This window comes from Natronomonas pharaonis DSM 2160, from assembly GCF_000026045.1.
Taxonomy (GTDB): domain Archaea; phylum Halobacteriota; class Halobacteria; order Halobacteriales; family Haloarculaceae; genus Natronomonas; species Natronomonas pharaonis.
Genome location: NC_007426.1, coordinates 390,638 through 444,949 on the forward strand (window position 1 = coordinate 390,638; position 54,312 = coordinate 444,949).

Below are 54,312 nucleotides of genomic sequence, written 5' to 3' on the forward strand. Positions count from 1 at the left end.
ACATGTGTCGACATCCGTGGCGGTGACACGGCAGCCCCGTTCATCGAGCGCGGCGGCGACGGTCGGGCGGTTGCCGACTCCGACCTCCACGAGGGCGTCATAACTGGACAGTCGGTCGACGAGCGCCCCCTCCGAATCGGTGTGCACGTCGGGATGTTTATGAGCAACGGTATCTAATGTTTTCCCATGCACGTCGACATCGTGCCGGTCGGCGACCTCCCGGCGGTCGTAAAGCGGGAGGCCTCCAGCGGGCTACGGTCGGTATACGACTGTGAAGTGACGATTCACGACAGCCAGCCCGTCCCCGACGGTGCGTACGACTCCGGCCGCGACCAGTACCGGGCCGAGGAGTTCATCGAACTCGCAAGCCGGGTCGGCAACGGTGAAAAGAACATCGCCATCACCGACACTGACCTCTATTACCGCCGACGGAACTACGTCTTCGGACTCGCCTACCTGTCCGGCAAGGGGTCGGTCATCTCGACCCATCGGCTCCAGACCTCATCCGACGGTGGGTTCTCGGAAAAGTCAGCGGGTGACATCTTCGCCGACCGCGTCCGCAAGGAGGTCGTCCACGAGGTCGGCCACACGCTCGGCCTCGAACACTGCGACAACTCCCGGTGTGTGATGAACTTCTCGCCGACTGTTCGCGAGGTCGATGTCAAAGAAGAAAACCTCTGTGGGAGCTGCCAGCGGCAGATACTCTAGCCGCACTCAGCCAGTCTCGTCCGCGACCAGCCGCTCTTTTTTGGCCCGCGACAGCGACTTGATTTCGTGTTCGCGCTGCATCGCGGCCGATTTCGAGTCGAACCGCTCGGTGTGGACGAGTTCGACCGGCGTCCGACCGCGGGTGTACTTTGCGCCCTCGCCAGCGTCGTGTTCGGCGACACGCCGCTCGACGTTGGTTGTGTAGCCGGTGTACAGCGTCTCGTCGGCACAGGAGAGCACGTACACGTAGTGGTCGGCGGCCATCAGCCGGGTCCGAGGGGCCGCCGGGTCGAGTAAGTTGGGGTTCGGGGGACAGGGGGTCCTGCTGTTCTGGTGGCGATTCGGCGACCGGTTCGTTCGCCGACGGTTACTTTGCAATGCGGTCCAGCGACACTTCCGCGATACCGGCGTTGGCAGAGCAGTTCGGGCACGCCCGAACGCGGCCGTGGTCGTCGGCGAAGACGCGGGCGAACCGGTCGGAGACGTGGGAGTCGCAGTGGTCGCATCTGGGCATCGTACTACCGACGAACGCTCGGGTTCGCCGGGTGTATTCTGTTGGTGCTGTAAACACAAATACCCTCGGCAACCGGTACCATACGCCTGTGACGGGCTGTCGACGACAGGGACGGTTTCGGACCGAGCGGCGGCGGGGGCATCCGCCGCCGCCCCGGCGGCAAAACCGCGTGCAGGCGCGGGCGAGCGTGGTATAGCTCTCGAACCGCGACCGCTGGCCACAAGATATAATTACGCGAACCGCAGCTCCGACTCGGTTTCACTCAAAACGATGGTTAAACAGCCGGTAGAAGCGGCGACACCGCGCTCTTTTGGGAAAGTATATAAGGCCCCCGGCAAAACCGCCGTCTGTATGGCAGACCTGATCGTCAAAGCCGCCGTGAAGGAAGCGCTCGATGACATGAACGTCGCCTCGGACTTCTACGACGCTCTCGACGACGAGGTCGAGGAGCTGCTGGAAGACGCCGCGCGACGTGCCGAAGAGAACGACCGGAAGACGGTCCAGCCGCGCGACCTGTAAGGTCGAGAGCTTCGTTCTCGCTTTTTATTTTATCGGCTAGCGACAGCGCTGTCCTGTCCAGACCACCGGTTGCTCTCTTGGGATTCCCCGATAAACTAATACGCACGGGTAGGCGTATCTTCGACCGTGACGCGTACCCGGCGGCGCGACGGGCGACGGGCGTGCAGTCGAATCCTGGTGCGGACAGCCGTCGGTGTCGCCGCCGTTGTCCTCGTTGCTGCTGTCGCGCTGGGTGCCGCTCCGGCCGCGGTCAGCGCCGACGATATCGAGGTTGTCGTCTCCGACGACACGTTCGCCCCCGACGAGGAGGCGACGCTCTTCGTGGAGGTCGTCGACCGCGCGGACGGTCCCGGCGGCACGCAGGGGGCCATCGTCTCCGTTGCCGACGACGGCGCGCCGATAACCGTCCTGACCGACGAGGACGCCATCGCGACAGTTCCGACCGGCGGGTCGCGGCTGGCAACCTTCGACATCGCCGTCGACGAGGATGCCGACCCCGACGACTACGACATCGAGGTCGAGGTCGACTACCGGGACGGCCGCACGGGCGACCTCACCACCGAGACGTTCGACGTCGAGATAACCATCGACGACCGCGCCCATTTCCGTGTCGTCGATGCCGACACCGACGCCCACGTCGGGGAGGAAGGGACGGTCTCGATGACACTGGAAAACGTCGGCGACCAGACCGCGAAAGACGCCACCGTCGAGGTCCGGGCGCTCGACCGCGGGCTCCGACTTGGGGCGCAGAGCACCTTCACGCGCACCTTCGCCGGCGACTGGGAGGACGGTGCGAGGCGGACGCTCAACCTCTCTGCCGACGTCCGCGAGGGGACCGAACCCCGAAGCCACGTCCTCGAAGCCGAAGTCGAGTTCCACGATGAAGACGACGTCGAACGGACGACCCGACCGCTCACCGCCGGCGTCGATGTCGGCTCCGAGCAGGCCTTCAGCGTGGCGAACGTAACGAGCGACCTGCGTGTCGGGGAAGACGGTGAGCTGAACGTAACCATCGAAAACGACGGCCCGCGCGCAGTCGGCGGTGTCGTCGCGGTTTCCGAGACGCCGAACCCGAACGTCGCGGTCCGGAACCCGGAGTGGTACGTCGGGCCGATGGAGCCGGGTGAGGCGTCGACTGCTGCCTTCCGGGTCGGGCTCCGTGAGGACGCCGAACCCGGCGACCGCGTGCTCCCGCTCGTCGTCCGGTACCGGACGCCCGCCGGCGACATCGAATACAGCGACCGACTTGATGTCGTCGCCGCCGTGGCACCGGAACTGGAGCCGTTCGGCATCAGGGCCGTCAACCAGACGATAGCACAGGGCGAGACGCGGCGGTACCGTGTCGAGGTCGAAAACACCGGCGACGAGCGATACAGCGACATTCAGGCCAAGTTGTTCGCCGAGTCGCCGCTGGAGACTGACGACGACGAAGCATACATCGATGCCCTCGACGTCGGCGAAACCCGCACGATAAGCTTCGGACTCGAGGCCGACGACGATGCTGCAATCAAACAGCACCCCGTCTCGATGGATTTCCGGTATGAGGACGCCGACGGCGACCGCCACCTCACAGACCGCGAGCGGATGGCCGTCGACGTTGTCGAACGCGAGACGCCGTATGCGCTGTACGCCGCCGTTGTAGTGTTTCTTGCCGCCATCGTCGGCATCGCCTACTGGAAACGTGAGCGCCTCGCAGCGCTCCGAGACGACATCGGCGGGTGAGCGGTGTGAGCGGGGGTGTCACCGACCGAATCGCCGACGAAATCTCCGACCACCCTGGGCGGGTCACGGCGCTGTTCCTCATTGTGACCGTGCTTTTGCTCCCCGGCGTCTTCCTTATGGAGACCGACCCGGGGACCGAACGGTTCATCGAGGGGGTCGACGAGGCCGACACGCTCGAAGATGTGACCCTCCGCTTCGAGTCGACGTTCGGCCCCAACGAGCCGTCGACACAGCTCATCCAGACCGAAGACAACGTGCTCACCCGGTCGGCGCTGGCGACACAACTGGAGGTTCTCGAGGAGTTACACGACCGCGAGCGGCTCCGGGTGACGGACACGATGGCGGCGGCCCCGCTCGTTGCCGAGGAGATAGACCCGCAGGCGAACACCCCGAGAGAGCAACGTGAAGTGGTCGAGGCGGCGACACAGCAGGAGATACACGATGCGGTCCGCGCCTTGTCCGACGACCCAGTGTTTACGTCACTCACAAGCGAGGACCTCAATCCGGCCGCTGGCGAGGCGTCGGCGACCATCGTCGTCGTCACGCATGCCCTCCCGACTGACGACGACGACCAGCTTATGAACCTTCAGCACGATGTCGCCGAGACGGTCGGCCAGGTCGACGAGACGATACTCGTCTTCGGGCAGGGGGTCCTCGAAAGCGAGTTTCAGGCCATCGTCTACGACTCCCTTGCCATCGTCGTCCCCGCGACGATACTGCTGATTCTCGGATTGCTGTTGGCCGCCTATCGGGACCCCTTCGACCTCGTGTTGGGGACGGCGGCGCTCGTCATGACCATCGTCTGGACGTTCGGCTTCGCCGGTTACATCGGGCTCCCGTTCAACCAGCTCCTCATCGCGGTTCCGATTCTCCTCCTCGCTATCGGCATCGACTTCGGCATCCACATGATAGACCGCTACCGCGAACACCGGCTGGCGGGCGGTGCCATCCGGGAGTCGATGGAGTACGCCGCCGGCCACCTGCTTGTCGCCTACGGCATCATCGCCGGCACGACCGTCGTCGGCTTCGCGGCGAACGTCACGAGCGAACTCGAACCGGTACAGGAGTTCGGCATCGTCGCCGGTCTCGGGATGACGTTCACGCTTTTCATTTTCGGTGTGTTCTTGCCCGCTGCGAAGGTCTGGCTCGACGAGCGCCGAGACGCGTTCGACCTGCCGTCGTTCGGCTCCGACCCGATAGCGACTGAGGAGTCGGCGCTCGGCCGCATACTCAAGCTCGGGGCCGTGCCGGCGCGACGCGTGCCGGTGGTGTTTGTCGTCGCTACACTCCTCGTTACCGCCGCCCTCGGCGGGTACGGGGCTGGTGTCGACACGAGCTTCGAGGAAGACGACTTCCTGCCGCCGGAGGAGATGCCGGGCTACGTCGAGTGGCTCCCCGAGGTGTTACAGCCATCGGAGTACACCGTCGCCGAGTCGGTAACCGTCATCGAAGAGGAGTTCGCGGCCGGCGACGACGACACGATTACGATACGCTTACGCGGCGAGTTGACAGCCGATGACGCCCTCCAGCGGCTCGTTCGCGTCGAGGAGGACCCGCCGGAGACGTTCGTCGAGACCGATGGCAGCGCCGAGAGCCGGTCGATACTCGTGCCGATGGCGCTGGCCGCCCGCGAGGACCCGACGCTGGCGGCGATGATTTCCCGCAACGACCGGACCGGCGACGACATTCCCAACCGGAACATCGACGCCATCTACGACGAAGTCTTCGACTCGCCCTACGGCGGCATGGCCGAAGAGTACCTCACCACGGACCGCGATGAAGCCCGCATCGTCATCGAAGTCCGAAGTGAGGCGGCAATCGAAGATGTCTCGGATGACGCCCGCTCGTTCGCCGAACGCTACCGGGGTGACGCGACGGCGACCGGGCAGATTCTGGTCTATCAGGCCGTCGCTGACGCCGTCTTCGAGTCGGCGGTCCAGAGCTTCCTGACGGCCATCGCCGTCGCCGGCGGGATGATTATCCTCCTGTATCATCTCCTGTTCCGAAGGCCCCTGCTGGGTGCCTCGACGCTGGTGCCGATTACGGTCACCGTCTGTCTTCTGACGGCGACGATGCGGTGGCTCGGCATCCCGTTTAACGCCCTGACAGCGACGATTCTCTCGATTTCTATCGGTCTTGGCGTCGACTACACCGTCCACTTCACACACCGGTACCACGAGGAACGCGAGACGAGCGACCCGGTCGCGGCCGTCACAACGACGCTCCGTGGAACCGGCGGTGCGCTCACCGGGACGATGCTGACGACGACTATCGGACTCGGGGCGCTCGTGTTGGCCGTGACGCCGATTCTCGGTCAGTTCGGCCTGCTGACCGCCCTGAGTATCGTCTACTCGTATCTGACGACACACATCCTGCTGCCGCCGTTCCTCATCGTCTTGGAGCGCTTCGAGCGCGGCTGAACGCTATCGTACGTCGACGCCGTCGTCGGTGCCGACGAGTATCTCGTCGGCGAGGCCAACGAAGAGCCCGTGCTCGACAGCCCCCGGCAGCGCCGATAGCTCTTCGGCCAGCGCCGCCGGCTCCGCTATCTCGCCGAACGCGCAGTCGATGACGAGGTTCCCGTTGTCGGTCACAACCGGGCCGTCTTTTCGCTCTGCGGCCCGGAGCGTCGGCTCGCCGCCGAGGGCCGCCACCTGTCGCTGGACGACCGGCGCGGCATCCGGCAGCACTTCGACCGGGACGGGGATATCGAGCGTCGGCGACAGCTTCGTCTCGTCGGCGACGACAAGAAACCGGTCTGCGGCCGCATCGACGAGTTTCTCTCTGGCGTGTGCCGCGCCGCCGCCCTTTATCAGGTCTCCGGCGGCGACTTGGTCGGCACCATCGATGGCAACGTCAGGGGTCGCCTCCTCCAGCGTCGTGAGCGGAATGTCGGCCTCCCGTGCGAGCTGTCGGGACTGGTAGGAGGTCGGGATGCCGCGGATGTCGAGTCCTTCCTCGACCCGCTGGCCGAGTTCGCGTATCGATGCCGCGGCCGTCGAGCCGGTCCCGAGTCCGACGACCATCCCGTCCTCGACCGCGTCCGCCGCCTGTTTCCCGGCACGACGCTTCTGTGCCTCCGTACCCCCGGACTGCTTCATACCCGGGTGTGTGTCCGACGCCCGAAAAGCGCTTGCGGTCGGGGGCGAAAAGCGTTTAGCTTGGTCTTCTTTTGAAGACGCTACGACCGACCGAGAGAAAACGCCGCTACAGAGTCAGGTTCGACGGGTAGAACGGGCTTCGCGAACGTCCGAGCCGTCGCGAATCTTGTCTTCACACTGTGGACAGACGCGCGGGTTCTCGACTCCGTTTGGCGTGAAAACCCGAGCGTACGCTGCCGTCACGAACGCGCCGCAGTTCTGACATTCCGGCATGCGCGTACCATTGGCGTGAACGCACATAATAATAGTGTGGTACGGGTTGCCGAATGTTTCGCCCGGTGGGACTCGCGTGGGCTGGTTGTGCTCCTGCCCAACGAGCGCAGAACCGCTCTGTGCGGCCCGGACGCGGCCATTCGGCACGACTGGTCGCCGTCAGAGCAGCGCCGCCAGCGCGTCGATATCGTCGTCGGTGTTGAACGCGTGGATTGACGCCCGGGCCGCCCCGTTGGGAAGGTCGCGGACAACGATACCGGCGTCGGCGGCGCGCTCGACGAACGACGCCGGCTCCGCGACCTCGAAGGCGACCAGCCCGGACTCGTAGTCGGTCGGCGAGACAAGCCGGTCGCCGAGTCGGTCTTTCAGCCGGTCGGTTAGCCGTTCGATTTCGGCCTCGATGGCGTCGAAGCCGATTTCTTCGAACGTTTCGATAGCCTCGACGAGCCCCGCATACGGGGCGACAGCGCCCGTCGAGACGCCGAACCGGGTTGCGTCTGGAGCGTACTCCAGCCCGTCACCTGTCGGGTCGGTGACGCTCCGGTAGCCGATGTGCCGCGGCCGGAACGTCTCAAGCGCGTCCGGGTCGACGTAGAGAAAGCCGGCTCCCCACGGCCCGAGCAGCCACTTGTGGCCCGAAGCACAGACCACGTCGGCACCCCACTCGCGGACATCAACCGGATGCTGGCCGACCGTTTGGACGGCATCGACGACGACGAGCGCACCGGCCGCGTGGGCGATGTCGACCGCCTCCTCGACGGCGAGCCGCGTGCCGTGGAGCCAACTTTCGGAACTGAGACAGACGACAGCCGCGTCCTCGACAGCCTCGCGGTATGCATCCATCGGCAGTCGGCCGTCCGGACAGGAGAGTACGTCTACGTCGACGCCTTGTTCCTCACGTCGCCGCCACGGGAGCACCCCAGACGGGTGTTCGAGGTCGGTGCGGACGACGCGGTCACCCGCCGACCACTCGATAGCGTTTGCGACCCGGCTGATGCCGTCGCCGGTCGACTCGACGAGTGCGATGCTGTCTGCCGAGCACCCGAGATAGCCGGCGACCGTTTCACGGGCGGTTTCCCGTATCTCCGCGGCGGTCTCGTAGTGGTTTGTCGCCCCGGCGTCGAACTCCTGGCGTCGCTGTGCGTCGTTGACGGCCTCTACGACGCGACGCGGGCTCGGCCCGCTCGCGCCGGTGTTGAGATAGACGTGAGACGCTGCGGCCGGGATGTCCGCCCGAAGCTCGTCGAACTCCATGCCGACCGTTCGGTCGGCCCGCAGAAAAGGTGTGCCGTCGACAGTCCCTCCCCGTGAGCGTACCCGCGATGGAAGCACAACGGGCATGTCCCCAGCGCTGCTTGAAACGACCATGCCGACGGTTACGACAGACGACACGACGCTCTACTACGAACGGTCTGACCACGACGGTCCGACCGTCGCATTCATCCCCGATGTCGGGTTCGGGCCGTGGGTGTGGGGCTGGCAGGCCCCGTCGCTTTCGGGACGATATGAGACACTCATCTACGCACAGCGCGGCACGGACGGCTCTGATGTCGCCGGCCCGTACACAATCGACCGGCTGGCGGCCGACCTTGAGGCGGTGCTCGCCGATGCTGGCGTCCGGCGTGTCCACCTCGTCGGTGCCGGCCTCGGTGCGATGGTTGCGCTCCGATACGGGCACGCATACAGCCGGGCGCGGTCGCTTTCGCTCTTTGGAGCGGCGGCCGACGGCGACCGAATCGATGCCGAGGCGCTGGAGGCGCTCCATCCGGCTGACCAGACCCGGTATCGGGAGTCGCTGTCGCTGGCCTTCACCGACCGGTTTCTCGTCGAAACCGGCGCGACAGACGACATTGTCGAGTGGCGGCGGGCGGAGGACGCGACCGGCGAGGCGCTGGCCGGCCACCGTGAGGCGGCGCTGTCCTTCGAGGCGCGGCCACTCTACGAGTTCTCGCTGCCGACGCTCGTCTGCCACGGTGTCGACGACCCTGTTGTCCCACAGGCGGCCGGCGAGGCGCTCGCCAAGGACCTCCCCCACGGCCGCTTCGAGCCGGTCGAGGGCAAGCGGTGCTGCTACATCGAGCAGTCTGTCGCGGTGACAGACGCGCTCGACGGATTCATCGACGCTGTGGACGCTGACGCCCAATAACCGGCCGTTCGGCCTCCAGAAGCGTGTCGTAGGTCGCTGCGAACCTTCCGGGTGCCGCGAGGCTTTTTTCCGTCCCCGCTGTAGCCGGCGGTGATGCGCCCCCGAATCGCGCTACTGGACGCTTCCCACAACGACCCGACGACCCCGCGGAACTTCCGCCGGGAGCTCGACGCTACTGTCGAGCGGTTCTCGGTGGTTGACGGCGAGTTCCCGTCGACGCGCCGGTTCGACGGACTGGTCGTGAGTGGGTCGCGGGCGTCCGTCTACTGGGACGAACCGTGGATTACAGCGACCCGCGAGTGGGTACGAAACGCCGTCGCCGACGGGCTGTCGGCGCTTGGCATCTGTTGGGGGCACCAGCTGCTCGCGGACGCTCTGGGCGGCACCGTCGAGCCGATGGGTGAATACGAACTCGGCTATCGGACTGTCAGCCACGGCGGTGCCGGTCTCTTCGACGGCGTCCCCGAGGAGTTTACGGTCTTTACGACCCACTCCGACGCGGTCACCGAACTCCCGCCGGGGGCCGAACTCATCGCGACAAACGACTACGGGGTCCATGGCTTCCGGCACGGGAACGTCTACGGCCTCCAATCCCATCCGGAGTACGACCCTGAGACCGCCGAATCGGTCGTCCGCGGAAAGGACCACCTCCCGGAGACGCGAATCGAGCGGGTCTGTGAGGAGATTACGCCGGCAGCCTACGAACGGGCACAGCCGGCAAAACGGGCCTTCGACAACTTCCTGCAGGTGGTCGAGCGAAACCGAACCCGACCGACGCCGCAGGTGGCCGACGACTAGTAACAGCCGTTGTGAGTGCCGTTTCTTCATTCACTGGTGGAGTGAAAAACCGTTCAGAACACTTGGTCATTCACAGCCTAACCGAGGCGGATGCCATTGGGCTCGCCCCCGAGGCCGTTGACCAGTGACTCTTCTGTTAGGTCCAATTGACGTTCGTAGCGTCGTGCTGAATAGAGGGCGCGAAATAGCATCAACCATCCCATCCTGACTGAGTTTCAATTTCTCGGCAAGATTTACATGATATCCGGTAAATCGTGGCATATGGACCTAGACTGGCAAGATTCTGTGGGTGTCGTTGCGCTTGGTTTGTTGGGAATCGCGTTGGTGTTGACGCTGGCCGGGATCGAGACCGTGGCAGGATACGAGGTACTTTCCGCTGGACAATCGGCATTCGGCTTCCTCGCAGCGGGGAACTTCACTTTTGGTGTGCTCTCCGCCGGCATCTTTTCAGTCGGGATATTCTCCGCGGGGGTTTTCTCGGTTGGAATTTTTTCAATTGGAATTTTTGCTGTTGGGCCGTTTGCTTTTGGGATTTACGCCATCGGATTCTACGCAACACAACAATATATCACATCTTCAGAAACAACTACTGGCTAATCGTTGGTGGCGAGTGCTGACTACTACCTCTATATTCAGCAGTCTTCCTTTGACATATTTCAGGTATATCGGTCACTCGTGCGCTGTATTGTCCAGACACTGGCTACGACTTCGTGAATAGAATCCCCGTGCTCACGACGACTAGTAACACCGCGTCTCGACGAGTTCGTCGTAGGCTCGGCTCAGCCGGCGTGTCGTCTCGCCGCCCCCGACGGTCGTTCCGTCGACGGTGGCTATCGGCCGAACCTCCCACGTCGTGTTCGTCAGGAACGCTTCGTCGGCCGCCTCGATGTCTGCCGGCCGGTAACGGCCTTCTTCGACCGGTATTCCTTCCGATTCGGCCAGCGACAGCACCGTTGCTCGCGTAATACCGGGCAGCAGCGCCCCCTTGGCGGGCGTCTTCAGCGTTCCCTCCTCGACGAAAAAGACGTTGCTCGTCGCTCCCTCGGCGACCGCTCCCTCGGTATCACACATCAGTGCCTCGTCGGCGGCGGTTCCCCGGAGTTCTATGCGGGCGAGGATACCGTTGAGGTAGTTGTGCGTCTTCGCCGCCGACGGCAACACTGACTCGGGCGGCCGGCGTGTCTCGACGGTGTGGACGGTCGCATCCGTCTCCCAGCAGTTCTCGCCGTCTCCCCCGCCGCGCGGCAGCGGCTTCGCATAGACAACGACAGTCGGGTCGGTCGCCGGCCCCGGTGTCAGTTTTCCTGACTGGACGCCGCGGCTGACCGAGACGCGGATATAGGCGTCCGCGTAGCCGTTTGCCTGTAGCGTCTCGTCGATGCGGCCTTGGAGGTCCTCGGGGACTGCTTCCGCCATCCCGAGCAGCCGGCACGTCTCCGCGAGCCGTTCCCGGTGGCGGTCCCACAGGAACACCTCGCCCCCATAGGCGCGGCAGGTCTCGAAGGCGGCGTCGCCGTACCGGAACCCGCGGTCGTCGACGTGGACCGTGGCGTCCTCGCGGTCGACGAGGTCGCCGTCGACGTGGTAGTACATATCAGTCCGTTTTACACTGCGAACAGAAGGCCGCTATCATCTGCTCGCCGGCGTCGGTCAGGATGCTCTCCGGGTGAAACTGGACGCCAATGTGGGGCCTTTCGCGGTGACGGACGCCCATGACGACGCCGCGCTCGTCGTCGGTACGCGCTGTCTCCACGAGCGACGCCGGCAACTCGCCCGGCTCGACCGAAAGTGAGTGGTAGCGCCCGACCTCGAAGCGGTCCGGAAGCGACGCGAAGATGCCGCGGCCGTCGTGGTTGATGACCGATGGCTTTCCGTGGACGACCTCCGGGGCATGGCCGACAGCGGCGCCGTTGGCGGCACACAGCGCTTGGTGGCCGAGACAGACTCCCAGTGTCGGATACGACAGCGACTCGAATATCGGCATCGACACGCCAGCATCGGTTGGTGTCCCCGGTCCCGGCGAGACCACGATGCCGTCGGGGTCGAGCCGTCCGATTCCCGCAGCGGATATCTCATCGTTGCGCCGAACCACAACGTTGGCGTGCGTGCCGACGTACTGAACGAGGTTGTAGACGAAGGAGTCGTAGTTGTCGATAACGAGCACGGTCGGCTGGCTCTCGGCGTCTTCCCCGGTCATCGCTTTGCCGCCTCCATCGTGAACGTCGCCCGCTCGGCGAGTGCTTCGTCTATCGCCGTTACGAGTGCCCGGCCCTTATCGAGCGTCTCGTCGTATTCGGCGTCAGGGTCGGAGTCGTCGACGATGCCGGCCCCGACGCGGAGATAGTAGCTGTCACCCTGCCGGACGAGTGTCCGGATGACGATGTTGAGTGTCGCTCGCTCGTCGAAGCCGAACAGGCCGATTGCCCCGGTGTACGGGCCGCGGCGGGTCGTCTCAACCTCGTCGATTATCTCCATCGTTCTTGGTTTCGGTGCGCCCGTAATCGTCCCGCCGGGGAAGACAGCCCCCACGGCGTCGGCGAGCGAACAGTCCGCCCGCCGGGTCCCCTCCGCGAGACTGACCAAATGCATCACTTCGGAGTAGCGGTCGACCCGTCGGTACTCCCGGACATCGACGCTGCCGTACTCGCTTACTTTCCCGAGGTCGTTCCGTTCGAGGTCGACGAGCATCGCGTGCTCGGCCCGTTCCTTCTCGTCTCCGAGCAGGTCAGCCTCCAGCCGTTCGTCTTCTGTCTGTGTCTCTCCCCGCGGTCTGGTGCCAGCGATGGGTTCGGTCAACAGCCTGTCGCCGTCGACATCGAGCAACAGCTCCGGGCTCGCGCTCACAAGGTCGACGCCGGGGAACTCCACGAGCGCCGAGTACGGGGCCGGGTTCACCCGTCGGAGGGCCGCGTACGCCGAGACAGGGTGGACTGTCGCCGGAGCCGAAAGCCGCTGTGAGATGTTCGCCTGGAACGTCTCGCCGTCGCGGATGTACGATTTGACCCGGCGGACGCGGTCGGCAAACGCCGCCCGCGTGCAGTCGCTTTCGAACGTCGCTTCTGTCCCCGAGACTGGCGGTTGGCCCACCGATGGGTCACCGTTTGTCGCCTTCGCGATGAGGTCGCGGGCTCGCTCAACCCCGTGCTCGTAGGCCGCCGACATGGAGTCGTACGCACCGACCTTCGGGCAGGCAGTTACCCGGAGCGTCGTCTCCTCGCTTCGCGGCTCCTCCCACGCCGCCACCCGGTCGTACGTGGCGACCTGTAGCCGCGGTAGCCCACGGTCGTCTCGGGTGTCGTCCGGCAACGACTCAAGCTCTCGAGCGATGTCGTACGAAAGCCACCCGAAGACGCCGCAGGGATACGGAACGTCACAGCCCCCTCGCTCAAGCGTCGTGCCTTCTAACAACGAGTCAACCGCTTCGAGCGATGGCGATTCGCCGTCGGATGCAACTGCGCTGGCGCGAACGGTCGTCCGTTCGCGGGGGTCCGTCGCAAAGTAGCCCCAGCCTGATTGGCCGCCGGTTGTCTCCAGATAGATATCGCCGCCATCGCCGTCTCGAGCGCGGCGGTACGCCTCGAAGGGGTCGGCGACGGTGACCCGCAGCTCGACGGGGACCCGCGCCGAATCCGGGGCGTCGGCCGCCGCACTGCGGAACGACGCCCTGTCGGTGACGACTCGCATTAGTACCTGAAAAGGGGGCAAGCGACAACGGCTTTGCGGTCCCTACCGTTCCTCGGCGTTTTCCTGCCAGCCGCTGATACGCTTTGCCGAGAGGTCGGTCTCGTCGGCGACCGCTTCGGGGTCGGCATCGAGTAGCTGCGTGACCGTTTCGATGCCGGCGTCGGAAAGTCGCTTCGCGTAGGCCGGGCCAATGCCGTTGACGTTTTCGACCGGCTCGTCCCCGCCTTCCGGTTCGTCCGGCACCGGCCCTGCTGCTTCGGCGCTTTCGGCGGCGACAGTGTCGGTACCGCTGTGGTCGGACACACCGGCACCGGCTTCAGCCGGCTCCGCGGCCGTCTCGGGGTCGCTCGTCGGCTCTTCTGCCATTGACCCTGTTGAAGCTGCCGCGTCGGTTTCTGCGGCGACGGCGTCGTCTGCGTCCGACGCTCCGTCTGTGTCTTCGTCCGCCTCCGATAGTTCGTCTGTGTCATCTCCCCCTTCCGGTTCGTGTTCGACCGAGACTTCGGTTCCGCTGGTACCTTCCGAGCGGCCAAGGCCGAACACTGTCCGTAGTAGTTTGAACACGCCCATATGCGACGTTTACGCGAGGAGATACTTAAAGCCGGGCGGCTCCGTCAACAACTGACAAATGGTTTATAACGACGACCGGAGCGCCTCGTTCATCGGTTCGACGGGTGCCGCTTTTCCGGTCCATATTTCGAACGCTTCGACGCCTTGGAACAGGAGCATCCACGCGCCGTCGATGGTTGTCGCGCCGGCCGCGTCGGCCTCCCGGAGCAACCGCGTTTCCAGCGGCGCATAGACGGCATCGAGGACGGCCAGCCCCTCGTGGAGGTGCCTTTTCGGCACTGGCGTCTCGTCGGCCTCCATACCGACGCTCGTCGCGTTGACCAGCACGTCGGCATCCGGGACCAACTCCGCCAGTTCGTCGAGTCCGTGGCCCGTCGCGTCGGGGACCTCCGTAGCGAGCGCTGTTGCCCGCGAAACCGTCCGGTTGGCGATGTGGACCTCCATCCCCTCATCGGCGAGGGCGAACGCTGCAGCCCGCCCGGCTCCGCCGGCCCCAACGACGACGGCGGTCCCGGAACGCTCGACATCGTGGTGCTGGAACGCCCGGATGACGCCGGCTGCGTCGGTGTTGTGACCGGTCGGCTCACCCTCGAAGTCGATAGTGTTCACCGCGCCGATTCGCTCGGCCAGCGGGTCCGGCTCGACTACGTCGAGTACGTCCTCCTTGAACGGTATCGTGACGTTCAGCCCGCGGACGCCGAGCGCCGACGCTCCCTCAAGCGCGGTATCCAACTGTTCGCTGGCGGGCTCGAACGTGACGTAGCGGGCGTCCAGCCCCAACGCTTCGTATGCTGCTTCGTGCATCGGCGGCGAAACTGAGTGCTCGACAGGGTTGCCGATGAGTCCGTAAACGTCCATACTCGTCGGCGTCGGCCCGCGGATACAAACCTTCTCCGGACGGTGGTGATGATGAGCCGATAAACTACATGGCACGATATTGAATGAGTGGCTCGGCGGAAAATCCACGCTCTGCCCCGACCGGACCTCCGTCGAACCGCGCTTTCTTTGCCGGCCGTCCGCTCCCACCGTGTATGCTCGCTATCGTCGTCTCTCGCGCTGACGAGGCTTCCGAACATATCGGCCGGAAGCTTCGCTCGCTTGCCGACTGGACTGAACACGAAGACGAACGCCGCGCTGACGGCGCCGGTGGCGGTACCTACTACCGGACCGACAGGGCGGAACTGCGCATCTTCGATGACCTCCACATCCACCTCGACGGAGCGGCGTCGGCGTTCGAGGAGCCGGACCTCCTCGTCTTTGCTTCGCGACACTCCGGCGACACCGGACCGCTGCTGACCGCCCACGCGACGGGCAACTTCGGCCCCGCCGAGTACGGCGGCGGTGACGGCTCGCTCGCCCGCGCGGCCCCGAACGCCCTCTCGGCGGTTCGCGATGCCTTCGAGACGCACGCCCCGGACGACTACGATGTCGGCATCGAGTGTACCCACCACGGCCCGAGCACGGTCGGCTGCTCGTCGCTGTTTGTCGAACTCGGTAGCGGCCCCGACCAGTGGCAAGACTCCGAGGGTGCGGCGGCGGTCGCGCGTTCGATTCTGTCGCTGCGGGGCGTCGAACCGCACACCGAGCGCACCGTCGTTGGCTTCGGCGGCGGCCACTACGCCCCCCGGTTTGACCGCGTGCTGACCGACACTGACTGGGGCGTCGGCCACGTGGCTGCCGACTGGTCGCTGACGGAACTCGGCGACCCCCGTGACTCGCGAGCGGTCATCGCCAAGGCCTTTCAGGCCAGCGGCACCGAGTTCGCGCTCGTCGACGGCGACCGGCCGGAGCTGGAAGCCGTCATCGAGGACCTCGGCTTCGAGGTCCTCTCGGAGACGTTCCTCCAAGAGACGACGGGCGTTCCGCTGTCGCTCGTCGGCCGCCTCGAGGACGACTGTGGCCCCATCGATGACGGACTTCGGCTCGGCGAGCCAGCAACTGGGTATGACGGCGAGTTTGTCACTGAGGAGCTTCCTGACGAACTGCTCGACGAGGCCAACGGCGTCGACCGAACGGCGGTCCGCGAGGCCGCTGACGCGGTAGCGCTGGCCTATGGAACGGCCGACGGCGGCTCGCTGGCCGTCGGCCCGGTCGCGCTTGCGGCTGCTGATGATTACCGTTCGCTCGTCGAGTCGCTCGCGGCGGTTCTCGACACGAAGTACGACAGCGTTGAAATCGAAGCGTCGACGGTCATCGCCCATCGGGAGGCGTTTGACCCGGAGCTGGCCCGTGACGCCGGCGTTGATGAGGGGCCGGCCTTTGGCAAGCTCTCATCCGGGGCCTCGGTCGACGTGGACGGCGAGACCGTCACGCCGGACGATGTCCATCGGGTCCGAGAGCGTCGGTTCGAGTTCTGAACACGGGGTTGACGACGCAGTACGACTCTCTTGTCAGGCTTCTATCGTGCAATCGTCGAGTAGCATCATCGCCGAGTGAATGCTTTTCGTTTGTTCGGATATTCAGCCGGAGCCAGCCGCCCTCCTCCATTTGATATCGCACTATATGATTTATACTGCTGTCTCTCTCCGAAATGGCCCCTCCCCCGATTGGCGTTTGTTTTTCCGGTCAGACGCCTGTCCGACGACGGGGAAAGATACTTTATGGGCGTGCGACACAACAGGCCACTAATGGACTCGATTATCGAAGACGCTATCGACGAAGCCGAAGAGGACGGGGAGGCGTCGTCCGGGGACGCGACGCCGACCGACTCCGCCGACGCTGGCACTACTGACGCCGATGTGAAGTCGTCGGGGACGATGACCGACGAAGAGCTGGCAAGCGTCGTCAAGGACCTCCAGACGAAAATTACCGTCGTCGGCTGCGGCGGGGCCGGCGGCAACACCGTCACCCGGATGGCCGAAGCCGGCATCCACGGCGCAAAGCTCGTCGCCGCCAACACCGACGCCCAGCACCTCGCCACCGAGGTCGAAGCCGACGAGAAAATCCTCATCGGCCGCCAGCGGACCGGCGGCCGCGGGGCTGGTTCCGTACCGAAAATCGGCGAGGAAGCCGCCCAAGAAAACCTCGAAGATATCACGAACTCTATCGACGGCTCCGATATGGTCTTCATCACCGCCGGACTTGGTGGTGGGACGGGGACCGGCTCTGCGCCGGTCGTCGCACAGGCTGCCCAAGACCAAGGCGCGCTGACCATCGCCATCGTGACGATTCCCTTTACCGCCGAAGGCGAGCGCCGCCGTGCCAACGCCGACGCCGGCCTCGAACGCCTCCGAGCGGTCGCTGACACGGTCATCGTCATCCCCAACGACCGACTGCTCGATTACGCGCCGAACATGCCGCTGCAGGACGCGTTCAAAATCTGCGACCGCGTCCTCATGCGGTCTGTCAAGGGGATGACCGAACTGATCACCAAGCCGGGGCTGGTCAACGTCGACTTCGCTGACGTGAAGACAATCATGGAGAACGGCGGTGTCGCCATGATCGGCCTCGGCGAGTCCGATTCCGAAAACAAGGCCCAAGACTCCATCCGCTCTGCCCTCCGGTCGCCGCTGCTCGATGTCGAATTCGACGGCGCACAGAGCGCTCTCGTCAACGTCGTTGGTGGCCCCGACATGTCTATCGAGGAAGCCGAGGGCGTCGTCGAGGAGATCTACGACCGCATCGACCCCGACGCGCGCATCATCTGGGGTGCTTCGGTCGACCCCGAGTTCGACGGCAAGATGGAGACGATGATAGTCGTCACTGGCGTCGAGAGCCCACAGATTTACGGCAAAAGCGAAGTCGAGCGTGAGCGCGCTGCCGCCGGCGACGACGACATCGACTACGTCGAGTAGCCCGACCGCCTAACCAACAGGTAAAAAACCCCCGAGACGAAACTGAGGCATATGAAAACGCCGACCGACCTCACGTCCTACATCCGCGTGTTGAAGCTCGCAAGCACGCCGACGTGGGATGAGTTCTCGAAGGTGGCGACCATCGCCGGCCTCGGCATCCTGCTCGTTGGCTTCATCGGCTTCGTCATCTTCTCGATTATGACGTTCGTGCCGGGTGGTCCGTGATGGCGATCTACTCGGTCAAGACGACTGCCAGTCAGGAACGAACCGTCGCCGATATGCTCATCAGCCGCGAGGAGGAAGGCATCCACGCCACGCTTGCTCCCGACGCACTGACGAGCTACGTGATGGTCGAAGCCGACGACACCGCGGCCATCAGCCGGGCGCTTGAGGATATTCCACACGCACGGACGCTCGTCTCCGAGCAGCCGTCGCCGTTCAGCGAGGTCGAACACTTCCTCAGCCCAAAGCCCGATGTCGAGGGCATCGCGGAAGGCGACATCGTCGAACTCATCGCCGGTCCGTTCAAAGGCGAGAAAGCGCAGGTCCAGCGCATCGACGAGGGCAAAGACCAGGTGACAGTCGAACTCTACGAGGCGACGGTCCCGATTCCGGTTACGGTCCGCGGCGACCAGATTCGCGTACTCGACTCCGAAGAACGGTAATCAGGCCTGCGGCTCCGCCGGTTCCGATTTGATACGGTCGACGACGCGCTCGATATCGGCCTGTTTCTGAATCTCCTTTGCGACCTTCTCGCGGTGTCGGATATCGTCGGTGTCTGCCTCGTAGTTTCTGAGGTACTCCGCCCGCGAGTGTTCGGTGAAGGCGTGTCGAATCGCAAAGAAGCCGTCGGGAACCGTCGTTCCGCACACTTTGCAGGTGTGCTGTCCGTGGGCCTCGGCCTGATGGACGAGGAGGTCCTCGACATCGTCGGTGGCGTACTCACAGCCGTCGATTGCGCACTCCCACATACCCGCAGCCTCGGTGTGCTGATATAAAATCTTTCCCGCTCAATCGGAACGGATAACGCGTGTCGGCCAGTAGCCGCCGGCATGGACCGGTTCCGGCTCGACGCACACGTGAAGGTACTCGACGAGACAGTCGCTGAACGGGCGAAGGCACGCGGTCTCGATGGCCTCGTTTACGCGCCACACTTTACTCGGCTACCCGATATCCGCGAACGGGCCGCCGAGTTCACCGACGACGACCTGCTCGTCGTTCCCGGCCGCGAGGTGTTCACCGGCGACTGGCGCAACCGGAAGCACGTCCTCGCGGTCGGACTCGAAGCCCCCGTCCCCGATTTCATCACGCTCGAAGCCGCGATGGCCGAGTTCGATAGACAGGACGCTGCCGTGCTCGCGCCGCATCCGGAGTTCGCGACGGTGAGTCTCGAAGCCCACGACATCCGCGCCCACCGCGACCGGATCCACGCCGTCGAGGTCTACAACCCGAAACACTTCGCGACACACAACGAGCGGGCCCGTGAACTGGCTGCAGAATTCGAACTGCCGGCGTTCGGCTCCTCGTATGCCCATCTCCCGGGAACGGTCGGCGAGGTCTGGACCGGTTTCGACCGGCGGTTCGAAACTGCCGACGAACTCGTCGCGGCGCTTCGGGAGGGCGTCCCACGCGGTGTCTATCACCGGGACGGGCCGCGGCATCGGCTCCGTTGCATGGCCGAATTCGGCCACCTGTTTTACGAGAACAGTTGGGGGAAAATCGACCGCCTGTTCCTCTCCGGAACCGAGCCGACCCATCCGGACCACATCGCCTACGACGGCCGGTTCGACGACGTGAGCGTCTACTAGACCGGCAGCTGTGCGGTTAGTTCGGCGATATCGACGTACGCCGGGAGGACGTGGACGATAGCCACCGCGACCGCCAACTCAACGCCGGTGACGATGAGCGTCACCGCGTTGGCAAACCGGCTGGACGTTGTCACGCCGAACGGCGAGCCGTACTCGGTACTGGAAAGCGGATAAAACAGCGCGATGCCCCGGCGGCTCCCCAGATAATCGAGTACGTAGTGGGTGAGAACGCCTATCCAGACGTAGCTGAGGTTCCCGAAGACGAACGGGAACGCGACAAAAAGCCCGAGGATGGGGAGGTTGTGCAGCGTTTTACGGTGCTTGCCGAATGCGGTGTCGACATCCGGAAACAGCGCCCCGAGGACGACCGGTACGGTCACGGCGACGACTGTCCGGAGCGTCTCCATCGACCCCGCGGGTTCGAGGACGAACCCGAGACCGACCCCGAGCACCACCGCGTTGAGGACGTGTCCCTCCTTGTTCATACACCCGGCAACAGCGCCCCAAATAAAGGTCGTTCGTGTTCGGGCCTCCGACAGCACCCCTCCGGTAGCCGGAACGCCCGACGGCTGCCCGTGTCAGCGTGGTTCCGACGCCGCTGCCGTCTTGAGGTCTTCGAGTGCTTGCACGGCGATCTGCCGCTTGATTTCCGTCCGCGAGCCGTCGAAGACGTATCGTTCGACCGACCACCACGAGTCGCCGGTCCCCCAGTCGGCGGCGCGGGCAACGCCGATGTAAACCGTTCCGACTGGCTTTCCCTCGGACCCGCCTTCCGGTCCCGCGATACCGGTCGTTGCGACGCCCCACGTAACGCCGGCGTGGTCGCGGACACCACGAGCCATCTGTTCGGCGACCGGCTCGCTGACCGCGCCCTCCGCGTCGAGTATCTCGCGGGGCACGCCGAGGTCTTCGAGCTTTGCATCGTAGCTGTAGGTAACGATAGACCGGTCGAAGTAGTCGCTTGCCCCCGGTATGTCGGTCAGTAGCGACCCGATGAGGCCGCCGGTACACGACTCGGCCGTCGCCACGTACTCGCCGCGGTCGGCCAGCATCTCGCCGACGGCGCGTTCGATATTCATACCGGGACGACGGCCCGTATCGACTTGAAACCGGGCGTCGAGTGGAGACTCCTGTCGACCGACCGAAAGCGACAGACCGACGTGGTCGGCCGCTGGTGCACCCTGTATGGGCGACTACGACCGACCGGTCTTTTTCCACCTGATGGAGTATGCGGCCAACGCCGACCGGGACGTCGTCGACATGGTCTCGGGCAACCCCGACTGGGAGCCCCCCGAGGCGCTCCGTGAGGGGCTTGCGGCGTATGTGTCCGCCGATGTCGACACGTTCCAGTACCCGCCGAGCGAGGGGCTCGCCGAGCTTCGTGCCGAAATCGCTGCCCGACGTGGTGTCGACCGCGAGCGGGTCGTCGTCACGAACGGTGCCGGCGAAGCCAACTATCTGGCGATGGCCGAGGCGCTCGAATCGCAGCCGGGCGATGAAATCCTGCTTGTCGACCCGGTCTATCCCTACTACCACAAGCGGACCGAACTGCTCGGTGGGACGCCGACGTTCGTCGCTGCCGACGCTGATGGACGCGTCGACCCGGCGGCGGTTCGTGCGGCCGCAAGCGACGAGACGGCCGCTATCGTCGTCAACTCCCCGAACAACCCGACGGGCGCGGTCTACGGCCGCGAAACGAAACAGGAACTCGTCGATATCGCCGAACGCCACGATGCGCTCTTGGTCTCCGATGAGGTCTACGACCACTTCGTCTACGAACCGGACGCCTTCGAGTCGGCGCTTGCCTTCGACTCCGCCAACGTCGCTGTCACCAACGCCTTCTCGAAATCGATGGCCATCACCGGCTTCCGTGTCGGCTACGGGGTCTACCCGGAACGACTCGTCGACGACATCCGAACCCGCCACATGCTCGTCAATGTCGCCGGCTCGCGGCCGGCCCAGCACGCCGTGTTACACGCGTTGCGTGAGACACCGGCCGAATACTACGAGCGCAACCGGTCGATGCTCGAAGAGCGCATCGATGCGTTCTGTGCGGCACTGGATGCGGCCGGCGCTGAGTACACCCGGCCACAGGGGGCATTTTATGTGATGGCACGGTTCGATGGGTATCCGGGAACGCTTGCACACACCGAGCGGCTCATCGACGAGGCGGGCGTCGCAGGGATGCCCGGAGATGCCTTCGGCGAGTCGCGCGCCGAGTGGCTTCGGTTTGCGGTCGTCACGCCGCGCGCAGAAGAGGCCGCAGAGCGGTTGGCGAACTACTTCGGGTAGGCTGCCGTTCGACGACCGTTTTTATGCGACCAGTCGTTCGACAGCCGTACTGACCGCCGCCTGAATCTCGGCGGAGGCGAAGCCGAGCAGCAGCCCGATTCCCGCTCCGATGATGATGGCGATTAGCATTCCCGTGGTAACCTTCGCCGCGTCGACGTCCTCGCCTTCGAAGGGATGGAAGTAAATCCGGTTGATGAACGGCAGGATGTAGCCCGCCGAAAGCAGCGTGCTACCGAGCACGAGCAGCGAAACCTGCCACAGCCCCGCCTCGAAGGCCCCCAGCGCGATGTACCACTTGCCGGCGAACCCGACCGTCGGCGGCAGACCGATCATCGCAATGCCGAGCACGGCGAAGGCCCCGGCCATTATCGGCGCTCGTTCAGCGACCCCGCTGTACTCCTTGAGCGTCCGGATGCCGCCGAACCGCAGAGCGAACATCCCGGCCAGCACGAACAGCGAGGCCTTGACAACGCCGTGGCCGAATATCTGGAGTATCGCGCCGAAGACCGCGGTCTCGTTTGCGATTGCGATGCCGACGAATATTAGCCCGAACTGCGAGACCGTCGAATACGCGAGCACGAGCTTGATGTGGTCCTGCAGGAGTGCGAAGAAGCTCCCGGCAAAGAGGCTAAAGAGGGCGGCGACGAGCAGCAGGTTCCCGATAACGGGGTTTGCCGCGATGAAATCGAGCGTGTAGACGGTAAAGAGCACGCGGGCAAAGGCGTAGACCGCGACGGCGGGCACCAGCGCGGAGATGACGGCGCTGATGCCGTCCGGCGCGGATGCGTGGGCGTCAGCCAGCCACGTGTGCACCGGGAAGAGCGCGATTTTGATGGCGAGCCCGACCGCCATCAGGATGAACGCGGCGACCACCACGGGGTCGGTGTAGCCGACAGCGGCCAGCAGCTCGGGCAGCAGCCGCATCGTCAGCGTCCCGGTTGAAGCAAGCACCAGTGCAACCCCAAGCAGGTAGAAGCCGGCTCCGACCGTGCCGACGAGCAGATACTTGAATGCGGCGTAGGTCGACCACCGGTATTTCGAGGCTGAGACCAAGGCATACGAGGAGATCGCCATGATCTCGAGGAAGACATACATATTGAACAGGTCGCCAGTGAGCAGGATGCCCATCATCCCGCCGACAAGGAGCAAGAATCCGCTGTAGAAGGCGTTCCCCCGTGGCCCGCCGATGCGAGTAAACACGAGCACGCCGAGACAAACCGCTAACACGAGCAGAAGAACAATAACTGAGAACTCGTCGGCGAACAGCTCGATACCGATAGGTACCTCGACACCGCCGAGCTGGTGGGCGAGGAGCCTGTCTTCTGCCCGCGGGACCATCCACGCGAGGGCAACCGACATCGCGAACGTCGCGGAGACGACGACGGCGGCGATGGCCCAGCCAACGTTCTTCCAGCGGACAGACGCCGCAATCGGCACCGACGCGGAAATCAGCGGCAGGAGGATGATGACCGCCAGCAGCCAGCTGTATGCGTCCATCCTACCGTCCCCCCTCGGCTTCGGCTTCGTGTTCGCTGTCCCGTCCAGCCGTCATCAGTCGTCGTGGCATGTATCCGGTCATTGTTAGATGAAGAGTGCGATAGCGAGCGCGACGGTGAGTACGCCGGCTGCGACGTAGATTGTCAGACCGATACCGAGTTTGCCGCCGGTCTTGCCCGGTGTGCTCTCATACCGGCGGTCGTAGGCGTCCTGCCAGCTCTCCGGGATGGCTCCCCGGATGGCTGTACTCGGCTCGTGGACCGTTCCGACGAGCCGCCAGCCGGTGCCGACGACCAGCCCGTCGACCCGGTTGTAGAGGCCACCGAGACCGCCCGAGAGGCTCCGGACGCCATAGAACGCCGCCGGGTCGTACACCTGGTCGACGTCGAACCCACCGTGGAGCCGGTCGATAATCGGCTTGCCGAGGACGAAGATAGCAATCCCGCCGCCGGCGAGGTAGCCCGCCTTTAGCAGGTGTGACAGCGAGTAGGGGCTAAGCTCAAGCCCGCCGGCCATCGGCAGGTACGGCACCAGCGCCTGATAGTAGACCCCGAAGACGACACAGGCGGCCGCGACAGCGCCGGCGACAACCGCGTGGCCGAGGTTCGCGTCCGGCGCATCAATCGGCTCCCCATCGAGGAAGGCGTAGTAGCCGAACTTGATGAACGACGCGAACGTGCCCATGCTGCCGACTGCAATCATCCAAAACAGGATGTCAATAGAGAAGTCGCCGACGATGACGACATCGGACGGGAAGTCGTAGTCGGCGGCGTCCATCACCATCCCCTTGCTGATGAAGCCGTTGAATCCGGGGACGCCACTAATCGACATGGCTCCGACGAGGAAGACGACAAGCGCAATCGGCGCGGAGGTACCGATAGCGCCGAAGTTGTTGAGCCGGTTTTCCTTCAACTGGAGAATCAGGATGCCGGCGGCCATGAACAGCAGCCCCTTGTAGAGGATGTGGTTGAACAGGTGGGCGAACGCGCCGGCGATGCCGAGCGCTGAGCCGACGCCGATGCCGGCGAGCATGATGCCGACTTGCGACTGGATGTGGTAAGACAGCAGGCGTCGCATGTCCTTTTGGGCCAGCGCAAAGCCCGCGCCGTAGATCGCCATTGCGGCACCGACGAACGCGAGCACGACGTTGCCGTCCGGGAACGCGCGGTAGGCGGCGTAGACGGCGGACTTCGTGGTGTAACAACAGAGGAACACCGACGTGGCGACGTGGGGTCGCGGATAGGTGTCCGGCAGCCAGCTATGCAGACCGATCATCGCGGTGTTGACGCCGATACCAACGCCTGCGAGGACGGCCGCAAGCGAGATTTCGGTGCCGGGAATCGGTGCGCCGCTAATACCCGTCCCGTCGAAATGCAGCGCGGTTGCGCTCGGGTCGGCCGTGAACAGATACAGCACGACACCGGCAAGCAGGAGGCTCCCGCCGATGGCGTGGGCAATCGCATACCGGTAGCCGGCCCGCACCGCAGCGCCGCCGGAAAGCCACACGAAGACCGTACTCGCGATGGCCATGACCTCCCAGCCGACGACCAAGCCGAGCCAGTCGCCGACCGTCACCGTCCACAGCGAGGCCCCGACGTAAGCCAGCCCCCACAGGAGGTGGCGGTTGTCGGTGTCGGCGAAGTACGCCCACGCGACCGCTGCCGCGCCGAACCCGCCGAATATGATGGCCATCAGCCGCGAGAAGTCATCGACCGAGACGACGATGACATCGAGCCCCATGAACGTGTACGTCGGGCCGATACCGTCCGGGACAAGGAGCGCCCAGCCGACGACCGCAACCAGCGCGGCGATGCTGACGCCGTGGGCGATTCGTCGCGAGACGAACGGGACGACAAGCGCCGCCGCGATAACAAACACCGTCGGCGGCACCGAGAGCAGTTCGTTCATCAGTTATCCACCTCCAGTGCGCCGTCGACGATTCCCTCGATGAGGTCGAAGAAGACGATGTAGTCCGGTGCAACACCGAAAATGAACATCAGCGTCGCGGTCGTCACAAGCGGGGCGACCAAAAGCAGCGTCGTCTCCCCGCCGTACCAGTTCGAGCGGTCCCACCCGCCAGCCGGCGGCAGCTCCGGACGGGCGTGGTGGCCATCGTCGTGGTGGTCGTCGTGGCTGTCGTCCTCGTGTTGGTCGTCCGAAGACACGCCGCCGTCTGTCAGGTACGCGTCGTCGTCGAACACACCGCCGAACGGGTTGTCCAGCACCGGCTTCTGGTCGGCGTCGTCCTCGGATTCGAAGAACGCGGTGTAGATAATCGGCCAGAAGTACGCCACGTTCAGCACGCCGGAGAGGACGAGCAGCGGTGCGACGAGCAGATAGCCCGCCTCCGCGCCGCCCCAAATGAGGTGCCACTTACTGACGAAGCCGGCCATGAGCGGAATACCGGCCATACTGAAGCTCGCCAGCCCGAACGCCCCCATCGTCACCGGCATTCGCTTTCCGACGCCGGCCATCTCGCTGATGTACTTGACGTCGAGTTCGACGTACAACGCGCCGGCACAGAGGAACAGCGTCAGCTTCGAGAACGCGTGTGCCGGGATGTGGAGCAGCCCGCCCATGAGCCCCATCCCGGACAGCAGCGAGAGGCCAAGCACGATGTAGGACAGCTGGGCGATAGTTGAGTAGGCCAGCCGTGCCTTGAGATTGTCCTGTCTGAGTGCAAACAGGCTCGCGATGAGGATTGTCGCGCCCGCGGCAATGGTCAACGGCAGCCCCATACCGATTTGCCGGACCGTCTCGGGTCCGAACACGTCGATGATGGTGCGAGCCACGCCGAACGCGCCGGCCTTGACGACCGCCACCGCGTGCAATAGCCCGGAGACAGGCGTCGGCGCGACCATCGCGCTCGGTAGCCACGAGTGCAGCGGCATCACAGCCGCTTTCACAGCAAAGCCACCGGCAAGCAGGGCGAAGGCCCCGCGTGCAGCCCATGGGTCCGCCGCCGCAACTGTCGCCAGCCCTTCGATGCCGCCCCGGGTGAAGGTAATCGTGCTGGGGTCGGTCAGCCAGTAGACCGCCAACATCCCGCCGAAGACGGCCAGCCCCCCGGAGAGCGCGTACGCGAGGTATTTGTACCCCGAGACGCGGGCCTTTTCGGACTCGTCGTGGGCGACAAGCGGGTAGGTCGCAAGCGTCAGCACCTCATAAAAGACCAACAGCATGAACAGGTTCGACGCGAAGGCGACGCCCAGTGCCGCCCCGACGCTCGCACACAGCATCGCGAAAAAGCGCGTCTGGAACGGCTCGTGGTGGCCGCGCATGTAGCCGATGCTGTATATCGCGGTGACCACGTAGAGGCCGCTGGCGACGAGGGCAAAGAGCATGCCCAGCCCGTCGGCCCGCAACACGAGTTCGATGCCCTCGACGAAGAACCCGAGGTCAGTCTCGTGGACCCGTCCGTTGAGAACGTCCGGCACCATACTGGCGACGATGCCGAACATCGTCACGGCGGCGAGAATCGACCACGCCTCTCGGATGTTGGGCCGGTTCTTCGAGAGGAAGATGAGCCCGACAGTGACAAGCGGGACGAGCAGTACGGCAAGCGGCCGCAGCGAGGGCTCGGTAGCGACGCTTGCGACGATTGCTTCAGTCATCGCTGTCACCTCCCTTGTCGCCGCCCTCGCTTGCGGCTATCTTCGCCTCGATTTCACGGGCATCGAGCGTGCCGAACTCCGAGTAGAGCCGGATGACAAGCGCCAGCGCCAGCGCGGTCAGCGAGACGCCGACGACAATCGCGGTCAACACGAGCACGTGCACGAGCGGGTTGGAGTGTGGCTCGCCGAACCCGATTATCGGCGGGTTGGAGTCTTCGACATAGCCGATTGTCACGAGCATTAGATAGACCGAAATCTGGGCGAAGTTGAGCCCGATTACCTTCTTGATGAGGTTCCGGTTGTCTATCATCATGTATATCCCGATGAGGAACAGCACAAACGCTGTCAGATAGTAGTGGTAGGTCCCGTCAATCATGCGTCATCATCTCCGTTGGAGTCGGATGTTCCGCCCTTCCCGCCCGTTTCGTAGCCGGCAGCGAGCCAGATTACCAGCCCGGTAATCACGCCGCTGACAAGCGCCGCGATGGCAACCTCAACGAGCTTGACCATGTTCTCGACGGAGAGTGGGAAGACGAACAGCTCCAGTACAGTACCACCCAGCCCGACCGCGGCCATGGCAATGCCGCCGAACAGGAACGAGCCGAGCACGAACAGCCCGGTTAGCCCGCGTGGGTCGAGCCATCGGCGAGTCGGGTCGAAGCCGAAGCCCAACCCGATGAGGACAATCGCCGACGCCATCACGACGCCGCCTTGGAACGCGCCGCCGGGGAGGCTGGTGCCGAACAGCGTCAGGTAGACACCGAAGGCGACGACAAACGGCGTCAGGATGCGCGAGACCGTCTTGACGACCGGGCTCTGGGCGTCGGTGGTGTTCGGTGTCCCGCCGTCGGGTATCGCTTCGGAGCCGGCATCGTCTCCGAGCGACCGTTCGATTTCCGTCGTCGGTGCCTCGCTATCGCCGTTCATAGGATGTCCTCCCGTTCGAGTACGACGAGAATGCTCACTGCGGCGGCGAACGCGACGATGAGTTCGCCAAGCGTGTCGAGGCCACGGTAGACCACAAGCACCGCGACGACAGCGTTGGGGAAGCCGGTCTCTTCGAGCGTCTCTTGGATGTAGTGGCCGTACGGTGTGAGCGACCCGTCGGCGTACGTCTCTGTCACCGCCGGCGCGCCCTCCGCGCCAACGGGGTCCAAAGAGAGGATGACGTAGCCGAGCGGAATCGCGAGGCCGCCGACCATCAGCACCGCCGGGATGTTCACTGGCCGGAACCGTCCGTCGGAGTCGCCCGTCTCTGCTTCGTCCTCGCCGGTCATCCCGGTTGTCTTCATTACGGTAATCAGGAACAGGACCGACGTGACGCCAGCGCCGACCGCCGCCTCGATGAGCGCGACGTCAGGCGCGGCAAGTAGCACCCAAATCACTGCGATGCCGAGTGTAAACGCGGCATACGTCACGATGCCGCCCACGATGTCCCGTGCGAACGCGACGAAGACGGCCGCCGCGACGACGAACAGGATGAGCGCGAACTCGAGGCCGAGCCACATCATTGTGAGTCACCTCCGTCGGCAGCGGATGCGGTATCGGTACCCGTGTCGTTGTCATCCACCGTCCAGACATCGACGTCTTGGCTGTATGCGGCACGGGTAATCGCGTGTGCCGCTGTCGGATTCGTGACGTAAATGAACACGAGCAGCAGACCGGCCCGAACCAGCTCCCCTGCAGTGCCGAAATACAGCCCCACAGCGGCGATGGCAAAGCCGGCCCCGAGCGTATCGGCTTTCGTCGCCGCATGCGAGCGCGTGTAAACATCCGGCAGCCGAAGCACGCCAACGGCGGCAACGAGCGTGAAGAACACGCCCAAGACGACCAGCAGGACGATGAGTGCAGTAACGAGCGTCATCGCCACTTTACCTCCCCATCACGGTATGCGAACCGGCCGACAGCCAGACTCAACACGAAGTTGAGAACGGCGTAGACGATGGCGATATCGAGATACTCCGGGCGGTCGAGTCCGGCGGCGACAAACGCGATGACGATGACCGTGCTGGTGCCGATGACGTTGATGGCGACGACCCGGTCGTGAGTCGTTGGCCCGGCGACAACACGATACAGCACGGCGACTGTCAGAACGACGACGACCGCCGCGCCGAGCACCATCGCCGCGGAGGCGTACTCAGTCATCCGCATCACCTCCTTCGTCGGTGCCGCCGTCTGTGATTGCTTCCGCTTTTGTTTCCGACGGCCGAATGAGTGGCTCTACATCGCCTCTGGCAGCCGGCCCCGGAAGCTCAAGCCCCTTCCGACCGTAGAAGAAAAACCGCACCGCTCGCTCGTGGAGACCATTGATGAGGTCCTCACGCGCCGATGGTGCCAGCGAGTGTACCAGCAGCTCGTTGCCGACGCTGTCGACGGTCAGCGTTCCCGGCGTCAGCGTGATGCTGTTGGCGAACGTGGTAAGCGAGAGCCCGTCGCCGACGGCGGCGTCGACGCGGTCGAGACAGGGGTCTATCGGCAGCGATGGATGCAAGACGACGTAGGCGAACTGGACGTTCGCTTTGGTAATCTCCCACAGCATATACGGGATGAAAAGCAGCCCGCGCCCGACCGTCGCCAGTGCGGCCCCGAGTTGTGGCGTCCGTTCGAAGGCGACGTTCCGAAGCAGGACGGCTGCGATGAGCGCCGTCACAGCGCCCGTCCAGAGTGCAAACGTGTAGGTCGGGCCGCCGAGGGCGATATAAAAGCCGAACGCGACAACTGCGATGATACTCCCCCGGACTAGCTCGGCGCCCGTCGGTCGCCAACTCCCTGAAGCGGCGGGAACTTCGTAATCAATGCCCGCCTCGGCGAGCGCTGCCCCGATATCCTGTAGCGGTTGTGCGGTCGCGTCGACGGAGTAGCTCCGGTCGATGACGACCCGCTCTATCCCGTGTTCCTCGACGTATCTGACGAGCAGCTCGAAGTGGTCTTCAGGGTCTGCGAAGTATTCGTCGGTGCCGAGTAGCTTCGCTTCTATTGAAACGCTGCCTTCGGCCGCGGCCGCAGCATACCCCTCAACCCGCGCGAGCAGTTCCTTGTCGCGGTTCAGTCCTTCACCGCCGACGTGGTGGCCCGGCGTGGTCAAAACGAGGTGGACGCTGCCGCCGCTTTCCGCTCCGTTGGCTACCTCAACCGCATAGTTGATTGTCTGCTTGAGCGTCGTTGAGGGGCTTATTGGGACAAGAACGTCATTTGCGACACTCATGATGGCGTCCTCCATAGATATTGGCTGCCCGTCGTATCCGGAGCCGACGTCGGGGGCCGGCCTGCCGACCGGGTGACCCCGGGACGGCGGTCACTTCGAGTCATGGTCCTCCGTCCGGTGGCCGGGGCAGACGCCCGGAAGCGTTGTTTGTCGTCCGTCGGTCGGCCGCCGAACTGCCCCACCGTCTCCGTAACAGGCGGTTTGGGGATAACCCATCTCCCGCTTTGGCTGGTTCCCCGACCGCCGGAGCCGTTCTTACAAGCGGTACCGACATACCGGTCGGGACGAACGCCGCACTGCCCGCATCCGTCTCGGGTACTGGGTCAGGCACGGGTGGTCACTACGGGGCCGTACATCTACCTGTACCAAAACGGTTTATCTTCTCGACGGCCGTGCTATCCGGCTACGCCGCTCGCGCCCGGAGTCAGCACCGTTATACGCCTCCATCGCACAGGGTCTTCCATGACAGACGCGGCAACGGCGTTCGTTCCGGGACACATAACGGGCTTTTTTAGCGCCCACCCGGACGACGACCCGACGAAGGCCGGCTCTCGCGGCGCAGGCGTCGCGCTTGATTCGGGCGTGACTGTCCGGCTTGAACCGGGCGACGGCGTCGAACTCAACGGCGAGTCGGCCGACATTGAGGCCGTCGACCGCGTTCTCGGGGCGCTGCGGGCGACCGCTCGCGTCGTCGTCGAAACGGACCTGCCGGTCAGCGCTGGCTTCGGCGTCTCCGGCGGCGCGGCGCTGGGGACGGCGCTGGCGGCGAATGCGGTTTTCGACCGCGGACTCTCCGAGAACGAACTCGTTACTATCGCCCACGGAGCGGAGGTACAGGCCGGAACGGGCCTCGGTGATGTGGTCGCACAGGCTCGCGGCGGATTTCCGGTTCGATTGGAGCCGGGCGCGCCGGCTCATGGCGCGATGGACGGCATTCCGGCCGTTCGTGACATCGAGTACGTCACGTTCGGCGAGCTTTCGACGGCCGATGTGCTCTCCGACAACACCGACGAACTAACCGCCGCGGGCCAGCGCGCGCTTTCGTCGCTCGTCGCCGAGCCGACCGTCGAGACGTTCATGGAGGCCTCCCGGCGCTTCGCCCGCGAAGCCGGCCTCCTGACGCCGCCGGTCGAAGAAGCAATCGAGTCGGTCGCCGACGCCGACGGCGAGGCCTCGATGGCGATGCTCGGCGAGACGGTTTTTGCGCTCGATGGTGGGCTCTCGGCGGCCGGCTACGATGCTACGCAGTGTGCCGTCTGCCTGCCGGGCGCACATCTCTGAGGCGGCCGGTCAGAACGTAATGACCTCGTAGCCGTCCTCGACGAGCGAGCGGATGCTGGGATGGCCGTCGTGTTCGTCCCGGCGGCCGACGCCGGCTTCTGAGACCGCCGCCTCCTGTTCGAACGCGCCGACACAGTACTCACAGACCTCTATTTCGTCCTTGACAGACAGATAGAGGTCGTGGTAGGGGTGGTCTTCGGATTCGAGCTCGCCGACCCACTGGGTCGCCGCTCCGTCGAAAATGAGCTCGATTTCGTCGCCAGCCTCACGGAACTCCCGTGCGGCTTCGAGTCCGTTGACCAACCGACCGGTGTCGCTCATGTGCTCTGTGCCCGCGAGAATCACGATTGCTGCTTTTGTCATCGTGCGGTCTTGGCAACGGCGGCGGTAAACGGCTGGCCGCCAATGTGCGTCGCCGGCAGACCGCCCAAAGCGTTTTAGTACCACCACCTTGCCGGCTGTCCGACAGGGGAGCGGGACGCTTTTGCCGGCCGGCCGTCGACTGGTCGGTATGACCGGTCCGGACATCCCGGAGTCGCATCCGCGGTATGAGTCGCTTTTGACCCGACACCGCATCGAGGAGGGCGTCGACCTCGGTATCACGTCCCGCCAGGGGCTCATCGCACAGGGCCGCGGCGAGGCCTTCGACTACCTGCTCGGCGAGGAAACGATACCCAGCGCCGACGACGCCGCGCGGGCCGCCGCTGCCCACCTGCTTTCGGCCGACCAGCCCGTGCTCTCGGTCAACGGCAACGTCGCGGCCTTGGCCCCCGGCGAGATGGTCGCGCTTGCGGCGGCGACCGGTGCTGACATCGAGGTCAACCTCTTTAACCGGACTGAAGCGCGCATGGAACGCATCGCCGACCATCTCCGCGAACACGGGGCCGAGGAAGTAAAGGGGCTGAATGCGGACGGTCGCATTCCGGGACTGGACCACGAGCGTGCCACGGTCGACGCCGACGGCATCGGCAGCGCGGATGTCGTGTTGGTACCGTTGGAGGACGGCGACCGGGCTGCGGCCCTCGCGGAGATGGGCAAGACGGAGCTAGTTATCGACCTCAATCCGATGTCGCGGTCGGCACAGTCGGCGGCCGTTCCCATTGTCGACAACCTGATTCGTGCGGTGCCAAACATGACCGCCCATGCCGAAGCCCTTGCCGGCGAGGACGCGTCGACGCTTGAGAATATTATCGACGACTTCGACGCCGACGCGGCGCTTTCGGCCGCCGAAGAGCGGATTCGGGATATCTAGGGCTGCTGTGGCTGTCCGTTTCGTCTTGCGCCTGTCTGACGTAGTGTTTTGTACGTAGAGTTAGTACGGCCCGACATGGCTAGCCTCACGGAGGTCTACGAGGGCGGGTCGGGGGCCGGCCTCCGACGGCTCTACGCCGGCGTCGTCCTGTTCGGGGTCGGCGTGGTCCTCGTGACAACGGGCATCCTCATCGCATCGACCGGACTCGGGGCCTACGTCGGCCTCGGGCTCTACGAGGCCCGTGAGGTCGCGGGGATTCTCGGTGGTGTCGGGCTCCCGGCCGTCCTGCTCGGAATGTTGGTCGCGCTGCCGCGAGCGGCCCGCGAGCTACAGGTCGGGGTCGGCGCTGGCGCGGTGCTTTGTCTCATCGGTGTCGGAATGTTCCGTCGCTGGTATCCGGTCGACTGGGTTGGTGCCTCCGGCAACACGACGATGACGCTTGTCGTCGCCGCGACCTACTTCGCCGGCGCTATCGTGATGACGTGGAGTCTCTTTACCGCGGTGGCGAATTTCAAGGCCCGAAACGACCCCGGTGGCACCGTCAAACTGGAGGTCACGAAGGGCGGCGAAACGAAGGTCGTCGAGGTCTCCAACGACGACCTGCGCGGCACGCTGGGCGGTATCGGTCTGCTCGGCGGCCAGCCGGAGGGCGATGTCGAAACCCAAACCAACGACGGGTCCCGCGACCGCAACCGCAACAAGCAGGCCACCGGCGGTGGAGCCGGTGTCGGCTCCCGCTCGTCCGACACCCGCCGCAGAACCGAGTCCGGCTCGTTGTCGCCTCGCTCATCCGGCGGTTCCGGCTCGCCGTCGCGCTCGTCATCAAGGGGGTCGTCGTCCCGTTCCCGTCAGTCGCGGTCGGCCCCCGGCCCCGCGGCCGATGCGAGCGCGACCGACGGCGGTGCGACGGACGAGCCATCGATACAGACGCCGGGCGACGACGCCGAATTCCTCGATGACGGACCGGAGACCCCTTCGAACGACCGCTACTGCGGCAACTGTACCCACTTCCGGTACGCCCGAACTGACGACGGGCTGGTACCGTACTGTGGCCTCCACAGCGAGGCGATGGACGACATGGACGCCTGCGACAAGTGGTCGCCGAACACGAAGTAGCCGCCAGCCTTATCGAACGACATCCGAATAGTGCGGCCGACCGCATCATCCGACGTTCGCAATCGTTTCCTGCATCCGCTCCCAGTGGCTCCCCTTCCAGAACACCTGCTCGCAGGCATGGCAGCGCCAGCAGTCTGTCCCGGCGGAGTCGGGCGCGTACTCCGGCGTCGGCTCGTCAGCGCCGACCGGCTCTAAGTGACCGTTACAGCGGCCACAACGTGTCGGACGCTCATCGACGGTGAGTTCGACACCCATCTCGTGTAGCTCCGAAAGCTGGGCCTCGACATCGCGCGTTCCCAGCAACAGCCCCCGGTCGACCCGAGCCGCAAGCTCGGTGTCTCGCGTGATGAGCACTCGGCCTTCTGTGGCAGCGAGTTCGCGGAGCCGGTCGTCGGCCTCGATGTCTCGGTCGCCTGCGTAGACGGTGTCGTAGCCACAGCACCGGAGATAGACGGCGAGTTTGCCGAGCATTACGTCCAGCAGCAACCGGTCGGAGGCCGGGCGACATCGTCGGGTGTCGCTCATTCGAGAAACGCTCGAACCCCGTCGCTGTCCCGGCAGTTGAGTACGTCGTCTGGCTCCGCCCAGCCTCGGCGGCCCGTGTGGACGCCGAACCGCATGTAGTCGTATGCGCCCGGGCGATGGGCGTCGGTGTTGATGGCGATGGTCGCTCCGGCTTCGATTGCGGCTTTGACGTAGCTCGACCGGAGGTCGAGCCGATGCGGGTTGGCGTTGATTTCCAAGGCGGTATCGCTGTCGGCCGCCGCCGAAGCGACCCGCTCGATGTCGACATCGTGGCCGGGCCGCTGGTTCAGCAGCCGGCCGGTCGGGTGGCCGATGATGTCGACCTCCGGGTGTTCGATGGCCGCCACGAGCCGGTCGGTCCCGTCGCCATCGAGGCCGCTGTGCGGCGACGCGACAACGCAATCGAGGGCTTCGAGAACGTCCTCGCTGACACTGATTGAGCCGTCTTCGCCGATGTTGGCTTCGACACCGGCGAACACGTCGATTGAAGCCGAATCGTCGACCGCCCGAACTGTCTCCCGAAGGTCGAACAGCTCCTCGTCGGTTAGCCCGACGCCGCCGACCATCCCGGGACCGGTTGCGTGGTCGGCGACGGCGATGTACTCGTGGCCGTACTCGGCGGCAGCCTCGGCCATCCCTTCCACGCTCGTCTGTCCGTCCGAGGCCGTCGTGTGGAGGTGAAGGTCACCGCGGATGTCGGCTTCCTCCAGAAGGTCCGGAAGCGACTCTTCGGCGGCAGCATCGACCTCGCCGCGGTTCTCGCGTATCTCCGGCGGTACCCACGCCATTCCGACGGCTTCGTAGACGCCCGCCTCGCTTTCGCCGGCGACGCGGTCGCCGACTCGCTGGCCTGCGTCGGGGTCGTCGATATCGCTGATATCGAAGACACCGTACTCGTTTAGCTTCAGGTCGTGGTCGATAGCTCGGTTGCGGACGGCGACGTTGTGGTCCTTGCTGCCGGTGAAATACTGCAGCGCCGCGCCGAACGAGTCCGGGTCGACGACCCGGAGGTCGACCCGGACGCCGTTCGAGCGGACGCTGGCCTTGTTCGTGCCGGCCTCGATGACGGCGTCGGCCGCCGGCCAATCGGTAAACGCCTCGATAACCGCCTCCCGGTCGGCACTGCCGACCAGCACATCCACATCGCCAACCGTCGGCCGCCAGCGGCGGATTGACCCTGCCGTCTCGACGGCCTCGGCGACCGGCATCGACTCGACGTACTCGACGATGCGGTCCGCGAGCGGCCGCGCCTCGCCAAGCAGGCTTCTCGCGCGCGACTCGCGGGCGAAGGGAATGTTTTTGAGAATGTTCTGTTCGGTTTTTTCGCCGAACCCGCTGACGGTCTGTATCTCGCCGGCCTCCGCGGCGGCTTCGAGGTCGTCTAACGTTTCGATTTCCAGCGCGTCGTACAGCGACGCCACCGTCTTCGGCCCGACGCCTTCGACGGCGGTCAACGCGTCCATCTCGACAGGAAGCCCCTCGCGGAGGTCTGCCAGTTCCTCGATGTCGCCGGTCTCGATGTACTCGGCCGTCTTGCCTGCGATGGCGTCGCCAACGTCGTCGATTTCGGTTAACGCGTCCTCACCTCCCTCCTCGTAGAGTGTTTCGACGGCGACGGTGTGGCCGCGGATGCTCTCTGCGGCCCGCCGGTAGACGTTCGGCTTGTAGTCGACATCGCGCGCTTCGAGGTGGGCTGCCATCTCCTCAAGCAGCGCGGCAACGTCGGCGTTCCTGCTCATCGTCTCCCCACCTGCGGCCCGTCGTCGTCGTGTCCGAGGGCCTTCTTCAGGAAGTCCATCCAGCGCTTTTTGTCGGCGGCTTGCTGCCGCTTTGCCTCCGCCTCGACGCTTTCGGGGCCGAGGCTCTCCAGTGCTTCGAGCGCTCGGTCGATGCCGACGATGGCGTCGGCCAGCCGCTCGCCCTCCTCGAACGGAATCTCACCCTCCTCGATGCGTTCTTTGCGTTCGAGCCGCTCGCGCCGGAGGTTCCGTTTTGCCTGTTCGACGCGCTCTCTTTCGCCGGCCGGAACCGTCTCCCGGCGTTTGATTTCGAAGACGAACTCCCGGAGCTCGACCTCCTCGCCCTGTATCTCGATACGGTCGGGGATGTCGACCCCGAGGGTAGCCCCCTCGCGGTCGATGCGTTCGAGGAGCTGCTTGCGCTGGTACTCCTGCACACGCTGTTGTCCGTTTCCCAGCGGCAAATACCAATCGGACGTTTAAATCCCTCCGGCGATGACGGCTCCACAATCAAGTGGCTGCCGTGGCTGGTACGGGTATGGCCGACGCTCCCGACGACCAGTTGCAGCCGATTCTCGACCTCCTTGCGGACGCGCCGGCGCTCGAACACCTCGGCGTTGACGGTGCCCGCCAGCAGTTCGAGGCGCTGGGGTCGTTTGCGCCCACCTACGACGTCCACGACGAGGTCGACATCACAATCCCCGGGCCGGACGGCGACCTCGACGCTCGCGTCTTCCGTGCGGCTGCCGAAGCGCGGCCGACGCTGCTGTATTTCCACGGCGGCGGCTTCGTCGTCGGCAGCATCGACACGCACGCGAACATCTGCCAGCGCCTCGCCGAACAGAGCGGCTGGCACGTCGTCTCCGTTGCGTACCGCCTCGCGCCGGAGCATCCGTTCCCGGCGGCGCTCGAAGACGCCTGTGCGGCCGCCGAGTGGGTCGCCGACAACCCGGATGCGGTCGGCAGCGACGGGACGCTCGCGGTCGGTGGCGACAGTGCCGGTGGCAACCTTGCGGCCGGTGTTTCGCTGCTGGCGCGCGACACTCGTGAGGACAGCGGAAGCGACCTGCCGGATATCGCCCATCAAGTGCTCTACTATCCGGTCTGTGGGTCACCGCTGGCACACTACGAGAGCCGCGAATCGTCCGAGACCGGGTATTTTCTCGAACAGAGTACGATGGAGTGGTTCCACGACCAGTACGTCCAATCGCCGGTCCACAACCGAAACGAGTATCTCGCCCCGCTTTTGGTCGATGACTACACCGGGCTTCCGTCGGCGACAGTCGTGACCGCCGGCCTCGACCCGCTCCGCGATGAGGGCTGTGCCTACGCTGAAGCGCTCGACGACGACGGTGTCGATGTCTTTCACGCCCATTATGACTCGATGGTTCATGGGTTCGTGAGCTTCCTCGGGATGGTAGCGGCCGCCGACGATGCCGTCCGGGCGACTGTTTCAGGACTCGACGCCGCCATCGACTGACCGGCGGGCCGCCATCGAAACACAACGGTTTCGGTCGCGCGACTCCTGGCTCTACTTGATGGAGCCATCGGTCGGCGCGCTGCTGCTCGGCGAGGTACTGCCGCGGATTCTGACCATTGCGGCGGCCATCGCTATCGGCGTCGCCTTCGCGAACCTCCTCGTGGCGTTCGGCGCTATCCAGTATATCGCGGCGCTTTCGAAGCCGCTGACCGGCCCGGCGAACCTTCCGGACGAAGTCGGCAGCGCCATCCTGACGACCGCGGCGTCGACGACAGCCGGCTACGGAATGTTGGCGGAGTACCGGGATTCGGGCTTGCTCGACGACCGCGCGACCCTCGTTGCCGTCACCATCAACACGTTCTTCGGCTTCGTCCAGCACATCTTTACCTTCTATGCGCCGGTCCTCATCCCCATTCTCGGCCTCAAGGTCGGCGTTCTGTATGTTAGCATGCGGGCCGGCATCTCGCTGGCTATCACCGCGACCGGCGTGCTCGCCGGGGCGCTGTTGCTCTCTTCGCGGAACGTCACCCCTGGTGCGATGTCCGATGGCGATTCGGACACTGAGACGCCGGGCGGCGATTCGTCGCCGACGCGTGAGAAACTCCTTGATGCTGGCCGGAGCGGCCTCGAAAAGACCTGGGAGATTCTGCCACGGCTCGCAATCGTCTACACGCTCGTCGTCGTGGGGACGACCTACTACGACCTCGAGTCGCTGACCGGCGGTGCGGCTGACCCGCTGGCAGCGCTGACCGGGCTTCCGTCCGCAGCGGTGCCGGTTATCGTGGTCTATGCGTTCGACACGACAAGCGGCGCGCTCACCATCGCGCCGCTCATCGAGGACGGCGTCTTCACCGCGCGGACGGCCGTGGCGACGATGCTCATCGGCGGTATCGTCTCGTTTACCGTCTCGACGTTCAAACGGTCGATTCCCTTCCAGTACGGTATCTGGGGGGCGGAGTTCGGTACGAAGGTTATTATCGTCAACACGTCGCTGAAGGTGCTGTGGATAGCCATCGCCGTGACGCTGCTTTTGGCGTTCTGACTGTAGCTGCTCCGCCAGCCTCTTTGGGCTTCGGTTCCACAAACCGGGAACAACCGAAAAACAGTTGCCATTATGCGTAGTGAATCGGGTATGGTCCGGTCTCTCGGTCCCACGTCGTTGCTCGCTGTCGGCGACAGCCCCGACAGCCCCGTGGCCGCGGTGACCGAGCTGGTACAGGTCGACGGCCGGTTTATTATCGAGACGGTTCCCGATGCCGAAACCGGTCTCGACCGGCTCGGCTCCGGCAGTTTCGACTGTGTGGTTGCGACCCCTGAACTGCCGACCGTCGACGTTATCGAGTTCCTCCGTACGGTCCGGCGGGCACACCCGAACCTCCCTGTGGTTCTTCTCACCAACGCTGAGGCCGACGGCTTCACCGAGCGTGCCCTGAACGCGGGTGCGACGGATGTCGTTCCGGCGGCCGCCGGTGCGACGCTTCTGGAGACGCGCATCGAAAACGCCGTTGGCAGACACCGAGCAGCCGAGCAGCCCCAATACGAGGAGATTATCGAGACGCTTCCGGTCGGCGTCTACCGGAGCGTCCTCGCCCCTGACGGGGATATTGTCGGCGCGAACCCGGCGATGGCGAGGCTGTTCCGTGCCGATTCAGCTGCTGACCTACTCGGCACCGAGGCGGCTACTCTCTACCGTGACGAGGCCGACCGCCAGCGGTTCCTGGAGCGGCTCGAATCGAACAGCATCGTCCGCGACATGGAGGTGGCCGCCCAGACGCTCGATGGCGGCGAACGCTGGGTTTCGATTACCGCGGTCCGGACCACCGACGAGGGGCGCACCTACGCCGATGGTATCGTCCGCGAGATAGACGACAGAAAGCAGCGCGAGACCGAGTTGTCGATGTTCCGCCGGGCCGTCGAAGCCTCCGGTCACTCGGTGTACTTCACCGACCGGACCGGTGCAATCGAGTACGTCAACTCGGCCTTCGAGGAGACGACGGGCTACACCGCCGAGGAAGCGGTCGGACAGACGCCACAGATTCTGAAATCGGGCGAGCACGGCCCCGAGTTCTACGAGTCGCTTTGGGAGACGATTCTCTCCGGTGAGGTCTGGCGGGACGAGATTGTCAACCACACGAAGCACGGCGAGCGGTACGTCGCCGACCAGACCATCGCGCCCGTTGAAGGCCCTGACGGTGACATTGAGCGGTTCGTTGCCATCAACATCGACATTACGGAGCGAAAAGAGCGTGAACAGACGCTCGAACAGTTCCGAAGCGCCGTCGAACACGCCGGTCACGCTGTCCTCATCACCGATTCCAAGGGGACAATCGAGTACGTAAACGACGCCTTCGAAGAGATGAGTGGCTACTCCGCTGCGGAGGCTATCGGCCAGTCGCCGTCGATACTCAAATCCGGCGAACACGACCACGATTTCTACCGGCGGCTGTGGGAGACCGTGCTCTCCGGCGACGTCTGGCATGGCGAGGTAATAAACGAGCGTAAGAACGGCGGACAGTACGTTGTCGACCAAACCATTGCCCCGATTACTGATGCCGGCGAAATAACCGGCTTCGTCGCTATCAACCGCGATATCACCGAACTCAAAGCATACGAGCGAAAGCTCGAAGAGCAAAACGAGCGCCTCCAGCAGTACGGCCATTCGGTCGCTCACGACCTCCGGAACCCATTGACGCTTTTGAAGGGGCATCTCGACGACTTTGAGACGGTCGCCGACGACGGCCCAGTAGACCCTGAGACGGTCGAGCGGCGGTGTCGCGATGCCCGCGAAGTCGTCGACCGGATGGAACTGCTTATCGACGACCTTCTGACGATGGCCGAGCAGGGCCAGCGGGTCCTCGAGTTCGAGACGGTGTCACTCGAAGCCGTCGCCGATGAGGCGTGGGAGCAGGTCCAGACAGCCGAGGCCGACCTCACCGTCACGGACAGTCCCATCGAGGCCGACCCCGACCGGCTCCGCGAGCTACTCTCGAATCTGTTCCGCAACGCTATCGAACACGCCGGCGAGGATATCGCTGTCCGGGTCGGCCCGCTCGATTTCGTTGAGGGGTTCTTTGTCGAGGACGACGGTCCCGGTATTCCGCCCGACGAGCGCGACCGTGTGCTCGACCGCGGATTCACGACTGACGAGGAGGGGACCGGCTTCGGTCTCGCTATCGTCGAGGAAATCGCCCGCGCACACGAGTGGACTGTCGATGTCACTGAGGGGTCAGAAGGCGGCGCGCGCTTCGAGTTCCGCCCGGAAACGAACTGACCCGTCGCCCTTTTCCACGCTGGGCGGTCTACGGTAACTGTGCAACTGCTGGCGACGACAAACGGCGGATTGGAGTCGGTCGCGGCGGCGGAACTCCGCGAACTGACCGGCGCTGAAGCGACGCGCCACCATCGCGGCGTCGTCGCCTTTGAGGGTACTGTTGAGGATGTGTACGAACTCCACTACCGGGCCCGGTCGCTCCACCGGATTATGGCGGTGCTGGTCGACACGCCGGTTGCGGGACTCGACGATATCTATGCGACAACCGCCGACATGCCCGTTGCCGACCGGCTTCCGGAGGCGACGTTCGGCGTCGTCGGGACCCGGCACGGGACACACGAGTTCACCAGCATGGATGTCGCCGACCGGGTCGGCCAAGCGGTCATCGACGCCTACCGCGAGGCGACCGGAACACGGCTACCGGTCGACCTCGACGACCCGACGGTTCGGCTGGAGGCGTATCTCTACGACGAGCGGTTCACCCTCGCGGTCGATTTGACCGGCGAATCGCTCCATCGTCGTCCGTACCGCGTCTGTGAGCACGACGCGCCGCTCCGTGGGACGCTCGCATACCAACTGCTCCGGCTTGCAGACTACAGCGCCGACGACCGACTCGTCGACCCGATGGCCGGGTCGGCGACGATACCCATCGAGGCTGCTCTCGACGCCACCGATGCCGTCCCCCGTCCGGACCTCGACCCGGCGTTTACCGTGCTCCCACGGTTCGACGGCGACCGCTTCCGCCGTCGTCGGGCAGCCCATACCCGACGGGAGGCCGCTGTCGACATTACGGCCCGCGACAACCAAACCCAGTGGCGAGAGTGCGCCCGCGAGAACCGCGAGGCAGCCGGGTTCGAAGACGAGGTCGATATCGTCGCGGCCGACGCTCGCGAGGCCTCGCTCGATGCCGACTGTGTTGTGACGAACCTCCCGTTCGGCATCCGCGTTACGGGCGACCTCCGGCGGCTCTACAGCGAGTTCGCCGAGCGGGTGACGGACGGCAGCGTCGACCGGCTTGTCGCGCTGACGACAAAGCCCGGGTTATTGCCCCTGTCGCCCGACGAACAGCACGACATTCCGTACGGCCGTATCGACGCCTCCGTCATCGTCTGGCGACGGTAATCGGCTCTAGACTACTGCCTCCTTCCCGTTTGTCGACTATGGCTGGGACCAGCCGGTATCTTTATGAACAATCGTGTAATACACTGAGGTACATGCGAGACTTCACTCGCGCTCGTGGGCTCCATCTCGCCGTATCGGTACGCTAGTTTCTCGACCGACCGTACTGGCGACGAACACTTCCCCCCGATACCCCCTAACCAATGAGCACGAACCCCTCGATGTCCGAACCGCGACCGACGACCGAAATCACAGCACGTGGCCGCTCCGACCCGTGGGCGGCGGCCGACCCGCAGCCGTCGCTGCCGGCGACTGACATCGCCCCCCGACAGTTCGAGCCGACGGCACGAAGCCGGCTTCGGAACCTTATGGACAAGGAAAACGCCTACTGCGAGTAACTACTCGACAGGCGCTCCGTCCTCCGTCGGCGGCGCGACGGAGTCGATATACGTCTCCGCGTCCGGTTCGTTGACCTTTACCCGGACGTGGATATCGCCCAGCTCGCTTTCGCTGCCGACCGCGAAGTTGATGACGCCCTGAAATGCCGCCTGTTTCTTCAGCCGGAAGCTGAACGTATCGCCTTCGAGGTCCGAAAAGAAGGCTCCGCGGGCCGAATCGAGAATAGCCTGCTCGTGGAGCCGCTCGGAGAACGTCTCCATCGAGTGGCCGGTTCCCATCAACTCGCCGGGGTGGGACTCGATTTCGGCCTCCGGAAAGAGGTTCTCTATTGCGTCGGCGACGCGGTCTGTGACTTCCGTTTCGTTGACTGGCGCGGTAATCTGAACGTCGACGCTGTATATCATGTTGATTCCAGTACCTCCGCGGCTCGCTCTCGGAAGGCGTCAAGGCTGCCGTCGTTGTTGATTCGCACGTTGGCGCGGGCCAACGCCTCATCGAGCCCAAACCGGAGTTCGCGGTTGTCGCGTTCGGCGAGCGTCTCGCCGTCGCCGTCCCGGCCGCGTTCGTTGATACGGTCCTTTCGCTCCTCGAATGGCGCTTCGATGGCGACGAGCGTGAAATCGTCGCCGAAGGCCGACTCGAAGGTGTCGACCTCGACGCCCGAGCGGATGCCGTCGACAACGACGGTTGCGGCGTCTTCCAGCGCCGACTCGATATGGGGCAGCGAGGCCTCGGCGATGGCTGCGGGGCCGTTTTCCTCTCGAAGCGACTGTGCGACCTCGCCGTGGTGTTCGGCTGGGTCGAGGCCGCGGTCGCGGCAGGCCTCTCGGATAACGTCGCCCATCGTCACGACGGGAACCCCCTGCTCTTCGGCGACGGCCGCGAACTCGCCTTTCCCGCTTCCCGCTAAGCCGACAGTTCCGATGACTCGCATTCGTCAGTCGCTACGGCGAGCGGCCGTTTGAAGGCTTTGTTACCCGGCCGCCCGGACCCGTGCCGTTTTTGAAGCCGCCCCCGCTACCAGGGAGTGAGGGCACGTAGCTCAGCCCGGATAGAGCGTCGGACTTCTAACTGCGCCGGACGTTCCGGTGTGGGAAGACATCCGACGGTCGTGGGTTCGAATCCCACCGTGCCCGTGAAGCCGCTGAACGATAGTGAAGCGTGCTGAATCGCAGCACGCAGGTGATTCGAATCACGCCAGACCGAACGACGTGCGGTCTGGCCTCGGGTGAGAATCCCACCGTGCCCGTCCACCTTTTTCCCGCTCGGGTCGCGGCTACGCCGCGACCACTCACGGCAAAAACGTGGGCGAAAAAGCCCTCGGCGTTCGCTTCGCTCACGCCGGGTGAACCGCGTGCCTCCGGCGCACGGATGCTCCTTGAGATAGCGCACCTCCCCTACCTTTTATTACCCTCGTGAAAACCGGGCAAAAGTAGACAATCGTTCTCTGCTAAAGAGGATATATAGCGAATGTCTACTTGCAGGTCTTCTAAGTGACTGAGTACATACCGTACTGGCAACATACTACGTCATCACAAAGTTTTATACTATATCGGCCTATACACGTAATCGTAATGTTCGAGAACGCGACTAAACGTTCATCGAAAAGCAAGAACGCTGTACGCCTGTATTGGGGGTCGCGTTCTGTGAACCGGCGCGGAACGACGGAGGTGTTCGACCGGAAGTGACGGCAGGCCCACGCTCGGTCCAACTCAGACATCTGCCACCGTAACGGTCTGTCACGGTTCGGCCCACCCTGGTGTTCGCTCAGACAGCGTCCGCCCGCTGGACGCGTGTTCCGTGACTTGTTTTTCAGCTCCTGTCCGTCCTGCCGCCTACGCCTCGAAGTCGTCCTCGAAGCGGAAGGTCCCGTCTCGCTGGACGACCTCTCCGTCGACTTCGATGACGGAGTCGTCGCTCATGTCGACGATCATATCTAGGTGTACCGCCGACTCGTTTGCCTCGCGGTCCTCGCCGACGCACTCGTCGTAGGCGCGGCCGATGGCCATGTGGACGGTATCGCCCATCTTCTCGTCGAAGAGCATGTTGTAGGTGAACTCGTCGATATCGCGGTTCATTCCGATGCCGAGCTCGCCGAGGCGGCTGGCTCCGGGGTCGGTGTTGAGCACCTCGGTTAGCAGCCCCTCGTTTTGGTCGGCGCTGTGTTCGACGACCTCGCCGTCCTCGAAGACAAGGTGTGCGCCGGTGATTTCCCGTCCCTGATGGTACAGCGGCATGTCGAAAAGCACCTCGCCTTCGACGCTGTCGACGACCGGGGCCGTGAAGACTTCGCCGCCGGGGAGGTTCTTTTCCGCGTAGTCGTTGAGCGTCTTCATGCCGTCGAGCGACATCGTCACGTCGGTCGTGTCGCCGCTTTTGATGCGAACCTCGCTTGCGGGGTCGAGAATCTCGACCATCTGCTCTTGATGGCGTCGTTGTGCGTCCCAATCCTTGTTGACGGCGTCCCAGACGAAGTTCTGGTAGCCTTCGGTGCTCATGCCAGCCAACTGGGCGTTGCCCTGCGTTGGATACTGGGTGAGACACCACCGCTTCGAGAGGGCGACTTCCTGTACCGGCTGGTAGGCCTTCGAGCGGGCCGCCTGCGTCTCCGGCGGGACATCGCTTTGCTCGGTGGCGTTGGCCTCCCCGCGGACCCGAATGAGAACGTCAGTCTCCTCGTAGAGCGCCTTGAGGTGGGTCGGCGTCTCGAAGTCGTCGTCGGTCGCCTTGAGGTAGGCTCGCTGGGCGCGGCTGTCGCTTGCGAGATACACCGGCGTTGCCCCCCGGTCGCCGACGACCTCGTGGAGCGCGACGGCGAGGTCCTCGGCCTCGCTTGGAGCGCTGATGACGACGTTGTCGCCCGGCTGTACCTCCGTCGAATGGTCGACGATGATAGTCGCGTGCTCGCGAATGCGTGCGTCCATATCCGACGTGGTGGCGCGGTCGCCTATACCCTTGCGGTGGCAGCCGTCCCCGCCGACGCCCGCCACGCAACGACTAACTGTACCACCGACCAACGACCGGTATGACCGACCGCGACGAGCAGGCGTACGCCGGCACGGCGGAAGGGAAAGGCCCCGTCCAAATCGACGAGGAACTTGCCCGTCATCTAAAAAACAAGCGCGAGGAACTCTTCGAGGAGTTCGAGATACGCGACGAATTCCCCAGCGAAGTCCTCCAAGAAGCCGAAGAACGGGCCGAAGACCCCGAAGGCGACATTGTGGACGAACTCGAAGAGCGCCGCGACCTCCGCGATTTGACGACGTGGACGACGGACCCGGCCGATGCACAGGACTTCGACGACGCTATCTCCGTCAAGCGTACCGACGACGGCTATCGCCTGTGGGTCCACATCGCCGATGTTACCCACTACGTTACCCCAGAAACGGCGATGTGGGACGAAGCGCTCGAACGGGCCAACACGGTCTATCTGCCGGCCTACACCACCCATATGTTGCCGCCGGTGCTTGCCGAGACCGTCTGTTCGCTCGTGCCTAACGAGGACCGCCTCGCACACACTGTCGAAATGCACATCGACGGCGAGACGCTTTCACACGAATCGATTGACATCTACAAATCCGTCATCCACTCTGACGCTCGACAGACGTACAACGACTGTGAGGACCGCCTCGATGACGAAGACGCACCGCTCCATGAGGAAAACCAACTGGCCTACGAGCTGGCCGAGAAGCTCCACGAACAGCGGAAAGAAGACGGCTCGCTGGTGTTGAACCCCAAGCGGGACCGCGCCCACACGATTATCGAAGAGTGTATGCTGAAAGCCAATAAGGCGGTCACCCACACCCTCCAGTGGGACCGGGGAGTCGAAGCGATGTTCCGGGTCCATCCGCAGCCGACGCCTGACGAGTGGAACGAGGCGCTCCAAGAGATCCAAGACCTCGACGGCGTCTCGATCCCCGGCGAAGCCTGGGAGGACCCCCGAAAGGCCGTTAACGCGACGCTTGAAGAGGCTCCGCGACGCCAACTCGACAAGATTCAGTGGGCCGTCATGAAGGTCATGCCGCGCGCGAAGTACATGTCCGACCCCTTCGGCGGCCACCACGCGCTGAACTTCGAAATCTACGGCCACTTTACCTCGCCCATTCGGCGGCTCTCCGATCTGGTCAATCACTGGATTATCTACACCAACGAGGTCCCGGAGGGCATCGCCGACCTCTGTGACCACGCCAGCGACAAGCAAAAGGACGGCGAGACCTGCGAGCGAATCTACAAGGACTTCCTCGAAGAGGTCGGCCTCGACCCCCACGCGGTCAACAACCGCGGCGTTGAGGTCGTCGACGACCCCGAAGACGCCGACCACACCGCCTAGCTATCGATGTCCGACATACGGTCCGAAAAATCCCAGCTGTAGAGGCGGTCCGGTTCGATTTCGAGTCGCACCTCTTTTCGGTCGGCTGATAATAACTGGTTGCCGAGGTCGTTGTCCGTGCCCCCGACGTATCGGTCCAAGAGCGACCGCAGCAGCGTCTTTTCTTCGTCGGACGAAATCGTCACCGTGCCGGCGCCGCGAACGCCCCGATACGGCGGCTGGTTGTCCGAAACCTCGAAGGCGACGCCATCGTCGGCCTCAAGAAAGCTGACAACATCGGCGTCAGCACTCGTCGCACAGGCGAGCGTGCCATCCTGATACTGGTACCACAGCGAGAGCATCCACAGCCCGCCGCTTGGTGTCCGACACGCGAGCCGAATCGGGACTGTCTGCCCTTCCAGATACGCGGTTGCCTCCGCCTTCGACCACGCGCCGTTCCAGGTCGCCATACAACTACTATGGGCTCTGTCGGTTAGTGTCTACTGCCGTCAGAAGAGACGGGGCTATCGAGACGTGGGTATCAGAGAAACGCCCGAGGCGGGATTTGAACCCGCGTCACGACCGTGACAGGGTCGTATGATGGGCCACTACACCACCCGGGCTGCCTGCACTCCTTCGTAGAGGGGTTTGCACCTTAAGGCTTTCCAAAGGACGGCGCGGCGGTGCGGGCTCACACACCACGTGCGCCGTGCGGTTTTCGGCGCTTCTTACTCCGGCTTCAGGCCGTCGTTCTCGACCCGCATGACGGCTTCTCCGTCCGGAAGGTTCGGCGCGTCGACCAGTTTGACGATGCGCTTGTCGCCCTTCGATTTCTTCAGGTACATTCGGAAGGTCGACTTGTGTCCGAGGATGTTGCCGCCGATGGGCTTTGTCGGGTCACCGAAGAAGGCATCCGGGTTCGACTGCACCTGGTTTGTCACGACCGTCGCGGCGTTGTAGAGATTGCCGACCCGGTCGATGTCGTGGAGGTGCTTGTTGAGCTTCTGTTGTCGGTCGGCCAGTTCGCCGCGGCCAACGTACTCCGCTCGGAAGTGCGCGGTCAGCGAGTCAACACAGAGCAGGCGGACAGGGTAGTCGCCCTCCTCGTGCTCGGCGGCGATTTCCTGTGCCTTTTCGGCCAGCAGAATCTGGTGGTTGGAGTTGAACGCCTTCGCGACGTGTATCTTGTCGAGGAACGACTGGACGAGCTCCTCCATCGTCTCCTCGTCGTCGGGATTGCCGTCGATTTCTCGCTCTTCCAGTGCGGCCTCGATGACGTCCTCCGGGAGGCCGCGGACCATCTCGTCGATACGCTCCGGCCGGAACGTGTCCTCGCTGTCGACGAAGACACAGCGACCGTGGAGACCGCCGGCTTCCTCGGGGAGCTGGACGTTGACGGCAAGCTGGTGGGTGACCTGCGACTTGCCGGCCCCGAACTCGCCGTACACTTCGGTAATCGATTGGGTCTCGACGCCACCGCCGAGCATCTCGTCGATTTCGGGGATGAGCCACTCGAGCTTGCCGATCTGTTCGCGCCGGTCGAGAACGTCAGCCCCGGTTTCGAAGCCGCCGATGTCGGCCGCTTCACGGGCGGCCTGAATGATGTCGTTGGCGTTCGATTCACCGATGTCAGCGGTGTTCGAGAGTTCTGCTGGGCTGGCGACGGCGATGCTCTGATACGAGTCGTATCCGTTCTCACGGAGTTTGTCGGCTGTCGCCGGGCCAACGCCCGGGAGCTCTTCGAGGTCCGCTGTGGTTGCTGCCATACCCAGGCCTGGGTCTCCCCAGTACATAAAGCCTCGTTAACACCTTGGTGAAAGTGAAAACCGGGGACGGGAATCGGCCTATCCGGACTCGGCTCCGAAGGTTTAGAAGCAGGCCTTCATCGCCGGCTATGACAGCACTACCCCCACGGGTGGGTGTCCCCTTCCGGCCACATGGGATACCAGTACGACGTGTCGTCCTCTATCGCCAACTCGCCGTCGAAGCTGCTTTCGAGCTTGAACTCGAGCTTCTGGTCTCGCTGACGGCCTCCCGTCGGGACGAACGGATAGTACGCACCTCGGCGGAACGAGTACACCCAGTAGGCGGTCGTTCCGTCGCGCTCGAAGGCAAAAAGCGCCGCCAACAGCCGCGAACCGAACCCTTCTTCGATAAGCGTGTCGGCGGCGAAGTGGATGCTCGAAACGAGGTTCTCGAAGTCAGTGTCGTGTAACACGACCCAGTGGTAGCCGTGGCTGTCTTCGATGAAATCCGCTGTCGTCCCGTCGGCCTCCCCGAGTTCAAGGACTGCTTCGACCTCCTCGCGGGCCTCCCGGAACGCCGTACTGTCGACATCGGCGAAGCACAGCGCCGCATCCCCGGTCGGCGCAAAGCCGAGTTCTGCTTCCATCGTCAGATACGCAGTCGACATGCCGAAGAGGTCCTCCGGGTCCGCATCGCGGGTCGCGCCGGATTCCGCACTCAATCCGAGTACTTGCCGAACGGTTTCGAAGATACCCATCGTTTACCGCACGGTCCGCTGCCGTCTTAACACCTGACGTTTATATACCGGAACGCGGCCAGCACACCCATGCGCTGACTGACCAGTGGCGGCCCGCCGAGGCGGTTGCGCGGGGCACGGGCCGCAGGTTTCGAGGGCTGGCTCCGCCTGCTCGCTATATTTCGATGCCGTGGGATTCAAGCAACGACTCGAAGTCGGACTGACTGAGCGTCTCAACGCCGTGTTCGTTGGCGGCTTCCCGCTTGCGCTGCCCGGGGCTGTCACCGACCACGAGGTAATCCGTGTTGCCCGAGACGCTCCCGGTCGCCGTCCCACCGCTCGTCTCCACCAGCTCGTGGGCCTCTTCGCGAGTCAGCCCATCGAGCGAGCCGGTGAACACAAACGTTTGTCCTGACAGCGCGTCCCCGGCAGTCTCCGCCGGCTCCGGGTCGACGCCGCGCTTCCGAAGTTGTTCGATGACCTGCTGGTTGCGGTCGCTGTCAAAGAACTCAGCGATTTCGCCCCCCAGTGTCGGCCCGATGCCGTCTACCGCTCGTAACTCTTCGGCCGTCGCATCCATGACGGCATCCAGCGTGCCGAATTCACGGGCGATGTCGGCGGCAGTGGTTGTTCCGACGCCGGGGATGCCGAGCGCCGACAGAAACGCTGGAAGCGGCGGTTCGGTGCTCGCCTCTAGCTCCTCAAGGAGGTTCTCGGCGCTTGTCCTTCCCCAGCCGTCCAGCTCGGCCACATCCGCAACGCTCAGGTCGTAGAGGTCGGGGAGCCGCTCGACGAGCCCGGCGTCGACGAGCTGGTCGACCGCGCTCTCGCCGAGGCCCTCGATATCGAGGCCGCTTCGAGAGGCGTAATGTTCGACGGCACGCCGGAGCTGTGCCGGGCAGGCGACCCCGCCGGTACAGTACGCCAACGGTCCGTCGCGCTCGAGTGGACTCTCACAGACGGGACAGCGGTCCGGGAACTCGAAGTGGGCCTCCCTCTCGGAGTCGACCACTGCCTCGATGTATGGGATAACATCGCCCGCCCGCTTCAGCGTGACCCGGTCGCCGATGCCAACGCCGAGTTCGGCTATCTGTTGTGGGTTGTGCAGCGTTGCCCGCGAGACTTCTACTCCCGAAACCTCGACGGGGTCGAGCAACGCGACCGGTGTCAGCCGACCGGTTCGTCCAACCTGAAGGACGATATCACGAACCGTTGTCTCCTCGGTTCGCGCGGGGAACTTGTAGGCGTAGGCCCACCGCGGTGCTCGGGCTGTTGCGCCCAGCAGCGCACACGCATCCTTCCGGTCAAGCTTGATGACGATGCCGTCGATTTCGTAGTCTAGCGACGCCCGCCCGTCCAGCATCTCCTCGCGGAACGCAATGGCTGCCTCGATATCGTCAACCCGCGCGGTGTGGTCATCAACCTGAAACCCCCAGCTTTCGACGGCTTCGTGTTCCGCCATCCGCGTCTCGAAGCCGCGCCCGCCGTCGTCGAGGATATCGAAGACGAAACAGTCCAGCGGCCGTTCCGCGGTCACTGATGGGTCGAGCTGACGCAGTGTTCCCGCGGCGGCGTTTCGCGGGTTCGAAAACGGCTCCTCGCCCCGTTCGAGCCGTTCGCGATTGTACTCCTGAAAGGCGTCTTTCGGCATGAAAATCTCCCCGCGAACGGCCAGAAACGACGGACAGTCGCCATCGAGCGTCAGCGGCACCGACCGAATCGTCCGGACGTTGGCCGTGACATCGTCGCCTTCCTGCCCATCGCCGCGCGTCGCTGCGCGGCTGAGTTCGCCCTCCTCGTAGACGAGCTCGACGGAGAGGCCGTCAAATTTCGGCTCACAGAGATACCGAACCGGTCCCTCGTAGCCGGCTGCCGCGAGCCGCTCTTGGATACGGGTATCGAAGTCACGGATGTCGTCGACCTCGACGCTCGATTCGATAGAACGCATCGGCGCGACGTGTTCGACCGTCTCCAGTTCGTCCAGCGGCTCGCCGCCAACCCGTTGGGTCGGGCTCGTCGCCGAACTGCGGTCGAACTTCGATTCGAGCCTCTCCAACCGCTCGAATAGTTGGTCGTAGGCTCGGTCCGAGATAACTGGGTCCGCAAGCTGATAGTAGCGGTAATCGTGGAACCGAATCGCCTCACGAAGCGTCTCGACCTGCCGCGTTGCGCTCGCCGCGTCGAGTTCGTCGACCGGCTCGAAATCCAGCGGTGGGTCCCGAATGTAGGGGTTGTCCTCCGGCTCCTCCATCGTCGGCCGTTCGCCGGCCGGCGTGAAAACAGCGGGGGTTCGGCGGGCGCTACAGGTCGGCGACGTCCTCGATTGCGTCTGTCAATTCCTTGATACTCTCGACGGTATGTTCTCCCATGTGGCCGATGCGGAACGTCTCTTCGCCGATATCGCCGTAGCCGCTCGAAAAGACCATGTCGTACTCCTCCGAGACGGCCTCGACCGTCTCGGCGACGTTGATGTTACGGGTGTTCTCGACACAGGTGACCGTCTGGGACTCATACCCCTCCTCAGGGAAGACACCGAAGTGCTCGCGGGCCCACTCACGGGTGTACTCGGCCATCTCTTGGTGGCGCTCGTCGCGGGCGCCGTGTCCTTCATCGAGCATGTGTTTCATTTGCTTGCGGTATGCGAGCATAATCGGAATCGCCGGTGTCGAGTGGGTCTGTCCCTTCCGGTCGTAGTAGTCGAGACACCGCTGGAAGCCGCCGTACCACGAGGCCGATTCCGATTCGAGTTCGCGTTCGTAGGCTGCATCGGAGACGGCACAGACCGCAAGCCCCGGCGGCATCGCGAACGCCTTCTGTGTCGAGGTGAAGATGGCGTCGATGCCGTGTTCTTCGATGTCGATAAAGTCGCCGCCGAGACAGGAGATGGCGTCGACGATGAAGTAGGTATCGGGGTACTCAGCGACGACGTCGCCGATCTCCTCGATGGGGTTGCGAACTCCTGTGGAGGTTTCGTTCATCACCGCCCCGACCGCGTCGTAGTCGCCGGTTTCGAGGGCGTCACGGATATCGTCCGGCTTTGCGGCCTTCCCCCACTCGTACTCGATGCGGTCGACATCCTTGCCGAGCCGCTCGGCCACGTTCGCTTGCCGTTCGCTGAACGCGCCGGAGGTCGGCACGAGCATGTTGTCCTCGACGAGGTTGAGCGTCGTCGACTCCCAAAACTCCGTTCCAGAGGCGGTGAGGATGATAACGTCGTTGTCCGTACCGAGGAACTCCTTTGTGTCCTCGACGATGGTCGTATAGAGGTCCGTCATCCGGTCCATGCGGTGGCCGAACATCGGCTCGCACATCGCCTTGATGACGTCATCGCGCACTTCGGTCGGGCCGGGGAGATACAGCGTCTTCTCGGGGTAGTCGTCTCTGTATTCTTGTTTCTTGCTCACGGAAACCACCTCGTAATACCGAACACCTGACGGCGGGAACGCATGGTAGTTTTGGTACGCCGCCGAGGCCCGCCGCTATGGCTCCGACACCGTGTCACGCCTGACTGCGGTATTCGCTACGCTGCGGCGCCGGTGTTGTGGCCGGGAATCGAACCCCCAGCGACGAGATAGAGGCCGACACCGAGCAGGACGACGAGGACCGCCGCGACCGGTGCGGGCAGACCGCCGAGCAGCGCCATCCCGGTCAAATAGAACGCCAGATACGGCGTGGCGAGCAGCCCGCCAAAGACGACGACAGCGCGGAAAAGCGGCCTAGTGTCGCTGGCGAGATACACGGCGATGCCACAGGCAGCCGCGATGGCTGCAAACGCGAGAAGGGCAGTAACCATACCGATGATTGCGACCCTTGTATGTTAAAATTTTTGACGTTACTCAGGACTGCCGAACGTCGCCGTCGGGTCCGACACGGTCCGTACAAGCACTGGGAGCGCGAGCACGGCAATGACGATCTCCAGTCCGCCGGCGACGAGAAACGCGGCGAAGTAATCGAATCGAGTCGCCAGCGCACCGCCGACGATGATGCCACCGAGAAATCCGAGGCTACCGAAGATGTTGAACCCACCCATCGCCGCCCCGCGTTCGTCCGGTGCGGCGATATCAGTAACAAGCGCCATCGTCGCGGGTGCGACCAACGCCCCAAGCACGCCGACGGCGACCATTCCGACCGCCGCCAGCGCCGCCGTCGGCGCGAGTCCGACACCGAGAATAGCGAGCCCGAACCCCGCGGACCCAACGACGATCGGGACGACCCGTCCGATACGGTCAGAGAGCGTTCCGAGCGGGTACTGCAGCAGCGCGAACGGCGCGAAAAAGCAGGCGAGCAACAGCCCGATTTCGGACGGCGACAGATCGAAAGCGTCCCGGAAATAGAACGTCCCGATGAGACCGAAAAAGCCGGCGGCGAACCGGTCGGCGAAGCCGAACGCGAAGGGGACAAACAGCGTCGGCCGCCGCCGCACGCAGTCGACGGCGTCCCGGAGCGACCGGCCTCCGTCCGGCGCTCTATCCGGGATGGTCGCAACCACGGCGGCGACACCGACCAGCAGCACCGCCGAGGCGACAATCGGAGCGAGCGTCCCCAACTCGTACAGCTGTCCCCCAACAGGTGCACCTAGGGCCGCCCCCGCTCCGATGGCGATGCCGGCCGCACCCATATTTCGCCCGTGCCCGCCGTCGAGGTCCATCAGCATCGTAATCGAAAGCGAAAACGCACCGATGGTGAATGCACCTTCGACAAACCGGACGACAAGCGCCGTCCGGAAGTCGCCGATGCCGGCGACGACGATGCCGACGAGCACGAGATAGGCGGCCGCGCCGCCCGCCGCCCCGAGGACAATGAACGGCGTCCGCCGACCGGCGCGGTCGGAGAGTGCCCCCCAGACCGCCGAGAACAGCACAAATGCGAGGAGCTGAACCCCGAGAAACGCTGTTCCGGCATCGACTGTCGGCTCACCGCCGAGGACATCAACGAGCCGGTCAACGCCCGGATACACCAGCAGTTGGGTAAAGAGCACCGCGAAGACAACTGCGGCCAGCCGAACACGTTCGGAGCGGCTCACGAGCGGGGCTACGGCGTCCGGATATTTGTACTCCCGCAACTATCGACGCCGCAACCTTCAGGGCCGCTGCG

General features: G+C 64.4%; 59 protein-coding genes and 2 tRNA genes (1 of these 61 running past the window's edge). 23 read left to right on the forward strand and 38 right to left on the reverse strand.

Annotated elements, in window-relative coordinates; genetic code table 11:
- Positions 1 to 147, reverse strand: partial view of a UPF0146 family protein gene (locus NP_RS01950; protein ID WP_011322113.1) — the 5' end (the start) only. It extends 240 nt beyond the left edge of the window; 147 of the gene's 387 nt are visible here — the first part of the coding sequence; the start codon lies at positions 145 to 147; its stop codon lies beyond the left edge, outside the window.
- 39 nt (positions 148 to 186) lie between these two features.
- Here NP_RS01950 and NP_RS01955 point away from each other — a divergent pair, with 39 nt between their 5' ends.
- Positions 187 to 708 (forward strand): archaemetzincin family Zn-dependent metalloprotease, encoded by a 522-nt coding sequence (locus NP_RS01955; RefSeq protein ID WP_011322114.1) that lies wholly within the window; start codon positions 187 to 189, stop codon positions 706 to 708.
- A gap of 6 nt (positions 709 to 714) precedes the next feature.
- Here NP_RS01955 and NP_RS01960 read toward each other — a convergent pair whose 3' ends face one another.
- Together NP_RS01960 and NP_RS14710 are read right to left on the reverse strand one after the other, a co-directional pair.
- The gene (locus tag NP_RS01960; RefSeq protein ID WP_011322115.1) at positions 715 to 972 is read right to left on the reverse strand and encodes a GIY-YIG nuclease family protein; all 258 of its coding nucleotides are present in this window, start codon (positions 970 to 972) and stop codon (positions 715 to 717) included.
- Positions 973 to 1,075: 103 nt separating this feature from the next.
- A complete protein-coding gene (locus NP_RS14710; RefSeq protein WP_011322116.1) occupies positions 1,076 to 1,222 on the reverse strand; it encodes a DUF7563 family protein in 147 nt (48 codons plus the stop codon).
- Between the two features lie 351 nt (positions 1,223 to 1,573).
- Here NP_RS14710 and NP_RS01965 point away from each other — a divergent pair, with 351 nt between their 5' ends.
- The 3 genes from NP_RS01965 (at position 1,574) to NP_RS01975 (ending at position 5,883) form a co-directional block, all read left to right on the forward strand.
- Entirely contained in the window at positions 1,574 to 1,741 is a 168-nt protein-coding gene (locus NP_RS01965) for a DNA-binding protein (RefSeq protein ID WP_011322117.1), read from the forward strand.
- Positions 1,742 to 1,918: 177 nt separating this feature from the next.
- Complete coding sequence (locus NP_RS01970) at positions 1,919 to 3,463, forward strand: COG1361 S-layer family protein (protein WP_011322118.1); 1,545 nt, start codon at positions 1,919 to 1,921, stop codon at positions 3,461 to 3,463.
- Between the two features lie 5 nt (positions 3,464 to 3,468).
- Complete coding sequence (locus NP_RS01975; protein ID WP_011322119.1) at positions 3,469 to 5,883, forward strand: efflux RND transporter permease subunit; 2,415 nt, start codon at positions 3,469 to 3,471, stop codon at positions 5,881 to 5,883.
- A gap of 3 nt (positions 5,884 to 5,886) precedes the next feature.
- Here the strand turns inward: NP_RS01975 and rpiA are convergent, their stop codons facing one another.
- The 3 genes from rpiA to NP_RS01985 all read right to left on the reverse strand — a co-directional run bounded on the left by rpiA (position 5,887) and on the right by NP_RS01985 (position 8,091).
- Entirely contained in the window at positions 5,887 to 6,564 is a 678-nt protein-coding gene (gene rpiA, locus NP_RS01980) for a ribose-5-phosphate isomerase RpiA (RefSeq protein ID WP_011322120.1), read from the reverse strand.
- Between the two features lie 114 nt (positions 6,565 to 6,678).
- Positions 6,679 to 6,837, reverse strand: coding sequence for a DUF7563 family protein (locus tag NP_RS15205; protein WP_011322121.1), 159 nt, complete (start codon positions 6,835 to 6,837; stop codon positions 6,679 to 6,681).
- 159 nt (positions 6,838 to 6,996) lie between these two features.
- Entirely contained in the window at positions 6,997 to 8,091 is a 1,095-nt protein-coding gene (locus tag NP_RS01985; RefSeq protein WP_011322122.1) for an aminotransferase class V-fold PLP-dependent enzyme, read from the reverse strand.
- Positions 8,092 to 8,203: 112 nt separating this feature from the next.
- On the opposite strand from NP_RS01985, the gene NP_RS01990 reads away from it, so the two are divergent.
- From NP_RS01990 to NP_RS02000, 3 genes are all read left to right on the forward strand, one after another.
- Positions 8,204 to 8,983, forward strand: a complete 780-nt coding sequence (locus tag NP_RS01990) for an alpha/beta fold hydrolase (protein WP_011322123.1) — start codon at positions 8,204 to 8,206, stop codon at positions 8,981 to 8,983.
- 93 nt (positions 8,984 to 9,076) lie between these two features.
- Positions 9,077 to 9,781 (forward strand): type 1 glutamine amidotransferase, encoded by a 705-nt coding sequence (locus tag NP_RS01995; RefSeq protein ID WP_011322124.1) that lies wholly within the window; start codon positions 9,077 to 9,079, stop codon positions 9,779 to 9,781.
- A 261-nt stretch (positions 9,782 to 10,042) separates the two neighbouring features.
- Entirely contained in the window at positions 10,043 to 10,378 is a 336-nt protein-coding gene (locus NP_RS02000; RefSeq protein ID WP_011322125.1) for a hypothetical protein, read from the forward strand.
- 141 nt (positions 10,379 to 10,519) lie between these two features.
- Here the strand turns inward: NP_RS02000 and NP_RS02005 are convergent, their stop codons facing one another.
- The 5 genes from NP_RS02005 to NP_RS02025 all read right to left on the reverse strand — a co-directional run bounded on the left by NP_RS02005 (position 10,520) and on the right by NP_RS02025 (position 14,893).
- Entirely contained in the window at positions 10,520 to 11,374 is an 855-nt protein-coding gene (locus NP_RS02005) for an aminotransferase class IV (RefSeq protein ID WP_011322126.1), read from the reverse strand.
- Position 11,375: 1 nt separating this feature from the next.
- The gene (locus NP_RS02010; RefSeq protein ID WP_011322127.1) at positions 11,376 to 11,978 is read right to left on the reverse strand and encodes an anthranilate synthase component II; all 603 of its coding nucleotides are present in this window, start codon (positions 11,976 to 11,978) and stop codon (positions 11,376 to 11,378) included.
- On the reverse strand, positions 11,975 to 13,465 hold the full coding sequence (locus tag NP_RS02015; RefSeq protein WP_011322128.1) for an anthranilate synthase component I family protein: 1,491 nt from the start codon (positions 13,463 to 13,465) through the stop codon (positions 11,975 to 11,977). Before NP_RS02015 ends, NP_RS02010 begins: the two co-directional genes overlap by 4 nt.
- Positions 13,466 to 13,507: 42 nt before the next feature.
- Complete coding sequence (locus NP_RS02020) at positions 13,508 to 14,035, reverse strand: helix-hairpin-helix domain-containing protein (protein WP_011322129.1); 528 nt, start codon at positions 14,033 to 14,035, stop codon at positions 13,508 to 13,510.
- Between the two features lie 63 nt (positions 14,036 to 14,098).
- Positions 14,099 to 14,893, reverse strand: a complete 795-nt coding sequence (locus NP_RS02025; protein ID WP_011322130.1) for a shikimate dehydrogenase — start codon at positions 14,891 to 14,893, stop codon at positions 14,099 to 14,101.
- Between the two features lie 173 nt (positions 14,894 to 15,066).
- On the opposite strand from NP_RS02025, the gene NP_RS02030 reads away from it, so the two are divergent.
- The 4 genes from NP_RS02030 (at position 15,067) to NP_RS02045 (ending at position 18,494) form a co-directional block, all read left to right on the forward strand.
- The gene (locus tag NP_RS02030; RefSeq protein ID WP_011322131.1) at positions 15,067 to 16,392 is read left to right on the forward strand and encodes a D-aminoacyl-tRNA deacylase; all 1,326 of its coding nucleotides are present in this window, start codon (positions 15,067 to 15,069) and stop codon (positions 16,390 to 16,392) included.
- Positions 16,393 to 16,662: 270 nt separating this feature from the next.
- Positions 16,663 to 17,829: a cell division protein FtsZ gene (gene ftsZ / locus NP_RS02035; protein ID WP_011322132.1), complete on the forward strand. Its 1,167-nt coding sequence runs from the start codon at positions 16,663 to 16,665 to the stop codon at positions 17,827 to 17,829.
- A 51-nt stretch (positions 17,830 to 17,880) separates the two neighbouring features.
- The gene (locus tag NP_RS02040; protein WP_011322133.1) at positions 17,881 to 18,054 is read left to right on the forward strand and encodes a protein translocase SEC61 complex subunit gamma; all 174 of its coding nucleotides are present in this window, start codon (positions 17,881 to 17,883) and stop codon (positions 18,052 to 18,054) included.
- Entirely contained in the window at positions 18,054 to 18,494 is a 441-nt protein-coding gene (locus NP_RS02045) for a transcription elongation factor Spt5 (protein ID WP_011322134.1), read from the forward strand. Before NP_RS02040 ends, NP_RS02045 begins: the two co-directional genes overlap by 1 nt.
- On the opposite strand, the gene NP_RS02050 is transcribed toward NP_RS02045, so the two are convergent.
- A complete protein-coding gene (locus NP_RS02050; RefSeq protein ID WP_011322135.1) occupies positions 18,495 to 18,800 on the reverse strand; it encodes a DUF7565 family protein in 306 nt (101 codons plus the stop codon).
- Between the two features lie 81 nt (positions 18,801 to 18,881).
- Here NP_RS02050 and NP_RS02055 point away from each other — a divergent pair, with 81 nt between their 5' ends.
- Complete coding sequence (locus NP_RS02055; RefSeq protein ID WP_011322136.1) at positions 18,882 to 19,637, forward strand: PHP domain-containing protein; 756 nt, start codon at positions 18,882 to 18,884, stop codon at positions 19,635 to 19,637.
- Here the strand turns inward: NP_RS02055 and NP_RS02060 are convergent.
- Complete coding sequence (locus NP_RS02060) at positions 19,634 to 20,122, reverse strand: metal-dependent hydrolase (RefSeq protein ID WP_011322137.1); 489 nt, start codon at positions 20,120 to 20,122, stop codon at positions 19,634 to 19,636. The genes NP_RS02055 and NP_RS02060 overlap by 4 nt on opposite strands.
- 93 nt (positions 20,123 to 20,215) lie before the next feature.
- Positions 20,216 to 20,716: a CinA family protein gene (locus tag NP_RS02065; protein WP_011322138.1), complete on the reverse strand. Its 501-nt coding sequence runs from the start codon at positions 20,714 to 20,716 to the stop codon at positions 20,216 to 20,218.
- 106 nt (positions 20,717 to 20,822) lie between these two features.
- On the opposite strand from NP_RS02065, the gene NP_RS02070 reads away from it, so the two are divergent.
- The gene (locus NP_RS02070; RefSeq protein ID WP_011322139.1) at positions 20,823 to 21,929 is read left to right on the forward strand and encodes a pyridoxal phosphate-dependent aminotransferase; all 1,107 of its coding nucleotides are present in this window, start codon (positions 20,823 to 20,825) and stop codon (positions 21,927 to 21,929) included.
- Between the two features lie 21 nt (positions 21,930 to 21,950).
- Here NP_RS02070 and NP_RS02075 read toward each other — a convergent pair whose 3' ends face one another.
- From NP_RS02075 to NP_RS02115, 9 genes are all read right to left on the reverse strand, one after another.
- The gene (locus NP_RS02075) at positions 21,951 to 23,426 is read right to left on the reverse strand and encodes a monovalent cation/H+ antiporter subunit D family protein (protein WP_011322140.1); all 1,476 of its coding nucleotides are present in this window, start codon (positions 23,424 to 23,426) and stop codon (positions 21,951 to 21,953) included.
- Between the two features lie 84 nt (positions 23,427 to 23,510).
- Positions 23,511 to 25,334 carry a Na(+)/H(+) antiporter subunit D gene (locus NP_RS02080; protein ID WP_011322141.1) on the reverse strand — a complete coding sequence of 608 codons (1,824 nt, stop codon included), beginning with the start codon at positions 25,332 to 25,334 and terminating at the stop codon, positions 23,511 to 23,513.
- Positions 25,334 to 27,040, reverse strand: coding sequence for a cation:proton antiporter (locus NP_RS02085; protein ID WP_011322142.1), 1,707 nt, complete (start codon positions 27,038 to 27,040; stop codon positions 25,334 to 25,336). Before NP_RS02085 ends, NP_RS02080 begins: the two co-directional genes overlap by 1 nt.
- Positions 27,033 to 27,416 carry a sodium:proton antiporter gene (locus tag NP_RS02090; protein ID WP_011322143.1) on the reverse strand — a complete coding sequence of 128 codons (384 nt, stop codon included), beginning with the start codon at positions 27,414 to 27,416 and terminating at the stop codon, positions 27,033 to 27,035. Before NP_RS02090 ends, NP_RS02085 begins: the two co-directional genes overlap by 8 nt.
- Positions 27,413 to 27,967, reverse strand: a complete 555-nt coding sequence (locus tag NP_RS02095; RefSeq protein ID WP_011322144.1) for an MnhB domain-containing protein — start codon at positions 27,965 to 27,967, stop codon at positions 27,413 to 27,415. Before NP_RS02095 ends, NP_RS02090 begins: the two co-directional genes overlap by 4 nt.
- Positions 27,964 to 28,551 (reverse strand): DUF4040 domain-containing protein, encoded by a 588-nt coding sequence (locus NP_RS02100; RefSeq protein WP_011322145.1) that lies wholly within the window; start codon positions 28,549 to 28,551, stop codon positions 27,964 to 27,966. Before NP_RS02100 ends, NP_RS02095 begins: the two co-directional genes overlap by 4 nt.
- Positions 28,548 to 28,904, reverse strand: coding sequence for a monovalent cation/H(+) antiporter subunit G (mnhG, locus tag NP_RS02105; protein ID WP_011322146.1), 357 nt, complete (start codon positions 28,902 to 28,904; stop codon positions 28,548 to 28,550). The genes NP_RS02100 and mnhG overlap by 4 nt, the downstream gene beginning before the upstream one ends.
- Positions 28,901 to 29,185: a cation:proton antiporter gene (locus NP_RS02110; RefSeq protein ID WP_011322147.1), complete on the reverse strand. Its 285-nt coding sequence runs from the start codon at positions 29,183 to 29,185 to the stop codon at positions 28,901 to 28,903. Before NP_RS02110 ends, mnhG begins: the two co-directional genes overlap by 4 nt.
- Entirely contained in the window at positions 29,178 to 30,260 is a 1,083-nt protein-coding gene (locus NP_RS02115) for a monovalent cation/H+ antiporter subunit E (RefSeq protein WP_011322148.1), read from the reverse strand. The genes NP_RS02110 and NP_RS02115 overlap by 8 nt, the downstream gene beginning before the upstream one ends.
- 447 nt (positions 30,261 to 30,707) lie before the next feature.
- On the opposite strand from NP_RS02115, the gene NP_RS02120 reads away from it, so the two are divergent.
- Positions 30,708 to 31,526 (forward strand): pantoate kinase, encoded by an 819-nt coding sequence (locus NP_RS02120; RefSeq protein ID WP_011322149.1) that lies wholly within the window; start codon positions 30,708 to 30,710, stop codon positions 31,524 to 31,526.
- Between the two features lie 9 nt (positions 31,527 to 31,535).
- Here the strand turns inward: NP_RS02120 and NP_RS02125 are convergent, their stop codons facing one another.
- Complete coding sequence (locus NP_RS02125) at positions 31,536 to 31,889, reverse strand: DsrE family protein (protein ID WP_011322150.1); 354 nt, start codon at positions 31,887 to 31,889, stop codon at positions 31,536 to 31,538.
- A 148-nt stretch (positions 31,890 to 32,037) separates the two neighbouring features.
- On the opposite strand from NP_RS02125, the gene NP_RS02130 reads away from it, so the two are divergent.
- Positions 32,038 to 32,778, forward strand: coding sequence for a 4-phosphopantoate--beta-alanine ligase (locus NP_RS02130; protein WP_011322151.1), 741 nt, complete (start codon positions 32,038 to 32,040; stop codon positions 32,776 to 32,778).
- Between the two features lie 75 nt (positions 32,779 to 32,853).
- Complete coding sequence (locus NP_RS02135) at positions 32,854 to 33,894, forward strand: DUF7139 domain-containing protein (protein ID WP_011322152.1); 1,041 nt, start codon at positions 32,854 to 32,856, stop codon at positions 33,892 to 33,894.
- A gap of 45 nt (positions 33,895 to 33,939) precedes the next feature.
- Here the strand turns inward: NP_RS02135 and NP_RS02140 are convergent, their stop codons facing one another.
- Genes NP_RS02140 through NP_RS02150 form a run of 3 tightly spaced genes read right to left on the reverse strand, consistent with a single transcriptional unit; the run spans position 33,940 to position 36,595 of the window.
- Positions 33,940 to 34,419, reverse strand: a complete 480-nt coding sequence (locus tag NP_RS02140) for a Mut7-C RNAse domain-containing protein (protein WP_011322153.1) — start codon at positions 34,417 to 34,419, stop codon at positions 33,940 to 33,942.
- Positions 34,416 to 36,158, reverse strand: coding sequence for a DNA polymerase/3'-5' exonuclease PolX (polX, locus tag NP_RS02145; protein WP_011322154.1), 1,743 nt, complete (start codon positions 36,156 to 36,158; stop codon positions 34,416 to 34,418). The genes NP_RS02140 and polX overlap by 4 nt, the downstream gene beginning before the upstream one ends.
- Positions 36,155 to 36,595: a DUF5788 family protein gene (locus NP_RS02150; protein ID WP_011322155.1), complete on the reverse strand. Its 441-nt coding sequence runs from the start codon at positions 36,593 to 36,595 to the stop codon at positions 36,155 to 36,157. The genes polX and NP_RS02150 overlap by 4 nt, the downstream gene beginning before the upstream one ends.
- 101 nt (positions 36,596 to 36,696) lie before the next feature.
- Here NP_RS02150 and NP_RS02155 point away from each other — a divergent pair, with 101 nt between their 5' ends.
- The 5 genes from NP_RS02155 (at position 36,697) to NP_RS14300 (ending at position 42,426) form a co-directional block, all read left to right on the forward strand.
- Positions 36,697 to 37,638 carry an alpha/beta hydrolase gene (locus tag NP_RS02155; protein WP_011322156.1) on the forward strand — a complete coding sequence of 314 codons (942 nt, stop codon included), beginning with the start codon at positions 36,697 to 36,699 and terminating at the stop codon, positions 37,636 to 37,638.
- 58 nt (positions 37,639 to 37,696) lie between these two features.
- The gene (locus NP_RS02160) at positions 37,697 to 38,680 is read left to right on the forward strand and encodes a nucleoside recognition protein (protein WP_011322157.1); all 984 of its coding nucleotides are present in this window, start codon (positions 37,697 to 37,699) and stop codon (positions 38,678 to 38,680) included.
- A gap of 90 nt (positions 38,681 to 38,770) precedes the next feature.
- A complete protein-coding gene (locus NP_RS02165; RefSeq protein WP_011322158.1) occupies positions 38,771 to 40,909 on the forward strand; it encodes a PAS domain S-box protein in 2,139 nt (712 codons plus the stop codon).
- 39 nt (positions 40,910 to 40,948) lie between these two features.
- On the forward strand, positions 40,949 to 42,031 hold the full coding sequence (locus NP_RS02170; RefSeq protein WP_011322159.1) for a THUMP domain-containing class I SAM-dependent RNA methyltransferase: 1,083 nt from the start codon (positions 40,949 to 40,951) through the stop codon (positions 42,029 to 42,031).
- Positions 42,032 to 42,231: 200 nt separating this feature from the next.
- Positions 42,232 to 42,426, forward strand: a complete 195-nt coding sequence (locus NP_RS14300) for a hypothetical protein (protein ID WP_011322160.1) — start codon at positions 42,232 to 42,234, stop codon at positions 42,424 to 42,426.
- On the opposite strand, the gene NP_RS02175 is transcribed toward NP_RS14300, so the two are convergent.
- Complete coding sequence (locus tag NP_RS02175) at positions 42,427 to 42,831, reverse strand: RNA-binding domain-containing protein (RefSeq protein WP_011322161.1); 405 nt, start codon at positions 42,829 to 42,831, stop codon at positions 42,427 to 42,429.
- Positions 42,828 to 43,361, reverse strand: coding sequence for an AAA family ATPase (locus NP_RS02180; protein ID WP_011322162.1), 534 nt, complete (start codon positions 43,359 to 43,361; stop codon positions 42,828 to 42,830). The genes NP_RS02175 and NP_RS02180 overlap by 4 nt, the downstream gene beginning before the upstream one ends.
- 97 nt (positions 43,362 to 43,458) lie before the next feature.
- Here NP_RS02180 and NP_RS02185 point away from each other — a divergent pair.
- A tRNA-Arg gene (locus NP_RS02185) sits at positions 43,459 to 43,563 on the forward strand.
- Positions 43,564 to 44,262: 699 nt separating this feature from the next.
- On the opposite strand, the gene NP_RS02190 is transcribed toward NP_RS02185, so the two are convergent.
- Complete coding sequence (locus NP_RS02190) at positions 44,263 to 45,351, reverse strand: aminopeptidase (RefSeq protein ID WP_011322163.1); 1,089 nt, start codon at positions 45,349 to 45,351, stop codon at positions 44,263 to 44,265.
- Positions 45,352 to 45,452: 101 nt separating this feature from the next.
- Here NP_RS02190 and NP_RS02195 point away from each other — a divergent pair, with 101 nt between their 5' ends.
- Positions 45,453 to 46,757, forward strand: coding sequence for a ribonuclease catalytic domain-containing protein (locus tag NP_RS02195; RefSeq protein WP_011322164.1), 1,305 nt, complete (start codon positions 45,453 to 45,455; stop codon positions 46,755 to 46,757).
- Here the strand turns inward: NP_RS02195 and NP_RS02200 are convergent.
- From NP_RS02200 to NP_RS02235, 8 genes are all read right to left on the reverse strand, one after another.
- Positions 46,754 to 47,206 carry a pyridoxamine 5'-phosphate oxidase family protein gene (locus NP_RS02200; protein WP_011322165.1) on the reverse strand — a complete coding sequence of 151 codons (453 nt, stop codon included), beginning with the start codon at positions 47,204 to 47,206 and terminating at the stop codon, positions 46,754 to 46,756. The genes NP_RS02195 and NP_RS02200 overlap by 4 nt on opposite strands.
- Positions 47,207 to 47,286: 80 nt before the next feature.
- Positions 47,287 to 47,359 (reverse strand) — tRNA-Asp (locus NP_RS02205).
- A 105-nt stretch (positions 47,360 to 47,464) separates the two neighbouring features.
- Entirely contained in the window at positions 47,465 to 48,502 is a 1,038-nt protein-coding gene (radA, locus tag NP_RS02210; protein ID WP_011322166.1) for a DNA repair and recombination protein RadA, read from the reverse strand.
- A 137-nt stretch (positions 48,503 to 48,639) separates the two neighbouring features.
- A complete protein-coding gene (gene pspAB, locus NP_RS02215) occupies positions 48,640 to 49,239 on the reverse strand; it encodes a PspA-associated protein PspAB (protein WP_011322167.1) in 600 nt (199 codons plus the stop codon).
- Positions 49,240 to 49,393: 154 nt separating this feature from the next.
- Positions 49,394 to 51,469: an NAD-dependent DNA ligase LigA gene (gene ligA, locus NP_RS02220; RefSeq protein ID WP_011322168.1), complete on the reverse strand. Its 2,076-nt coding sequence runs from the start codon at positions 51,467 to 51,469 to the stop codon at positions 49,394 to 49,396.
- A 49-nt stretch (positions 51,470 to 51,518) separates the two neighbouring features.
- Positions 51,519 to 52,622 (reverse strand): pyridoxal-phosphate-dependent aminotransferase family protein, encoded by a 1,104-nt coding sequence (locus NP_RS02225; RefSeq protein ID WP_011322169.1) that lies wholly within the window; start codon positions 52,620 to 52,622, stop codon positions 51,519 to 51,521.
- Positions 52,623 to 52,738: 116 nt separating this feature from the next.
- On the reverse strand, positions 52,739 to 53,011 hold the full coding sequence (locus NP_RS02230) for a hypothetical protein (protein ID WP_011322170.1): 273 nt from the start codon (positions 53,009 to 53,011) through the stop codon (positions 52,739 to 52,741).
- Positions 53,012 to 53,050: 39 nt separating this feature from the next.
- Positions 53,051 to 54,241: an MFS transporter gene (locus NP_RS02235; RefSeq protein WP_011322171.1), complete on the reverse strand. Its 1,191-nt coding sequence runs from the start codon at positions 54,239 to 54,241 to the stop codon at positions 53,051 to 53,053.
- Between the last annotated feature and the right edge of the window lie 71 nt (positions 54,242 to 54,312).

What these genes read in the sequence shown, in the direction of transcription:
- NP_RS01955 (WP_011322114.1), top strand. Translation starts at nt 187, where the DNA reads ATGCACGTCGACATCGTGCCGGTCGGCGACCTCCCGGCGGTCGTAAAG.
- NP_RS01960 (WP_011322115.1), bottom strand. Translation starts at nt 972, where the DNA reads ATGGCCGCCGACCACTACGTGTACGTGCTCTCCTGTGCCGACGAGACG.
- NP_RS14710 (WP_011322116.1), bottom strand. Translation starts at nt 1,222, where the DNA reads ATGCCCAGATGCGACCACTGCGACTCCCACGTCTCCGACCGGTTCGCC.
- NP_RS01965 (WP_011322117.1), top strand. Translation starts at nt 1,574, where the DNA reads ATGGCAGACCTGATCGTCAAAGCCGCCGTGAAGGAAGCGCTCGATGAC.
- rpiA (WP_011322120.1), bottom strand. Translation starts at nt 6,564, where the DNA reads ATGAAGCAGTCCGGGGGTACGGAGGCACAGAAGCGTCGTGCCGGGAAA.
- NP_RS15205 (WP_011322121.1), bottom strand. Translation starts at nt 6,837, where the DNA reads ATGCCGGAATGTCAGAACTGCGGCGCGTTCGTGACGGCAGCGTACGCT.
- NP_RS01985 (WP_011322122.1), bottom strand. Translation starts at nt 8,091, where the DNA reads ATGGAGTTCGACGAGCTTCGGGCGGACATCCCGGCCGCAGCGTCTCAC.
- NP_RS01990 (WP_011322123.1), top strand. Translation starts at nt 8,204, where the DNA reads ATGCCGACGGTTACGACAGACGACACGACGCTCTACTACGAACGGTCT.
- NP_RS01995 (WP_011322124.1), top strand. Translation starts at nt 9,077, where the DNA reads ATGCGCCCCCGAATCGCGCTACTGGACGCTTCCCACAACGACCCGACG.
- NP_RS02000 (WP_011322125.1), top strand. Translation starts at nt 10,043, where the DNA reads ATGGACCTAGACTGGCAAGATTCTGTGGGTGTCGTTGCGCTTGGTTTG.
- NP_RS02005 (WP_011322126.1), bottom strand. Translation starts at nt 11,374, where the DNA reads ATGTACTACCACGTCGACGGCGACCTCGTCGACCGCGAGGACGCCACG.
- NP_RS02010 (WP_011322127.1), bottom strand. Translation starts at nt 11,978, where the DNA reads ATGACCGGGGAAGACGCCGAGAGCCAGCCGACCGTGCTCGTTATCGAC.
- NP_RS02015 (WP_011322128.1), bottom strand. Translation starts at nt 13,465, where the DNA reads ATGCGAGTCGTCACCGACAGGGCGTCGTTCCGCAGTGCGGCGGCCGAC.
- NP_RS02020 (WP_011322129.1), bottom strand. Translation starts at nt 14,035, where the DNA reads ATGGGCGTGTTCAAACTACTACGGACAGTGTTCGGCCTTGGCCGCTCG.
- NP_RS02025 (WP_011322130.1), bottom strand. Translation starts at nt 14,893, where the DNA reads ATGGACGTTTACGGACTCATCGGCAACCCTGTCGAGCACTCAGTTTCG.
- NP_RS02030 (WP_011322131.1), top strand. Translation starts at nt 15,067, where the DNA reads ATGCTCGCTATCGTCGTCTCTCGCGCTGACGAGGCTTCCGAACATATC.
- ftsZ (WP_011322132.1), top strand. Translation starts at nt 16,663, where the DNA reads ATGGACTCGATTATCGAAGACGCTATCGACGAAGCCGAAGAGGACGGG.
- NP_RS02040 (WP_011322133.1), top strand. Translation starts at nt 17,881, where the DNA reads ATGAAAACGCCGACCGACCTCACGTCCTACATCCGCGTGTTGAAGCTC.
- NP_RS02045 (WP_011322134.1), top strand. Translation starts at nt 18,054, where the DNA reads ATGGCGATCTACTCGGTCAAGACGACTGCCAGTCAGGAACGAACCGTC.
- NP_RS02050 (WP_011322135.1), bottom strand. Translation starts at nt 18,800, where the DNA reads ATGTGGGAGTGCGCAATCGACGGCTGTGAGTACGCCACCGACGATGTC.
- NP_RS02055 (WP_011322136.1), top strand. Translation starts at nt 18,882, where the DNA reads ATGGACCGGTTCCGGCTCGACGCACACGTGAAGGTACTCGACGAGACA.
- NP_RS02060 (WP_011322137.1), bottom strand. Translation starts at nt 20,122, where the DNA reads ATGAACAAGGAGGGACACGTCCTCAACGCGGTGGTGCTCGGGGTCGGT.
- NP_RS02065 (WP_011322138.1), bottom strand. Translation starts at nt 20,716, where the DNA reads ATGAATATCGAACGCGCCGTCGGCGAGATGCTGGCCGACCGCGGCGAG.
- NP_RS02070 (WP_011322139.1), top strand. Translation starts at nt 20,823, where the DNA reads ATGGGCGACTACGACCGACCGGTCTTTTTCCACCTGATGGAGTATGCG.
- NP_RS02075 (WP_011322140.1), bottom strand. Translation starts at nt 23,426, where the DNA reads ATGGACGCATACAGCTGGCTGCTGGCGGTCATCATCCTCCTGCCGCTG.
- NP_RS02080 (WP_011322141.1), bottom strand. Translation starts at nt 25,334, where the DNA reads ATGAACGAACTGCTCTCGGTGCCGCCGACGGTGTTTGTTATCGCGGCG.
- NP_RS02085 (WP_011322142.1), bottom strand. Translation starts at nt 27,040, where the DNA reads ATGACTGAAGCAATCGTCGCAAGCGTCGCTACCGAGCCCTCGCTGCGG.
- NP_RS02090 (WP_011322143.1), bottom strand. Translation starts at nt 27,416, where the DNA reads ATGATTGACGGGACCTACCACTACTATCTGACAGCGTTTGTGCTGTTC.
- NP_RS02095 (WP_011322144.1), bottom strand. Translation starts at nt 27,967, where the DNA reads ATGAACGGCGATAGCGAGGCACCGACGACGGAAATCGAACGGTCGCTC.
- NP_RS02100 (WP_011322145.1), bottom strand. Translation starts at nt 28,551, where the DNA reads ATGATGTGGCTCGGCCTCGAGTTCGCGCTCATCCTGTTCGTCGTCGCG.
- mnhG (WP_011322146.1), bottom strand. Translation starts at nt 28,904, where the DNA reads ATGACGCTCGTTACTGCACTCATCGTCCTGCTGGTCGTCTTGGGCGTG.
- NP_RS02110 (WP_011322147.1), bottom strand. Translation starts at nt 29,185, where the DNA reads ATGACTGAGTACGCCTCCGCGGCGATGGTGCTCGGCGCGGCGGTCGTC.
- NP_RS02115 (WP_011322148.1), bottom strand. Translation starts at nt 30,260, where the DNA reads ATGGAGGACGCCATCATGAGTGTCGCAAATGACGTTCTTGTCCCAATA.
- NP_RS02120 (WP_011322149.1), top strand. Translation starts at nt 30,708, where the DNA reads ATGACAGACGCGGCAACGGCGTTCGTTCCGGGACACATAACGGGCTTT.
- NP_RS02125 (WP_011322150.1), bottom strand. Translation starts at nt 31,889, where the DNA reads ATGACAAAAGCAGCAATCGTGATTCTCGCGGGCACAGAGCACATGAGC.
- NP_RS02130 (WP_011322151.1), top strand. Translation starts at nt 32,038, where the DNA reads ATGACCGGTCCGGACATCCCGGAGTCGCATCCGCGGTATGAGTCGCTT.
- NP_RS02135 (WP_011322152.1), top strand. Translation starts at nt 32,854, where the DNA reads ATGGCTAGCCTCACGGAGGTCTACGAGGGCGGGTCGGGGGCCGGCCTC.
- NP_RS02140 (WP_011322153.1), bottom strand. Translation starts at nt 34,419, where the DNA reads ATGAGCGACACCCGACGATGTCGCCCGGCCTCCGACCGGTTGCTGCTG.
- polX (WP_011322154.1), bottom strand. Translation starts at nt 36,158, where the DNA reads ATGAGCAGGAACGCCGACGTTGCCGCGCTGCTTGAGGAGATGGCAGCC.
- NP_RS02155 (WP_011322156.1), top strand. Translation starts at nt 36,697, where the DNA reads ATGGCCGACGCTCCCGACGACCAGTTGCAGCCGATTCTCGACCTCCTT.
- NP_RS02160 (WP_011322157.1), top strand. Translation starts at nt 37,697, where the DNA reads ATGGAGCCATCGGTCGGCGCGCTGCTGCTCGGCGAGGTACTGCCGCGG.
- NP_RS02165 (WP_011322158.1), top strand. Translation starts at nt 38,771, where the DNA reads ATGGTCCGGTCTCTCGGTCCCACGTCGTTGCTCGCTGTCGGCGACAGC.
- NP_RS14300 (WP_011322160.1), top strand. Translation starts at nt 42,232, where the DNA reads ATGAGCACGAACCCCTCGATGTCCGAACCGCGACCGACGACCGAAATC.
- NP_RS02175 (WP_011322161.1), bottom strand. Translation starts at nt 42,831, where the DNA reads ATGATATACAGCGTCGACGTTCAGATTACCGCGCCAGTCAACGAAACG.
- NP_RS02180 (WP_011322162.1), bottom strand. Translation starts at nt 43,361, where the DNA reads ATGCGAGTCATCGGAACTGTCGGCTTAGCGGGAAGCGGGAAAGGCGAG.
- NP_RS02190 (WP_011322163.1), bottom strand. Translation starts at nt 45,351, where the DNA reads ATGGACGCACGCATTCGCGAGCACGCGACTATCATCGTCGACCATTCG.
- NP_RS02195 (WP_011322164.1), top strand. Translation starts at nt 45,453, where the DNA reads ATGACCGACCGCGACGAGCAGGCGTACGCCGGCACGGCGGAAGGGAAA.
- NP_RS02200 (WP_011322165.1), bottom strand. Translation starts at nt 47,206, where the DNA reads ATGGCGACCTGGAACGGCGCGTGGTCGAAGGCGGAGGCAACCGCGTAT.
- radA (WP_011322166.1), bottom strand. Translation starts at nt 48,502, where the DNA reads ATGGCAGCAACCACAGCGGACCTCGAAGAGCTCCCGGGCGTTGGCCCG.
- pspAB (WP_011322167.1), bottom strand. Translation starts at nt 49,239, where the DNA reads ATGGGTATCTTCGAAACCGTTCGGCAAGTACTCGGATTGAGTGCGGAA.
- ligA (WP_011322168.1), bottom strand. Translation starts at nt 51,469, where the DNA reads ATGGAGGAGCCGGAGGACAACCCCTACATTCGGGACCCACCGCTGGAT.
- NP_RS02230 (WP_011322170.1), bottom strand. Translation starts at nt 53,011, where the DNA reads ATGGTTACTGCCCTTCTCGCGTTTGCAGCCATCGCGGCTGCCTGTGGC.